This is a genomic window from Streptomyces hokutonensis, from assembly GCF_042751305.1.
Classification (GTDB): domain Bacteria; phylum Actinomycetota; class Actinomycetes; order Streptomycetales; family Streptomycetaceae; genus Streptomyces; species Streptomyces hokutonensis_A.
This window is the reverse complement of sequence record NZ_JBHYWD010000016.1, coordinates 122,788-178,775: the sequence shown is the minus strand read 5'-3', so window position 1 is coordinate 178,775 and position 55,988 is coordinate 122,788. Positions and strand designations below refer to the sequence as shown.

At 70.4% G+C, this 55,988-nt stretch carries 55 protein-coding genes and 2 pseudogenes (1 of these 57 running past the window's edge); 41 read left to right on the top strand and 16 right to left on the bottom strand.

The genetic code is table 11. From position 1 onward, the window contains the following. The 3 genes from ACFXC1_RS34935 to ACFXC1_RS34925 form a co-directional block, all read left to right on the top strand. Positions 1-93, top strand: partial view of a sugar phosphate isomerase/epimerase family protein gene (locus ACFXC1_RS34935; protein ID WP_381250597.1) — the 3' portion only. It extends 705 nt beyond the left edge of the window; the window shows 93 of its 798 coding nt (coding positions 706-798); its start codon lies off the left edge, out of view; the stop codon is at positions 91-93. 86 nt (positions 94-179) lie between these two features. Further along, positions 180-452, top strand: coding sequence for a glycoside hydrolase family 78 protein (locus ACFXC1_RS34930; protein ID WP_381250595.1), 273 nt, complete (start codon positions 180-182; stop codon positions 450-452). Further along, a complete protein-coding gene (locus ACFXC1_RS34925; RefSeq protein WP_381250668.1) occupies positions 439-846 on the top strand; it encodes an alpha-L-rhamnosidase N-terminal domain-containing protein in 408 nt (135 codons plus the stop codon). The genes ACFXC1_RS34930 and ACFXC1_RS34925 overlap by 14 nt, the downstream gene beginning before the upstream one ends. Before the next feature lie 49 nt (positions 847-895). On the opposite strand, the gene ACFXC1_RS34920 is transcribed toward ACFXC1_RS34925, so the two are convergent. From ACFXC1_RS34920 to ACFXC1_RS34900, 5 genes are all read right to left on the bottom strand, one after another. After that, complete coding sequence (locus ACFXC1_RS34920; RefSeq protein WP_381250593.1) at positions 896-3,559, bottom strand: family 78 glycoside hydrolase catalytic domain; 2,664 nt, start codon at positions 3,557-3,559, stop codon at positions 896-898. Positions 3,560-3,621: 62 nt separating this feature from the next. Next, entirely contained in the window at positions 3,622-4,974 is a 1,353-nt protein-coding gene (locus tag ACFXC1_RS34915) for an MFS transporter (RefSeq protein WP_381250591.1), read from the bottom strand. Positions 4,975-5,359: 385 nt separating this feature from the next. Then, the gene (uidA, locus tag ACFXC1_RS34910) at positions 5,360-7,171 is read right to left on the bottom strand and encodes a beta-glucuronidase (RefSeq protein ID WP_381250589.1); all 1,812 of its coding nucleotides are present in this window, start codon (positions 7,169-7,171) and stop codon (positions 5,360-5,362) included. A gap of 44 nt (positions 7,172-7,215) precedes the next feature. Then, positions 7,216-8,031, bottom strand: a complete 816-nt coding sequence (locus tag ACFXC1_RS34905; protein ID WP_381250587.1) for an SDR family NAD(P)-dependent oxidoreductase — start codon at positions 8,029-8,031, stop codon at positions 7,216-7,218. Positions 8,032-8,058: 27 nt separating this feature from the next. Further along, complete coding sequence (locus tag ACFXC1_RS34900; RefSeq protein ID WP_381250585.1) at positions 8,059-9,261, bottom strand: glycoside hydrolase family 1 protein; 1,203 nt, start codon at positions 9,259-9,261, stop codon at positions 8,059-8,061. 606 nt (positions 9,262-9,867) lie between these two features. Here ACFXC1_RS34900 and ACFXC1_RS34895 point away from each other — a divergent pair. After that, on the top strand, positions 9,868-10,317 hold the full coding sequence (locus ACFXC1_RS34895; RefSeq protein ID WP_381250583.1) for a VOC family protein: 450 nt from the start codon (positions 9,868-9,870) through the stop codon (positions 10,315-10,317). Between the two features lie 717 nt (positions 10,318-11,034). On the opposite strand, the gene ACFXC1_RS34890 is transcribed toward ACFXC1_RS34895, so the two are convergent. Both ACFXC1_RS34890 and ACFXC1_RS34885 read right to left on the bottom strand, forming a co-directional pair. Then, positions 11,035-11,649, bottom strand: a complete 615-nt coding sequence (locus tag ACFXC1_RS34890) for a TetR/AcrR family transcriptional regulator (protein ID WP_381250581.1) — start codon at positions 11,647-11,649, stop codon at positions 11,035-11,037. A gap of 73 nt (positions 11,650-11,722) precedes the next feature. Beyond that, entirely contained in the window at positions 11,723-12,316 is a 594-nt protein-coding gene (locus tag ACFXC1_RS34885) for a TetR/AcrR family transcriptional regulator (protein ID WP_381250579.1), read from the bottom strand. 97 nt (positions 12,317-12,413) lie between these two features. On the opposite strand from ACFXC1_RS34885, the gene ACFXC1_RS34880 reads away from it, so the two are divergent. The 11 genes from ACFXC1_RS34880 to ACFXC1_RS34830 all read left to right on the top strand — a co-directional run bounded on the left by ACFXC1_RS34880 (position 12,414) and on the right by ACFXC1_RS34830 (position 24,931). Continuing rightward, a complete protein-coding gene (locus tag ACFXC1_RS34880) occupies positions 12,414-12,968 on the top strand; it encodes a hypothetical protein (RefSeq protein ID WP_381250577.1) in 555 nt (184 codons plus the stop codon). A 55-nt stretch (positions 12,969-13,023) separates the two neighbouring features. Next, the gene (locus ACFXC1_RS34875; RefSeq protein WP_381250575.1) at positions 13,024-13,860 is read left to right on the top strand and encodes a mycofactocin-coupled SDR family oxidoreductase; all 837 of its coding nucleotides are present in this window, start codon (positions 13,024-13,026) and stop codon (positions 13,858-13,860) included. Between the two features lie 25 nt (positions 13,861-13,885). After that, entirely contained in the window at positions 13,886-15,079 is a 1,194-nt protein-coding gene (locus ACFXC1_RS34870; RefSeq protein ID WP_381250573.1) for a cytochrome P450, read from the top strand. Then, complete coding sequence (locus ACFXC1_RS34865; protein ID WP_381250571.1) at positions 15,076-15,315, top strand: ferredoxin; 240 nt, start codon at positions 15,076-15,078, stop codon at positions 15,313-15,315. Before ACFXC1_RS34870 ends, ACFXC1_RS34865 begins: the two co-directional genes overlap by 4 nt. Positions 15,316-15,439: 124 nt before the next feature. Beyond that, positions 15,440-16,129, top strand: a complete 690-nt coding sequence (locus ACFXC1_RS34860) for a TetR/AcrR family transcriptional regulator (RefSeq protein WP_381250569.1) — start codon at positions 15,440-15,442, stop codon at positions 16,127-16,129. 41 nt (positions 16,130-16,170) lie between these two features. After that, on the top strand, positions 16,171-16,956 hold the full coding sequence (locus tag ACFXC1_RS34855) for an SDR family oxidoreductase (protein ID WP_381250567.1): 786 nt from the start codon (positions 16,171-16,173) through the stop codon (positions 16,954-16,956). Next, positions 16,953-17,729: an SDR family oxidoreductase gene (locus tag ACFXC1_RS34850; protein WP_381250565.1), complete on the top strand. Its 777-nt coding sequence runs from the start codon at positions 16,953-16,955 to the stop codon at positions 17,727-17,729. Before ACFXC1_RS34855 ends, ACFXC1_RS34850 begins: the two co-directional genes overlap by 4 nt. Beyond that, a complete protein-coding gene (locus tag ACFXC1_RS34845; protein ID WP_381250563.1) occupies positions 17,675-18,574 on the top strand; it encodes an NAD(P)-dependent oxidoreductase in 900 nt (299 codons plus the stop codon). The genes ACFXC1_RS34850 and ACFXC1_RS34845 overlap by 55 nt, the downstream gene beginning before the upstream one ends. A 38-nt stretch (positions 18,575-18,612) precedes the next feature. Then, entirely contained in the window at positions 18,613-20,088 is a 1,476-nt protein-coding gene (locus tag ACFXC1_RS34840) for an aldehyde dehydrogenase family protein (RefSeq protein WP_381250561.1), read from the top strand. 200 nt (positions 20,089-20,288) lie between these two features. Next, a complete protein-coding gene (locus ACFXC1_RS34835) occupies positions 20,289-21,080 on the top strand; it encodes a carboxymuconolactone decarboxylase family protein (protein ID WP_381250559.1) in 792 nt (263 codons plus the stop codon). A gap of 158 nt (positions 21,081-21,238) precedes the next feature. Continuing rightward, positions 21,239-24,931, top strand: a complete 3,693-nt coding sequence (locus ACFXC1_RS34830) for a family 78 glycoside hydrolase catalytic domain (RefSeq protein ID WP_381250557.1) — start codon at positions 21,239-21,241, stop codon at positions 24,929-24,931. Between the two features lie 503 nt (positions 24,932-25,434). Here ACFXC1_RS34830 and ACFXC1_RS34825 read toward each other — a convergent pair. Further along, positions 25,435-26,058, bottom strand: coding sequence for a hypothetical protein (locus ACFXC1_RS34825; RefSeq protein WP_381250555.1), 624 nt, complete (start codon positions 26,056-26,058; stop codon positions 25,435-25,437). 162 nt (positions 26,059-26,220) lie between these two features. Between ACFXC1_RS34825 and ACFXC1_RS34820 the strand changes: the two genes are divergently transcribed. Both ACFXC1_RS34820 and ACFXC1_RS34815 read left to right on the top strand, forming a co-directional pair. Further along, positions 26,221-26,805, top strand: a complete 585-nt coding sequence (locus tag ACFXC1_RS34820; RefSeq protein ID WP_381250553.1) for a TetR/AcrR family transcriptional regulator — start codon at positions 26,221-26,223, stop codon at positions 26,803-26,805. A gap of 216 nt (positions 26,806-27,021) precedes the next feature. Beyond that, positions 27,022-28,398, top strand: coding sequence for an alpha/beta hydrolase (locus ACFXC1_RS34815; protein ID WP_381250551.1), 1,377 nt, complete (start codon positions 27,022-27,024; stop codon positions 28,396-28,398). 64 nt (positions 28,399-28,462) lie between these two features. Here ACFXC1_RS34815 and ACFXC1_RS34810 read toward each other — a convergent pair whose 3' ends face one another. Continuing rightward, positions 28,463-29,107: a helix-turn-helix domain-containing protein gene (locus ACFXC1_RS34810; RefSeq protein ID WP_381250549.1), complete on the bottom strand. Its 645-nt coding sequence runs from the start codon at positions 29,105-29,107 to the stop codon at positions 28,463-28,465. 196 nt (positions 29,108-29,303) lie between these two features. Between ACFXC1_RS34810 and ACFXC1_RS34805 the strand changes: the two genes are divergently transcribed. The 16 genes from ACFXC1_RS34805 to ACFXC1_RS34730 all read left to right on the top strand — a co-directional run bounded on the left by ACFXC1_RS34805 (position 29,304) and on the right by ACFXC1_RS34730 (position 42,783). Beyond that, a complete protein-coding gene (locus ACFXC1_RS34805) occupies positions 29,304-29,825 on the top strand; it encodes a flavin reductase family protein (protein ID WP_381250547.1) in 522 nt (173 codons plus the stop codon). Continuing rightward, positions 29,822-30,706: an MBL fold metallo-hydrolase gene (locus ACFXC1_RS34800; protein WP_381250545.1), complete on the top strand. Its 885-nt coding sequence runs from the start codon at positions 29,822-29,824 to the stop codon at positions 30,704-30,706. Before ACFXC1_RS34805 ends, ACFXC1_RS34800 begins: the two co-directional genes overlap by 4 nt. Position 30,707: 1 nt before the next feature. Next, entirely contained in the window at positions 30,708-31,928 is a 1,221-nt protein-coding gene (locus ACFXC1_RS34795) for an amidohydrolase family protein (protein ID WP_381250543.1), read from the top strand. A gap of 109 nt (positions 31,929-32,037) precedes the next feature. Beyond that, complete coding sequence (locus ACFXC1_RS34790) at positions 32,038-32,796, top strand: ABC transporter ATP-binding protein (protein WP_381250541.1); 759 nt, start codon at positions 32,038-32,040, stop codon at positions 32,794-32,796. Next, positions 32,793-33,662, top strand: a complete 870-nt coding sequence (locus ACFXC1_RS34785; protein ID WP_381250539.1) for an ABC transporter permease — start codon at positions 32,793-32,795, stop codon at positions 33,660-33,662. The genes ACFXC1_RS34790 and ACFXC1_RS34785 overlap by 4 nt, the downstream gene beginning before the upstream one ends. Before the next feature lie 50 nt (positions 33,663-33,712). Then, on the top strand, positions 33,713-34,885 hold the full coding sequence (locus ACFXC1_RS34780; RefSeq protein WP_381250537.1) for a substrate-binding domain-containing protein: 1,173 nt from the start codon (positions 33,713-33,715) through the stop codon (positions 34,883-34,885). Beyond that, a complete protein-coding gene (locus ACFXC1_RS34775; protein WP_381250535.1) occupies positions 34,885-36,261 on the top strand; it encodes an FAD-binding oxidoreductase in 1,377 nt (458 codons plus the stop codon). The genes ACFXC1_RS34780 and ACFXC1_RS34775 overlap by 1 nt, the downstream gene beginning before the upstream one ends. Continuing rightward, positions 36,258-37,031 (top strand): creatininase family protein, encoded by a 774-nt coding sequence (locus ACFXC1_RS34770; RefSeq protein WP_381250533.1) that lies wholly within the window; start codon positions 36,258-36,260, stop codon positions 37,029-37,031. The genes ACFXC1_RS34775 and ACFXC1_RS34770 overlap by 4 nt, the downstream gene beginning before the upstream one ends. A 13-nt stretch (positions 37,032-37,044) precedes the next feature. Beyond that, positions 37,045-37,476: a cupin domain-containing protein gene (locus ACFXC1_RS34765; RefSeq protein ID WP_381250531.1), complete on the top strand. Its 432-nt coding sequence runs from the start codon at positions 37,045-37,047 to the stop codon at positions 37,474-37,476. After that, the gene (locus tag ACFXC1_RS34760) at positions 37,473-39,020 is read left to right on the top strand and encodes an amidase (protein ID WP_381250529.1); all 1,548 of its coding nucleotides are present in this window, start codon (positions 37,473-37,475) and stop codon (positions 39,018-39,020) included. Before ACFXC1_RS34765 ends, ACFXC1_RS34760 begins: the two co-directional genes overlap by 4 nt. After that, positions 39,013-39,147: a hypothetical protein gene (locus tag ACFXC1_RS34755; RefSeq protein WP_381250527.1), complete on the top strand. Its 135-nt coding sequence runs from the start codon at positions 39,013-39,015 to the stop codon at positions 39,145-39,147. Before ACFXC1_RS34760 ends, ACFXC1_RS34755 begins: the two co-directional genes overlap by 8 nt. Next, positions 39,140-39,904: a cysteine hydrolase family protein gene (locus tag ACFXC1_RS34750; protein ID WP_381250525.1), complete on the top strand. Its 765-nt coding sequence runs from the start codon at positions 39,140-39,142 to the stop codon at positions 39,902-39,904. Before ACFXC1_RS34755 ends, ACFXC1_RS34750 begins: the two co-directional genes overlap by 8 nt. Next, positions 39,901-40,968: an acetamidase/formamidase family protein gene (locus ACFXC1_RS34745; RefSeq protein WP_381250523.1), complete on the top strand. Its 1,068-nt coding sequence runs from the start codon at positions 39,901-39,903 to the stop codon at positions 40,966-40,968. Before ACFXC1_RS34750 ends, ACFXC1_RS34745 begins: the two co-directional genes overlap by 4 nt. Positions 40,969-41,190: 222 nt before the next feature. After that, positions 41,191-41,394 (top strand): hypothetical protein, encoded by a 204-nt coding sequence (locus tag ACFXC1_RS34740; protein ID WP_381250521.1) that lies wholly within the window; start codon positions 41,191-41,193, stop codon positions 41,392-41,394. After that, positions 41,391-42,113: a molybdopterin-dependent oxidoreductase gene (locus ACFXC1_RS34735; RefSeq protein ID WP_318021395.1), complete on the top strand. Its 723-nt coding sequence runs from the start codon at positions 41,391-41,393 to the stop codon at positions 42,111-42,113. The genes ACFXC1_RS34740 and ACFXC1_RS34735 overlap by 4 nt, the downstream gene beginning before the upstream one ends. Beyond that, positions 42,097-42,783: a cytochrome b/b6 domain-containing protein gene (locus ACFXC1_RS34730; RefSeq protein WP_381250519.1), complete on the top strand. Its 687-nt coding sequence runs from the start codon at positions 42,097-42,099 to the stop codon at positions 42,781-42,783. The genes ACFXC1_RS34735 and ACFXC1_RS34730 overlap by 17 nt, the downstream gene beginning before the upstream one ends. An 84-nt stretch (positions 42,784-42,867) precedes the next feature. On the opposite strand, the pseudogene ACFXC1_RS34725 reads toward ACFXC1_RS34730, so the two are convergent. Beyond that, positions 42,868-43,056, bottom strand: a pseudogene (locus tag ACFXC1_RS34725) (acetyl-CoA C-acyltransferase); the annotation flags it as partial. On the opposite strand from ACFXC1_RS34725, the gene ACFXC1_RS34720 reads away from it, so the two are divergent. Continuing rightward, entirely contained in the window at positions 43,055-43,363 is a 309-nt protein-coding gene (locus ACFXC1_RS34720) for a VOC family protein (protein WP_381250517.1), read from the top strand. The pseudogene ACFXC1_RS34725 and the gene ACFXC1_RS34720 overlap by 2 nt on opposite strands. Positions 43,364-43,650: 287 nt before the next feature. Continuing rightward, positions 43,651-44,367, top strand: coding sequence for a GntR family transcriptional regulator (locus tag ACFXC1_RS34715; RefSeq protein WP_381250515.1), 717 nt, complete (start codon positions 43,651-43,653; stop codon positions 44,365-44,367). On the opposite strand, the gene ACFXC1_RS34710 is transcribed toward ACFXC1_RS34715, so the two are convergent. From ACFXC1_RS34710 to ACFXC1_RS34685, 6 genes are all read right to left on the bottom strand, one after another. Further along, positions 44,368-45,102: an SDR family NAD(P)-dependent oxidoreductase gene (locus tag ACFXC1_RS34710; RefSeq protein ID WP_381250513.1), complete on the bottom strand. Its 735-nt coding sequence runs from the start codon at positions 45,100-45,102 to the stop codon at positions 44,368-44,370. A gap of 45 nt (positions 45,103-45,147) precedes the next feature. Then, complete coding sequence (locus ACFXC1_RS34705) at positions 45,148-46,290, bottom strand: thiolase family protein (RefSeq protein WP_381250511.1); 1,143 nt, start codon at positions 46,288-46,290, stop codon at positions 45,148-45,150. Positions 46,291-46,314: 24 nt separating this feature from the next. Beyond that, entirely contained in the window at positions 46,315-47,958 is a 1,644-nt protein-coding gene (locus ACFXC1_RS34700; protein ID WP_381250509.1) for a class I adenylate-forming enzyme family protein, read from the bottom strand. Beyond that, the gene (locus tag ACFXC1_RS34695; RefSeq protein ID WP_381250507.1) at positions 47,955-48,824 is read right to left on the bottom strand and encodes a fumarylacetoacetate hydrolase family protein; all 870 of its coding nucleotides are present in this window, start codon (positions 48,822-48,824) and stop codon (positions 47,955-47,957) included. Before ACFXC1_RS34695 ends, ACFXC1_RS34700 begins: the two co-directional genes overlap by 4 nt. Next, complete coding sequence (locus ACFXC1_RS34690) at positions 48,821-48,961, bottom strand: hypothetical protein (RefSeq protein ID WP_381250505.1); 141 nt, start codon at positions 48,959-48,961, stop codon at positions 48,821-48,823. Before ACFXC1_RS34690 ends, ACFXC1_RS34695 begins: the two co-directional genes overlap by 4 nt. 86 nt (positions 48,962-49,047) lie before the next feature. Beyond that, the gene (locus tag ACFXC1_RS34685; RefSeq protein WP_318021420.1) at positions 49,048-49,590 is read right to left on the bottom strand and encodes a flavin reductase family protein; all 543 of its coding nucleotides are present in this window, start codon (positions 49,588-49,590) and stop codon (positions 49,048-49,050) included. A 267-nt stretch (positions 49,591-49,857) separates the two neighbouring features. Here ACFXC1_RS34685 and ACFXC1_RS34680 point away from each other — a divergent pair, with 267 nt between their 5' ends. The 6 genes and pseudogenes from ACFXC1_RS34680 (at position 49,858) to ACFXC1_RS34655 (ending at position 55,881) form a co-directional block, all read left to right on the top strand. After that, positions 49,858-50,460 (top strand): cysteine hydrolase family protein, encoded by a 603-nt coding sequence (locus ACFXC1_RS34680; RefSeq protein WP_381250503.1) that lies wholly within the window; start codon positions 49,858-49,860, stop codon positions 50,458-50,460. A 45-nt stretch (positions 50,461-50,505) separates the two neighbouring features. Then, positions 50,506-51,366, top strand: a complete 861-nt coding sequence (locus ACFXC1_RS34675; protein WP_381250502.1) for a cupin domain-containing protein — start codon at positions 50,506-50,508, stop codon at positions 51,364-51,366. Then, on the top strand, positions 51,363-52,586 hold the full coding sequence (locus ACFXC1_RS34670) for a DUF3500 domain-containing protein (RefSeq protein ID WP_381250500.1): 1,224 nt from the start codon (positions 51,363-51,365) through the stop codon (positions 52,584-52,586). Before ACFXC1_RS34675 ends, ACFXC1_RS34670 begins: the two co-directional genes overlap by 4 nt. A gap of 48 nt (positions 52,587-52,634) precedes the next feature. Continuing rightward, on the top strand, positions 52,635-53,678 hold the full coding sequence (locus ACFXC1_RS34665) for an LLM class flavin-dependent oxidoreductase (protein WP_381250498.1): 1,044 nt from the start codon (positions 52,635-52,637) through the stop codon (positions 53,676-53,678). 23 nt (positions 53,679-53,701) lie between these two features. After that, positions 53,702-54,590, top strand: a pseudogene (locus tag ACFXC1_RS34660) (NADP-dependent oxidoreductase). Positions 54,591-54,687: 97 nt separating this feature from the next. Continuing rightward, positions 54,688-55,881, top strand: coding sequence for an acyl-CoA dehydrogenase family protein (locus ACFXC1_RS34655; protein ID WP_381250497.1), 1,194 nt, complete (start codon positions 54,688-54,690; stop codon positions 55,879-55,881). Positions 55,882-55,988: the final 107 nt, after the last annotated feature.

Below are 55,988 nucleotides of genomic sequence, written 5' to 3'. Positions count from 1 at the left end.
ATCACCGAGATCGACCAGACCGAAGCCGACCGCTTCGAACTGCTCGCGGCCAACCGGCAAGCCCTGCTGGCGGGCGGCCTGACCGTCTCCTGACACACCCTCAACTGTGGTGGCCCCGGGCGAGGGACGTGAGCCGGAGACGACGTGACCGCACAGTGCAGGAACGGAGAAACGATCACATGGCATCGCCCACTCCACGCGACCTCACCGTCGAGCGGCTCAGCGAGCCGGATGCCCTCTGGACGCCGAGTCCGGCATTCGGCTGGCGTGTCGAGAGCACCACCGACCGCCAGACGGCCTACGAGCTGGAGGTCCGCGACGCCGCCACCGACGCGTTGGTCGCCGCCACCGGAAAACTGTCGTCCAGCGTCTCGCACGCGGTCGTGATCCCCGGCGTTACCCTTCACCTCCCGAGGCCGCTACACATGGCGCGTCCGGATCTGGACCGGTGAGGAAGAGCCCGGCGAATGGGCCGGGTCCCGGTTCGCCACGAGGATTCTCGAGCCGGCCGACTGGGTCGCGGACTGGATCGGGCCCGAGCAGAAGCCGGTCACCCGCGAAGCGCCCGTCGACCTCAGTGACACGGCGGCGCTGTCGCCGACCCCGCGGACGCCCGTCGAGGACCGTCTGCATCCGAGCCCCCTGGTACGCCAGGTCTTCACCCTCGGCCGTCGCCCGGAGCACGCTCGCCTGTACATCACGGCCCACGGCGTGTACGAGGTCACGGTCAACGGACAGCAGATCACCCATCACGCGTTCGAGCTGGTCGCGCCCGAGCATCCCGTTGTCAGGGAATTGCGGCAGGCCAGGGTGGCGGCGATGCGAGAGGTTCTGCGGGACGGCTGATGGCAAGCCCTCCGGGGCCGTCGTCCTCGGGAAATGCCCGCCGGTCGGCTCAACCTGCCTTCCCCGCGCGGCGGGTGGCGCTGAACGTGCCGTGCGGGAGGTGTTCCACGGTGGTGCCGTCGGGGAAGACGACGCGTGCGGTGCTGGCCGGCGGGACGTCGACCGTGACGGTGAGTTCGTCGCCGTCCGTCCGCCATTCGACGGCGATCGTGCCCTGCGGGGACTCGTGCGTGCCCCGGGCCCACGGCACGGACGGGTGCGGGACGGGCGCGACCTCGAAGGACTCCCAGGCGACCGACCCTGGCGTCTGCCGCAGGCCCAGGACGTGGGTGTGCAGGAAGCGGACCACCGCGCCCTTGCTGTAGTGGTTCAGGGATTCGTGTGCTGTGCCGGTGTCGTCGACGCCCTCCCAGTCCTCCCAGATGGTGGTCGCGCCGCGGTCGAGCATGTACAGCCAGGACGGCGCGGTGCGCTGGAGGAGCAGCTCGTAGGCGACGTCGGGGTGACCCGTGTCGGCGAGGACGGGGAGCAGGTCGCCGGTCGCGAGGAAGCCGGTGCCGAGATGGGTGCCGGCCGTGCGGATCAGCTCGACCAGGCGTGTGGCGGCGGCCTCGCGCAGTGGACCGGGGACGAGGCCGAGCGACAGCGCGCGCACATAGCCCGCCTGGGTGTCGCCGACGGTGCGTCCGTCGGGGGAGAGGAACTCGGTGCGCCAGGCGTCACGTACCCGCTCGGCGATCTCGGCGTAGCGGTCCGCGTCCTCGGTGCGGTCCAGCACCCGTGCCACGCGGGCCAGGGTCGCCGTCGAGCGGTACAGGAAGGCCGTGCCGATCTCGCCCTTGTCGGCCAGGAACCAGGCGACGGGATCGTCCCTGACCGGGTCGACGCGGGTGCCGTCGGCCGCCCGTACCCGGGGCTCGGTCCACTCACCCCAGTGGAAGGAGCCGTCCCACAAGTACCGCTCGTGCGGCAGCGGTTCGGCCGAGCGCTCGGTCCGGGACGGGTGGCGGAGTGTACGGGCGGTCGTGAGCGCCCACTCCACCCAGCCCACCATCGCCTCCCAGTTCTCCGCCAGCACCTCCCGGTCGCCGTACGACTCGTACAGCTCCCACGGGACGGCGACGACCGCGTCTCCCCAGCCGGCCGAGCCGGTCATCAGGGCGAACTGGTCGTCGAGGTGGTGTTTGATACGGCGTCCGTCGGGCGAGAAGTTGGCGATCCGGCCGTCGGGCAACTGGTCGTCGCGGACGGAGCGCAGCCATTTGCGGCTGAACCCCAGGACGTCGTAGAGGCGTGTCGCGGTGGGGGCGAAGACCTGGTAGTCGCCGGTCCAGGCGAGCCGTTCACGGGTCGGACAGTCGGTGGGTACGTCGACGGCGTTGCCGCGGAAGCTCCAATCGGCGATCTCGTGAAGGCGGTTGAGATCCTCGTGGCCGCACGTGAAGGTGCCGGTGCGGCGCAGGTCCGTGTGGACGACCCGCATGACGAGGCTCGCCGGGTCGAGCGGGGCGCCGTCGCGGCGGACACGGGCGTAGCGGAAGCCGTGCACGGTGTGGCGCGGCTCGAACGTCTCATCGCCGCCCGCGGACACCACCTCGTCGCGCTGGACGAAGGGGATCGATGCCTGGCCCGGCCGGGTCGCGTCCAGGTGACGGGTCGTCAGGTCGCCGTCGGGGCCGAGGTGTTCGCCGTAGTCGATGACGGTACGGGTCCCGGCCGGTCCGAGGTCGCTCAGAGTGATCCGGCCGGAGGCGTTCTGCCCGAAGTCCGCGATCCAGAGCCCGTCCCCGATCCGCCGGACCGACTGTGCGGGGCGCGACTCCACGACCCGCACCGGCGGTGCCGGCGACCAGGTGATCGCGGGTGCCTCGACCCGGTCCACGAGGACGGGCCGTTCGGTGCCGGGCCCGATGCGGAAGTCGTTGGTCTGCCCGTCCATGAGGTCGGCCCGGGTGATGGCCGACTCCGCGCTCGTCCACGTCCCGTCGGTGCGGACGACCTGCCGTGTGCCGTCCTCGTGCACGAGGTGGAGCTCGGCCCGCGCGCCGGGCACCGTGCCCCAGCCTGCCGGTTGGCGGAAGGCGCCCACCTGGCCCCGGTACCAGCCGTCCGACAGCAGGATCTCGATCCGGTTGTCGCCCGTGACGACGGCGTCCGTGACGTCGTAGGCCTGGGCGTGGAGCGTACGGTCGTAGGAGGTGGCCCCGGGGGTGAGTTCGGCGGTGCCGGCCCGCTCGCCGTTGACGTACGCCTCGTACAGCCCGAGTGCCGTCGCGTACAGCCGTACCGAGCGCACCCCGGCCCGCACCGGGAACCGGACCGACAGCGCGTACGCGGGCCGCCTGCCGTATCCGCGGTCGCCGGACTCGGCGGGACTGATCCAGCGCGCCCGCCAGTCGGCGGCCAGCAGACCGCTCTCGAACGTGTGCCACCGCGACCACGGCGAGTCGCCGTCGCCGCCGAGCGCCCGAACCCGCCAGGCCACCCGACGGCCGCTGTCCAGCGCCGCCCACGGCCAGGAGAAGAAGCGGTGCCCGCCCACCGCAGTGGTCACAGCGGGCTGCGCCTCGCCGTCGACGGTGCACTCCACCTCGTACGCCACCGGGCGTGCCGCGTCAGACGGCGGCTTCCACGACAGCCGCGGCGCGGGCCCCGACACGGGGAAGCTGTCACCGCCGCTGTCGATGCCCAGGTCGTACGGTGCGTTGTGCATGCTGTGCCTTCTCCGAACTCGGTGGAACAGGATGGTTCTCGGGACGCCGGCCGGGGGCGGCGCTACCGGACAGACTTGATCTTGAACTTGACGATGAGGCCACCGACCAGGGCCAGGACAGCGCCGATCAGGTAGAGCTGGGTGTAGTTCTTCTCGCCGCCGTCGCCGACGCCGAGGGTGATGACGAGCGGGGCGATCAGCGGGGCGACCGCGCTGGGGACCTTCTGCGCGAAGGCGACGACGGCGAGATAGCGGCCGGCCTCGGCCCGGTCCGGCAGGACGGCGAACACGATCGCCTGGTCGACGGCGCTGAACAACGCGATGGCGAACTGCATCAGCACCGCGCCGACGACCAGTTGGGGCAGCGAGTGGGCGAACGCCTCGGTGACCGCCCCGGCGACGAACGCCGCGGAGCCGATCAGGGCGAACAGCTTGCGCCGGCCGAGCTTGTCGGAGAGGAAGCCGCCCCCGATGGCACCGCCGGCGGCGGCCATCACGCCCACGGTCCCGATGACCGCCACGATCCCGGCGACCTCCTTGACCGGCAGGCCGAGCCGCTGCGCGTAGAAGAAGGTGCCGAAGGTGGTGTTGAAGTACAGGCCCATGAAGAAGACGAAGCGGCCGAGCCAGTTCCAGCCGAAGTCCGGGTACCTACGCGGGTTGAAGCCGTAGCTGGCGACCACGTTCCGCAGCGTCACGCCGCCGGTGCGCACGAGCGCGCGGGAGTCGCCCTCGGGCTTGAACACCGGGAACAGGATCACCAGGGCCGCGCCCAGCACGCCCGGGACCAGGAACACCAGAAACGTGCTGGAGGCCACCCCGTACGCGAGGCCGATGCCGATCACGGGGGCGATCTGGGTCATGACACTGGTCAGCGCCGAGACCCGGCCGCGCTGCTCCTCGGGCACCCGGTCCGCCTGGACGTTCTGGACGGCCTGCCCGGTCGTGGACCAGCCGATCATGCCGACCACCCACGCCAGGCCCAGCAGGAGGACCGACGGTGCGAGGGCCACTCCGACGAGCGCGACGGTGCCGAGCAGGGCGCCGCCGATCATGAAGGGGGTCCGGCGGCCGAGCCGGGAACGGGTCCGGTCGCTCCAGAGGCCGATCAGGGGGCTGAGGAGCAGATAGACGAACTGCGCGGACCCGGTGACGTAGCCGAGCTGTTCCTCGTGCCCGGGCGCCAGGTCGGAGATCCGCACCGCGAGCGAGTACGAGAGGGGCACCATCAGGGCCAGGGAAGCGCCGAAACTGGCGATCATCAGCCAGAGGAGGTAGTCCCTGCCGACCTTCTGGAGCGGCGGTGCCTCGATCTCGGGTTCGGCGGGCGGCTCGGTGGGAGCCCCGGCGGCGTCCTGCGGCGACACCGCCAAAGGGGGCACCGCCACGCTGACGTCTCGGTCGGCGTGAGGCATGAGGACTCCTTTGTCACATGGTCACGAGGGGTGGCGGCAGCCGGCGGGCGCCAGGGACGGCCGTCTGCGGGACGGCGGGCGGGGTTGCCGGCGGCACGGTGGGTGCCGTACCGCCGACGGGTCCCGGGGTGGTGCGGCACCGGAGAATCCCGAGTTTGTGGCCGCCGGGACCGTCAGGTCTGGGATCCCGACCCAGGCGACGCCGGTGAGGGGACGCCCGGGGCTGCGGCGAACGCACAGCGGCGGCAGTGGCCTTGCGCCGACCGGTCCCGGGGCCGAGGCATGGGCCGCCTTCGCGGTCGCGTGGCGCAGCGGCAGCCCGGTACTGCGCAACGCAAGCCCTGTGCTGCGTAACGGAAGCGCGATGCCGCGCGCCCCGCAGGTGTCAGCCGGCCGTGGCCTCGCCGGGCTTGCGGCCGGCCAGGCCGTGCCAGCGCCGGCGCAGGGCGAACGCGGCGGACTTGGGCTTGCGGTCGCGGGTGAACACACCCTTTTTGTTGCCGTCGACGCGGTGGATGCCCGGCGAGGTCTGGAAGTCGGCGAAGTTCCAGACGTGTTCGCCGACGAACTCGGGGATGCGGTCGAAGACGCGGTGGTACATGGCGAGGAAGTCGCTCTGGTACTCCTCGCTCCACGGAGCGTCCCAGACCGAGTGCAGGCCGGGCTGGGTGTCGGCGCCGTACTCGGACATCATGACGGGCTTGCCGAAGCGCTGGACCCACCCGCGCAGGTCCTGCTCCAGATACCCCTCGGCGGTCGCGAGGTCCCCCGTGAAGATGTACCAGCCGTAGTAGCGGTTGATGCTCAGGACGTCGAACAGGTCGCCGATCTGGTCGTTCTGCGGGGTCGCGAACATGACGGCGGCGTAGGTGAGGGGCCGGGTCGGGTCGAGCTTGCGGGCCAGTTCGACCAGGGGCTCGAAGTAGTCGCGGGCGCCGTCCTCGTTGGACGCGGGCTCGTTGGCGAGGCACCACATCACCACGCTCGGGTGGTTCCTGTCCCGCTCGATCAGCTCCCGCAGGTGCTGGGCGTGTACGTCCCTCGTGGTCCCGCCGAAGTTCTCCGGCGCGAAGGTGGGGGTCGGGGGAATGCCGGTGAGGCCGCCCTGGACTCCCAGGTTGAGGCCGACGGCGGCGGTCTCGTCGATGACGACGATGCCGTGCCGGTCGGCGAAGTCGAGGACCTCTTCGGCGTAGGGGTAGTGGGAGGTGCGGAAGGAGTTGGCGCCCGTCCACTGCATCAGCTGGAAGTCGTGGACGAGGTAGGCGTCGTCGTGGCCCTTGCCGCGGACCGGGGTGTCCTCGTGCTTGCCGAAGCCGGTGAAGTAGAACGGCTCGCCGTTGATGAGGAAGTCGGTGCCCCGCACCTCGACGGTACGGACGCCGAAGGGCTGGGTGTAGCTGTCCACGGTCTCGCCGTCGACGGCCAGTTCCACGACGAGGTCGTAGAGATAGCCGGCGCCCGGCTGCCAGAGCGTGACGTCCTCGATGCGCAGGACGCCCTCGGGGCCGTGGCCCTCCGCGACGGTCCGGCCGGCCTCGTCCACCGCACGCACCCGCACGGTGACGGTGTCGGCGTGCTCGCCGACGGTCTCCACGCGGTACTCGACGGTGCCGGCCGCGCCGTCCCGTCCGGTGACGACGGTGACGTCCTCGACGAAGGTCGTCGGTGTGCTGTACAGGCGGACCGGGCGCGCGATGCCCGCGTAGTTGTAGAAGTCGTGCAGATACGACTGCCGTTCGCGGCCGTCGGGGCCGGTCGTGACGGTACCGGGCGGGATCGTCACGTTGGTCAGCCGGTTGTCGACGCCGACCGTCAGCCGGAACTCGGCGCCGGGTTCGACGACGCCGGTGAGATCCGCCTCGAACGGTGTGTAGCCGCCGGTGTGTTCGGCCACGAGCCGTTGGTCGACGTAGACCTGCGCGGCGTGGGTCACGGAACCGAAGCGCAGGACCACGCGTTCGCCGGTCCAGCCGCGCGGCACGCGCACGTCCCGCTGGTACCAGACGACTCCGACATGGTCACGGATCTCCGGGTCCACGAACAGGTCGTTGTAGCTGGCGGGCACGGGGACTTCGAGCGGTGGGGCGAGACGCGACGCCCACGGGGTCGCGCCGGCCCGGGTGCCGAGAGCGAACCGCCACAGGCCGTCGAGGCCGACGAGGTCGCGGGTGGGGGTGGTGCGGGGCGAGAGCATGGGGTTCCTACCGGGTCGTCGGAGCAGTGGGGGGCGGTGCGCGGTTACGCGGTCTCGCCGGCGTCGGCGAGAAGCGTGCTGCCCGTCATGAAGGCCGAGAGGTCGCTCGCGCAGAACAACACCACCCGGGCGATGTCGTCGGGCACGCCGAGCCGGCCGAGCGGGCCCGGCTGCATCACGGACATGAAGGAGTCGGCGTCCACTCCGGCCGCGGCGGCCGCGGCCATGTTCCCCTCGGTCGGTACGAACGTCGGTGCGACGCCCAGCACGCGGATGCCCAACGGGGCGAACTCCAGAGCCAGTTGGCGGGTGAGGCCGCGTGCCGCGTGCTTGGAGCCGACGTACGCGGCGAGCCCGGGGGCCGTCCCGCGGAACCCGGCCGTGGAGACGACGTTGACGATGACGCCCCCGCGGCCGGCCTCGCTCATCCGGCGTGCGGCCTCCCGGGAGCCGAGGAAGACGCCGCGGGTGTTGACCGCGAACACCTCGTCGAAGGCCTTGGCGGACATCTCCAGCGCGGGCACGCTGGGGAAGATCCCGGCGTTGTTCACCCAGATGTCGATGCCGCCCAGCTCCCGGACCGCGAGGTCGGCGGCGGCCACCACGCTGTCGGGGTCGGTGACGTCCAGATGGGCGGCCAGGGCGCGGCCGGGACCACGGGCGCCGAGCTCCTCGGCGGCGGCGGTGGCGAGCTCGTCATGGATGTCCGCGACGAGCACATCGGCTCCCGCCTCGGCCAGCCGCTCGGCGACGGCCCGGCCTAGCCCCTGGCCCGCGCCGGTCACGACGGCGCGCCGCCCGGCCAGGGAGACGAGTTCGGTCAGGGACTTGGACGAGACCTCGGGTACGGATATCTGCACGGTGTGTCCCTCCGGTGGAAGTGCGGGTCAGATCCGGCCGCGGCGGGCGGTCTCGCCCAGCCAGTAGAGCGAGGGCTTGGGGCGGCGCTCGAACGTCTCGCGGTCGACCTCGACCAGACCGAAGGTCGGCGCCCAGTGGCCCCACTCGTAGTTGTCGAGCAGGCTCCAGTGCAGATAGCCGCGTACGTCCGCCCCGTCGGCGATCGCCTTGCCGAGGTGTTCCAGGGCCTCGCCCGTGTAGGCGATGCGTCGGGTGTCGTCGCCGGTGGCGATGCCGTTCTCGGTGATCAGGATCGGCAGGCCGCCGGTGACCTCGGCGGTGTGCCGTACCGCGATGCCCAGGGCGTCGGGCCGGTAGGCGGTGCCCACAAGCGTGTTGTCGGGGTGCTGCGGGTGGGGCTCGATGCCGTCCAGGTCGACCCACTGGCTGGAGTAGGACTGCACGCCCACGAAGTCGTCGCCGCGCGAGCCGGCCAGGTAGAGGTCCTCCCACACGTATTCGAGATCCCGCTTGTTGTTCTCCGCTCCGGGACGGGCCACGAAGGCGCGGTTGGCGACCGTCCAGCCGACCTTGGCGTCGGTCCGCTCGTGCAGCACCGTTCGCGCGGCCTGGTGTGCCTCGACGAGCCGCTGGCCGATCACCACGTCGGGGGCGGGCAGTTGCGGGCGCGGGCCCTCGTTGTCGAGGGTGGGACTCTGCCACTCCCCGGCGGCCTGCGGGTTCTGGAAGGCCCGGGCCATGCCGATCATGATGGCCAGCATGTTCGGCTCGTTCATGGTGACGACCCACTCGACGCCTTCGAGGATCGGCGCGACCGTCTCGACGTAGGTCCGGAACCGGTCCACCGCACGGTCGCCCAGCCAGCCGCCTTCCTCCGCGAACCAGAGTGGGCTGGTGAAGTGGTGCAGGGTGACGACCGGCGTCAGGCCGAGTTCGAGGGCTGTTTCGATCATGCGCCGGTAGTGGGCGAGTTCGGCGCGCGAGACCAGGCCGGGGATCGGCTCGATACGGGCCCATTCGATGCCGAAGCGGTAGGCGTTGAGCCCGGCGTCCGCGAGCAACTGCATGTCCTCGCGGTACCGGTGGTAGCTGTCGCAGGCGTCGCCGCTGCGCTCCATGCCCGGGACGCGTCCCTCGTTCGCCCAGAAGTCGCTGTTGAGGTTGTTGCCCTCGATCTGGTGCGGTGCGGTGGATGCGCCCCAGAGGAAACCGGGAGCGAGTTCGGTCATCGTCGACTGCCTTCCTGAGTGCCGATGGTGACGGGCCCGGCGATGCGCGGCCCGCCGGGGCGGTCCGACCTGCCTGAGCGGCCGGGAGCGCGAGTGCTGGACGTGGATCCGGACGGTGGCTGCGTCCGGACGCCAACTGTTACCATGTGGTTGGTTTTCGCTGGAACGTAAACCGGGATCGAGCGGCGGGGAAGATGGCCGGGTGATTTCGTAACCTGAGCGTTACATTCGGACGGGCTCTCTCGGCCCCCGAGTGCGTCGGCGGACCGTGATGAGAACCAGACTCCTGGATATTGAAAGCTGCCTCGCATCATGCGAGAGTTTCGCTCTCCTGGGAGAGATTGAAACTCTCGGGATGACGCGGTGGTGGCGGCGTCGGTGCGCCGTACGGCGGCAACCAGCGCACCTTTCCGGCTGCACACGAAGGCCCGTCGCGTTCACGCGCACCGACCGACCGCTCGCCGTCGAACACAGATCACGCCACACTCGCCCGAGAGATGGAGAGGCTCCTTGATGCGTCGACGAGCGATTCTGCTTGCTGTGCCGCTGATGCTTGCGGTCGGGTGCGGTGCGCCCGCCGGGACCAGAGCGGCGACGGACTCACACGTGACCACCGGAAAGGCGGTCGCCGCGCGGCTCGCCGGCTCGCCGGCCACCGCTGTGTCGACGAACCGCCTGGCTTCGGACAGTTCGGCTGCGCCGACCGGAACCATCATCATGGTCAAGCTCTACGTGGGCACCCTCGATGCCGGCGAAGCGTTCTACGGCCGGGTGTTCGGCGCGAAATTCGCCGTCGCCCAGGGAGAGACCGCGCATGTCGTGGTGTTTCCGAACGGAGGGCCCGGGCTCGTTCTCCTGAAGAGGGGCCCTCACGACTGGAAGAAGAAGGGGAGCTTCATCATCCAGGTCCCGGACCTGGACATCGCGAAGGCACGGGCGGTCGCGAACGGCGCCACGGTCCAGGGCGAGTTCGAAGGTGGCCCGGACGGCCAGTCCCGATCCGTCGATGTCCTCGATCCATGGGGCAACCAGGTCGAGATTCTGCAGACGGGCTGACTCCTGTGCCGGGGCGTGCGGCGGCACCGGCCCAGCCGTCGATGACGGCGAGCCGGCTCTCGCCGCTTCGCTCTGTGGGAAGTCGCCCGGAGCCGGGCGATCCGCGCCGAGTGCGGCGAGGTGGCGCTCCGCCGGACAGTGCTGTCCGGGACGATCATCGGCGCGATTCGCGGGGCCGCCAATCCTGAGTTGACGCGCTTGTACCGTCCCGCAGCGCCATGCCGATCCCGCGCCCGGCCGGATTCACGACCGTGGCCCCCGGCTCGGGTCCCGTGCCGGGGCGGGACCACGGAGGCAGGGAGAGGTCCGCTCCCGCGCCTGTCTCGGGGGCGGGCCTCTCCTCAACTGCCGGATCGGGGTGCCCCAGTGGCGCCGAAACGCCGCCGCCGAGCGCGGATTCGGCGGCGGTCGGCGCTGCCGTCGGAGAGGGGCCGGGCGTGTGCCCTGGGGCGGCCACGTGTGAGGTGCGTGGACCGGTTGGGTTGAGGCGGCGGCTCGGTCTTCGCGCTCTCCGGCGGGCCGAGTGGGCTCATCTCGGCCCGGGGTCGGACCACCTGTGCGCGGTGGACCTCGCCGCCGGCGCCCTGCCCCGGGAGGATGACCTGGGCCCGTTGCGGGACCAGTGCCCTGCCCGTGGAACGGCATGGCGTCCCTGGCTGCCCCGGGTCGGCAGCGCGACCGCCGCGGACACCGGGTGCGGCCGTGCGCCCTCACTGTTCAGCGGGCGTCCTCGGCGTCGTCCCGCTCGAACAGCAGCCGTACGAAGTCGGTGACCGGCCCCACGATGTCGAGGTCCTGATCGAGGATCCACTGCAACTGGAGCCCGTTGAGTACCGCTTGGAAGAGGACCGCGGCGTTCTCGGGGCCGACTCCTTCGCGGAGCCGTGCGCGGGCCTTCTCGTCGGGGAATCCGTCGGCGAACTGCGCGCGGCTGCGTTCGTAGCGCTCGACGAAGTAGGTGTGCGCGGGATGATCCGGTCGGGAGGCCGCCGCCGCGAGCTCGATCCACAGGCGCATCAGCTCAGGGGCCCTCTGGTGGTGACGGATCAGCCGGGTGAGGTAGGGCTCGAGCTGGTCGGGGCTGTCGACATCGTCCAGGCCCTGCTGCCACTCCTCCGAGTCGCGGTCGGCGAGCACCTCGGCGAGGAGTTCGTCCTTGTTGCGGAAGTGGTGCAGGAGCCCGGCGTGGGTGATGCCGGCCCGCTCGGCGATGTCGCGCAGGGAGGCCTTGGCGTAGCCGCGCTCGGCGAAGCTCTCGCGCGCCGCCCGTACGATCTCCTCCCGGCGGGCCGGTGTCTTGGCGTACGGTCCCCGCACCTTTGCCTGCCCCACAGTGGCGCTCCCTCTCCTCGGCGACCTGAAAACTTACCATACGGTCGGGATTTGATTGGCCGGTCGCCCGCCTTCAGGCGTCCGCGTCAGCCCCTTCGTGGTGCTGGAGGAACTGTTCCACGAACGCGAGGGCTTCAGCGTGCCGGGCGTTCATCCCCATGGTGTTCTCCATCATGATGATCCGGCCCAGCGCGTTCGTCAGCATGAGCAGCACGGCCGGGGACACCTCGGGCGGCAACTCCGTGCCCGTCTCCGTGAGTCGGCGCGTGAGGGCCTCCAGTTGTGCCTCGCGGTAGCGTTCGGCGAAGGCGGCGAGTTCGGCGCGAATCGCCTTGCGGTGATTGGCCAGCGCGGCGAACTCCGTGGTCAGCGCGTTGCCCGGGTGGCTGGCGATCTGCCAGAGAGTGCGCAGCGGCTGCGGGCCCTCCAGTAGTTGGGCCACCCGTTCCACTTCGTGGTCGCCCCTTCGTCGGAGCACGGCGAGGAAGAGGTCGTCGAGGGTGCGGAAGTAGTACAGGACCAGGGCCGGCGCCACCTCGGCCTCACGCGCCACCCGGCGGATGCCCACGGAGGCGTAGCCCTCCTCGAGCATCAGTCGCTCGGCGACGTCGAGCAGGAGCCGGCGTGTCTTGGAGTTCTCGGTGCCCATGCGGCGAGGCGCAGTCATGCCGCTCATTGTCCTTGACGGCCCGGGTCCGCGCTGTTAAACAGTTGTTCAGCGCTCGTGTTGAACACTTGTTTAGCGTGAACGGAGGGCCAGACGCATGGCTCGCTGTACGGGCACCCGCTCTCCGTGCGTGGAGGGCTCGCGGCTGCTGACCGGCACCGGCACACACATCGACGACGTCGTACGACCCGGCAGGCCGCACGCCTGCTTGGTGCGCCGTGCGGTCGCGTGGGCCCGGGCCGCTGGGACCGACGGGTCGGAGGCGCTCCAACTGGACGGCGTACAGGTGGTGTTGGTCGTCCTCGTCTTCGAACCGGGTGTACGTGAGCAGTGGTACGCGCTCAACGGACGCTACGCGCCGGACACACGTCGCCGACCCCTCGCCGGCGGTGCGGCGCGGTCGGTCGGCGACCAGGTGGCGACGGTCGTCCTCGACGGCTGCGGACGCCGGACGTCCGACGGACGACTTGGCGCCCCTCTTCGGCGGTGCCCCGCGCGAGGTGAGTGCGACCGCCCACCGGCAGGCTCACGGCCCCGTGCCGATGCGGGCGCGCGGGATCGGTGCCGAATGGCCCGCGCCCTCCTCGCTCCGGCCGTCACCGCACTTGTCGTGCCGTCCCTCTTCGCACTCCTCCTGTGCGCCGACCGGTGACTCGGCTCGGTGCTCCGTCACCACATCCTGATCCGCCCCCAGAAAAGAGGTAGTCATGCCCGGACGAGTCGAAGGCAAGGTCGCTTTCATCACCGGTGCCGCCCGCGGTCAGGGCCGCAGCCACGCCGTACGGCTGGCCGAGGAGGGCGCCGACATCATCGCGATCGACGTGTGCAAGCAGCTCGACGGCGTCACGTTCCCCATGTCCACGCCCGAGGACCTGGAGGAGACCGTCAACCAGGTGCAGAAACTCGGCCGGCGCATCCACGCCGTACAGGCGGACGTGCGCGACCACGACGCGCTCAAGGCGGCTGTGGACGACGGGGTCGCCGAGTTCGGCCGGCTGGACATCGTGGTGGCCAACGCGGGCCTCGGCAGCGACGGCGCCACGCTGGACGCCATGGAGGAGAGGACCTGGCGCGACATGATCGACGTCAACCTGACCGGCGTCTGGCTGTCCACCAAGGTCTCCACCCCGCACATCGTCGCGGGCGGCCGGGGCGGCTCGGTCGTCCTGACCAGCTCGGTGGGTGGCCTGAAGGCCTATCCGAACATCGGCCACTACATCGCCGCCAAACACGGCGTGGTGGGGCTGATGCGCACGCTGGCGGCGGAGTTGGGGCAGCACCGGATCCGTGTCAACAGTCTGCACCCCACCCAGGTGAACACCCCGATGGTGATGCACGAGGGCACCTACCGGATGTTCCGCCCCGACCTGGAGAACCCCACCGCCGACGACTTCGCGGCGGTCTCCCAGGGCATGCACATGCTCCCGACGCCCTGGGTGGAGGCGGTGGACATCAGCAACGCCGTCCTCTTCCTGGCCTCCGACGAGGCCCGTTTCGTCACCGGCGTCACCCTGCCGATCGACGCGGGCGCCCTGCTCAAGTGAGCCGCACAGCAAAGGAGTTGTGCCCATGACCACCACCGAGACGATCTACTGGGACCCCTATGACCCGGCCCTCGCCCGCGACCCCTACCCCCTCTACGCACGCATGCGCGAGGAGACGCCGCTCTACTACAACGACCAGCACAAGTTCTACGCCGTCAGCCGCCACGCCGACGTCCAGCGCGGCCTCGCGGACTGGCAGACCTACTCCTCGTCCCGCGGCGACATCCTCGAAATCATCCAGGCGGACATCGAACTCCCGCCCGGCACCCTCATCTTCGAGGATCCGCCCGTCCACGACATCCACCGCAAGCTCCTCGCCCGGGTCTTCACACCCCGCCGGATCGCCACCCTGGAGCCGCGTGTACGGGCCTACTGCCGACGCGCACTGGAGCCGGTGACCGGCGCCGAGCGGTTCGACCTCGTCGAGGCCGTCGGCGCCGAGATGCCGATGCGGGTGATCGGGATGCTCCTGGGCATCCCGGAGGCCGACCAGCCCGCCATCCGCGACCTCACCGACGAGACACTGGGCACCGAGGGCGGCGGAAAGATCAACCACGAGGACATCCTCAGTACGGACGCCTTCAAGGACTACATCGAGTGGCGCAAGCGGCACCCCTCCGACGACCTCATGACCGAGCTGATGACCGCCGAGTTCGAGGACGAGAACGGCGTCACGCGCACACTCACCGACGAGGAGGTCCTGACCTACTGCTCCGTGGTCGCCGGCGCCGGCAACGAGACCACGGGCCGCCTCATCGGCTGGTTCGGCGCGCTGATGGCCCGATACCCGCAAGCCCGCCGGGAGTTGGCGGCCGACCCCACCCTCATCCCCAACGCCATCGAGGAGATCCTGCGCTTCGAGCCGACCGGGCCGTTCACCGGCCGGTACGTCACCAAGGACGTGGAGCTGTACGACCGCACGGTGCCGGCCGGCAGCGCCATCCTCTTCATCCAGGCCGCCGCCAACCGCGACCCCCGCCGCTTCGACGACCCCGACCGCTTCGACATCCACCGCGTCACCCAGCACATGAGCTTCGGCGTCGGCGCCCACTACTGCCTGGGCGCGGCCCTGGCCCGGCTGGAGGGCCGGATCGCCGCGGAGGAGATCCTCGAGCGGTTCCCCGGCTGGGACGTCGACTGGGACCACGCCGAGCTGGCGCAGACCTCGACCGTGCGCGGCTGGAAGACCCTGCCGCTCGTCATCGAAGGAGCCCGATGACGACCGAGCGGTGGAACGTCACCGTCGACACACGGATGTGCGTCCGCACCGGGCTGTGCGCCGCCTCCGCGCCCGAGCACTTCGAACTCGACGAGAACGGCCAGGGACACGCGAGGTCCGCCACCCTTCCGGCATCCGAAGAGGTGCTGGAGGTGGCCGAGTCGTGCCCGATCGAGGCCATCGGTATCAGGGGCGCGGACACCGGTGAGCGGGTCTTCCCGCCGCCGGGCGCCTGAACATTTCTCCAACTGACTGACTGCTAAGGCAGTTGACTTCACGCCACGACGAAACTAGATTCCTGTTATGCGGAAATGACGTTCTCGAATCTGCGCAACACTGCTCTTCAAGGGGTCTGGTGTCGTGGTTCAACCGTCCGTGAAGGAACAGATCGTCCTGGCCGCCGAGCGGCTCTTCGCCGAGCACGGCCTCGACGGGGTGTCTCTGCGTCAGATCAGCGCGGCGGCCGGGAACGGCAACAACACGGCGGTGCAGTACCACTTCGGCACGAAGGAACACCTCGTCCAGGAGATCTTCGAGTACCGGCTGCCTGAGCTGAACGAACGACGCAGGCTGCTGGTCGCGCGTCGGCGCCCGGACGATCTCAGGACCTGGGTGGAGTGCCACCTCCTGCCCGTCCTGGAACAGGGCGAACAGGAGGGCAGCCACTACCTCAGCTTCGTCGCGATGCTCCAGCAGCACGGCCGCCGGGACGTCTTCGAACGCCTTTCGCCCGAACTGAGCAAGCCCACCAACGACTTCGTCGAGCGGATCGGCACCCTACTGCCGCACCTCCCCGAGCCGTTGCGCGGCCACCGCATCTCGCAGGCCCTGGCCTTCGGCGTGCATGCCGCCTCCGAACGTGAACGCACCCGGGCCCACGGCGGGCACGTGCTGTCCTTCGCCGTCCATGTCGGGGACCTGCTGGACGGCCTGGTCGGCTTCCTCCAGGCCCCGGTGTCCTCGACGACCTCGTCCGTGCTCGGCGATACCGAGAACGAGACCGGGACCGGGACCGGAGCGAGCGAACCGGTCCTGCCGCTTCATCCCTGAACAGCCGCCCTCCCACCCACGAGCGGAGGAACGACGTCGCGATGAGTATCGATCTGCACAACGCCGTGGCGGTGATCACCGGCGCCGGCAGCGGCATCGGCCGTGCCGCCGCCCACGCCTTCGCCCGGCGCGGCGCGCGTGTCGTGGTCACCGACCTCGTCGGCGAGCGGGCGCACACCGTGGCCGGTGAACTCGGCGACCGGGGCGCCGCCCTGGAGTGCGACGTGACCAGCCTCGACGACCTGCAAGCGGTGCGGAAACTGGCCCTCGACCGCTTCGGCCGCATCGACCTGGTCATGAACAACGTCGGCATCCTGGCCGTCGGCCCCGTCGAGGACATTCCCCTGGACGCGTGGCAACGCGTCGTGGACGTCAACCTGTTGGGCGTCGTCCGCAGCAACCTGGTTTTCCTGCCGCACCTGTTGGAGCAGGGGTCGGGCCATGTCGTCAACACCGCTTCCACGGCAGGCCTGTTGCCCTACGGATTCGACCGCCTGCCGTACACCGCGACCAAGCACGCCGTCGTCGGCCTGTCCGAGGCGCTCGCGCTCTACCTGCGCCCGCGCGGCATCGGCGTCTCCTGCCTGTGCCCGGCCGGCGTCGCCACCAACATCGTCGAGCAGATCAGTTTCTTCGGGAAACCGGCACCGCCCCGAGGCCCCGACTTCCCGGTCCTGGACGCCGATTCGGTCGGCGAACTCGTCGCCGAGGGCGTCACCCAGGACCGCTTCCTCATCCTCACCGCACCGCAGGCCGCCGACGAACTGCGCGAGCACGGTGCCGATGTCGACGCCTATCTGTCCCGTCTGACGAAGGATGCCCCATGAGCAGCACACTCGACCGGCTCCGCCTGGACGGCAAGGTCGCCGTCGTCACCGGGGGCGCCGGCGCCATCGGCCAGGTCTACGGCCGGGCACTCGCCGAGGCCGGCGCCGCCGTCGTCCTCGCGGACCTCAACGGCGAAGGAGCCGAGCAGGCCGCCAAGACACTGGCCGGCGACGGACTGCGCGCGCTCGGCGTGCAGGTCGACATCACCGACCGCGACTCCGCGGCCGACCTGGCAGCGAAGACCACCGACGCCTTCGGCGGCATCGACATCCTGGTGAACAACGCGGCCCTCATGGCCGAGATCCCCCAGGTCGACATCCTGGACCTGCCCACGGACTGGTTCGACCGCGTCATGCGCGTCAACGTCCTCGGCGCCGTCATCTGCGCGGGCGCGGTGAAGGCCTCCATGGTCGAGCGAGGCGGCGGACGCATCATCAACCAGGTCTCCGCAGGCGCCTTCATGGGCGGCGGCATCTACGGCGTCAGCAAACTGGCCCTGGTCAACATCACCGTCGGCCTCGCCCGCTCGCTCGGCCCGCTCGGCATCAACGTCAACGCCATCGCCCCCGGCCTGGTCGAGAACGAACCCGGCCTGCGCAGCCTGCCCGCCGACCACCCCGCACGCGCCGCCCTCACGGCCGCCATCCCGGGCAAGAAGTCCGCGCCCGCCGAAGACCTGCTCGGCACGCTGCTGCTGCTCGCCTCCCCGGCCGGCGAGTGGATCAACGGCCAGGCCATCAGCGTCGACGGCGGCTGGGTCACCCGGCTGTGACCGGCACCGTGACATCCACGACCCGGGTCGGCTTCATCGGGCTGGGCAGCCAGGGCGCGCCGATGGCCCGCCGCATCGCCGAGGAGTCGTTCCCCCTGACGCTGTGGGCGCGTCGCCGTACGTCCACGGACGCCTTCGCCGATACGGCCGCGACGGTGGCGGCGACACCGGCCGAGCTGGGGGCGGCGAGCGACATCGTGTGCCTGTGCGTCGTCGCGGACGCCGACGTCGAGGACGTCCTCCTGCGGCCCGACGGTGTCCTGACCGGCATGGCTCCCGGCGGGGTCGTCGTCCTCCACTCCACCATCCATCCCGACACCTGCCGACGCGTCGCCGACGAGGCCGCCAAGCGGGAGATCGCCGTGGTGGACGCTCCGGTCAGCGGCGGAGGCGGAGCGGCCGCGGAACGCAGGCTTCTGGTCATGTCCGGCGGACAGGAGGCGGACGTCGCCCGCTGCCGCCCGGTGTTCGACACGTTCGCCGACCCGGTCATCCACCTCGGACCGCTGGGCAGCGGCCAACTCGCCAAGCTGCTCAACAACTTCGTGTTCACCGCCCAGGTCGGTCTGGCGCTGGACACCTTCTCCCTCGCCGACGGACTCGGCATGGACCGCACCGCGGTCGCACAGGTGCTCGCGCACGGCACCGGCGGCAGCCGCGCCGCGGCTGTCCTCGCCGCTTCCGGCTTCAACACCGACGGGCTGCGCCGGGCCCTGCCGCTGCTGCGCAAGGACGTCGGCCTCCTGCTCGACGTCGCCGACACGGCCCGCGCTCCCCGGCCCCGGACGCTCGCGGACCTCACCACGCACACCCTGTCGACGCTGGACCGGAGTCCGGCGCCCTGACCACCGCCCCACCCGGACGACCCCAAGGCGGCACCGACATGACCACATCCCTGTCCCACGACCTCGGCACCACGGGCCCCCTCGTCGACGGCACCTGGCTCGACACCACCTCCGCCGGCCGCCAGGACCACATCAACCCCGCGACCGCCCGCGCCAACGGCACCGTCCTGCTCGCCGGACCGCAGGAGGTCGACGCGGCCGTCGCTTCCGCGAAGAACGCCTTCCCCGAGTGGCGGGCGATGTCCCCGGACCGGCGCCGCCGCATCCTCCAGCGCGTCGAGGATCTGATGCTGGAGCGCGTGCCGGAACTCGCCCGGCTCAACACCCTCGAACTCGGCGTCCCCGTCCGTATGTCGGCGGGGCTGGCCCACCTGTCCGCAGGCTGGTTCGGCTACTACGCCGGCTGGGCCGACAAGTTGGAGGGCGCCACCATCCCGGCCAGCCCGCGCATGGTGCAGGGTCTCGACTACACCGTCCCCGAGCCGTACGGCGTCATCGGGATCATCCTGACCTGGAACGGCCCGATCATGTCGGTAGGCATGAAGATCGCCCCCGCGCTCGCCGCCGGGAACTGCGTCGTCGTCAAGTCCCCCGACCTGGCCCCCTTCACCGTGGCCCGGTTCGCCGAGATCGCCCTGGAGGCCGGGCTGCCCCCGGGGGTGCTGCACGTCCTGCCCGGCGGCCCGGAGGCCGGCGAGCGGCTGGTCCGCCACCCCGACGTCGCGAAGATCTCCTTCACCGGCGGCATCCCGACCGCGAAGAAGATCCTCGACGCGGCCCGCCACACCCTCAAGCCCGTGCTGCTCGAACTCGGCGGCAAGACGGCCGACATCGTCTTCCCCGACGCCGACCTCGACGAGGCCGTCGCCGAGACCGTCCGCTCCTGCTACACCCTCTCCGGCCAGGGCTGCAACCTCACCACCCGCATGCTGGTCCACCGCGAGGTGTACGACCAGGTGGTCGCCGCCACCGCTGAGGCGGCCGGCGCCCTGCGCGTCGGAGACCCCTTCGACCAGTCGACCGCCCTCGGCCCGGTCGTCGGCAGGGCGGCCCACGAGCGCGTCCTCGGCATGATCGAACGCGCCGCCAAGGACAGCCGTGTGATCGCAGGCGGCCACGCCACCGACCCGTCCACGCTGCCCCCGGACAACCGCGACGGCTACTTCATCGACCCGACGGTCCTCGCCGACGTCGACCCGCACAGCGAGGTCGGACAGCACGAGGTCTTCGGCCCCGTGCTGTCCCTGATCCCCTTCGAGACCGAGGACGAGGCGGTCGAACTGGCCAACTCCACGCCCTATGGCCTCGGCACCGCCGTACACACCCGCGACGTGTCCCGCGTCCAGCGCATCGTGCCGCACCTCGAGTCGGGCACCGTCCTCGTCAACGGCGCATCGGGACAGCCGCCGGGCGCCCCCTTCGGCGGCTACAAGCAGAGCGGCTACGGGCGTGAAGGCGGCAAGGAGGGCCTCTACGAGTTTCTCCAGACCAAGAACGTCTTCATCCGCGCGTAAGGCGGCGGGCCATCCGGCCGCAGGAGGCCAGGATCGCCGACTCGTCGTTCCGGCAACGGCCTCTCAGCGACTCACTCGCCCCTCCTCGTTCCGCACAGCGTGCCGTGTCCCCGGGGAACAGCCCCGGACGGTCACCGAAGGCAGGACCCTGTCAGCCACATCCGGCCCGCCAGGGCCACCCCACAACCTACGGAGGCCTCATGGACGACACCCAGGCGGACCGCACCCTGGCAGAGGTCCTGCCCGCCCACGAACCACCCTCGGCTGCCACCCCGTTCGGCCGCGCCGCACGGGACTTCCTTTACGGCGAGGTCTGGTCACGCCCCGGTCTGAGCCGCCGGGACCGCCGCTGGGTCACCCTCACGTGCGTGGCCGCCGCCGACTCGCCCCAGCCCATCGAGGACCACGTCCACGCGGCACTCGCGAGCGGCGACATCGGCCTCGAGGCCATGCTGGAGTTCGTCCTGCACTTCGCGGTGTACTGCGGCTGGCCCAAGGCGTCCCACGTGGAGGGGGCCATCGCCCGGCAGTGGGACCGCATCCACCGCGAACGCGGCGAACAGACCCCTCCCTGGCCGCAGTTGAGCGACGACACCCTCGGTCCCGCAGCCTGGGACGAACGGCTCGCACGCGGCGTGGAGGAGTTCATCGACGTCAACCTCACGCCCGCACCGCCCCCGAACTCGCCGTACCGGCACGCCGGCATTCTCAACTTCGTGTTCGGGCACGTCTGGCAGCGCCCCGGGCTGACCAGGCGCGAGCGCCGGATCGTCACGGTCGCGAGTGTCGCCCTCGACGACTCGCCCGTCCCCCTCCAGACGCATGTCAGGGCCGCGCTCCACTCCGGGGACCTCGGCAAGGAGGAGATGGACGAGATCGTGCTGCAGTTCGCCGCGTACTACGGCTTCGCCAAGGGGGAGGCCCTCGCGGACGCGGTGGAGACGGCGTGGGCGGCCAAGGCCGAGGCCGACATGGCCCGGCAGACGCTCTGACCGGCTTCCGCGCCGTGAGCCGTCGCTCCAGACCATTGTGTTTTGTCCGAACCTGTTCGTAAGCTTTCCACATGGAAGGTATTGAAACGTTTCAATACCTTCGGGGGGAGGGACACCCCTGCTTCCAGCGCTGTGTGCTTACGAAGGGAATCTGAGCCGTGACCGAGGAGAACAGACGTGCGCTGAGCCGCCGACACATGCTCGGCATCATGACGGCCGCGGCGGCCGGGGCCTCGCTCCCGCTCGCCGCCGCGCCCAACGCCGAGGCGGCGAGCACGGCGGCAGCGCGCGGGCACCGTTCCGCACCGGCGGAGTTGCAGGTCAACTCGCGGGTCGCCCCCGTGGGAACGGAGACCCCACCGGCGTTCAGCTGGCTGCCTCCGGTGGCCGGGCAGACGGCGTACGAGATCCAGGTCGGTACCGGGCCGGGCAGGGCCGACGTCTGGCGCAGCGGCAAGGTGGCGAGTTCGAACAGCATCGAGGTGGCCTACCAGGGCGGGCCGCTGGACTCGGGGCGAGCCTACTTCTGGCGGGTGCGGGCCTGGGACGAGAAGGGCGCACCCGGCCCCTGGAGTGAGCCGGCGACCTGGGAGACCGGCCTGCTGAAGGGCGAGAAGGACTGGTCGGGTGCGCGATGGATCGGCGGACGCGAGACGCGGGACCACGACTGGAAGGACCTGACCGGAACCGTCGTCTTCCGCGGCGGCCCCGACCCCGCCGGCGGGCTGGCCCTGCTCCTGCGCGCCGAACCCATCGGCAAGACCTGGGGCGAGGGCCTCAACTGGACCGTCCGGCAGAGCGGCGACGACATGCAGCTGGTCATGAGGACCAGCCACTACGCCGGCAACACCTGGGTGGACGACGGCACTTCGGAGCCGGACTGGGGCGTCAACCACTACGACCCGCAGAGCGAGACCAACCCCACCACTGCGGGCACCCGCAGCGTCCCGGTCGGCACGGTCACCCTCCCCGCCTCCACCGGACTGACCAAGGACACCTGGGCCACGCGTGACCACACGGTGGTGGTCGCCGTGACCGGCCTCACCGTGACCACCACCGTCAACGGCGTCGAGGTCGACAGCCGCACCCTCACCGGCGACCAGATCCGCCGTCACGGCAGCTTCGGCTTCGCCGGCGGCACCAGCGCCACCGTCCGCAGCGTCGAGGTGACCGGTACCGGAGCCGCTGACTTCTCCGTCGACCTCACCACGGGCGCGAACCCGTTCGAGAACGGCATCGGCACTCTCGCCGGCCTCACCTTCCCCCCGAAGAACCCGTTCATCCCGTCCAAGAACAGCGTGCTGCCCATCGCCAACCCGGCACCTGTCCTGCGCCGAGCGTTCGCCCTTCCCAAGGGCCGCCGCATAGCCAAGGCCCGGCTGCACCTGAGTGCGGCGGGCAACGTCACGTTCACCGTCAACGGCGACCCGATCACCGTCGACGGCGAGCGGCCGACCACGGGCCGGACCAACGTGCCCAGACTGCTCACCGACCAGAGCACCTACGACCGCACGGTCCTCTACGACACCTTCGACGTGACCGAACTGCTCCACGCCGGACGGGAGAACGTCGTCGCCGCGGAACTCGGCCGCGGCTGGTACGGCGTGACCACGCCCCAGGAGTGGTACTGGCAGCTCGCCCCCTACGCCGGCCAGCCGCGCCTGCGCGCGAAGCTCGTCGTGACCTACACCGACGGTTCCGCCACCACACTGATCACGGACAAGGACTGGCTCGGCACGGACGGGCCCACGACATACGACTCCGTCTACTCGGGCGAGAAGTACGACGCCCGGCGTGCGGAGGAACTGGGGGAGTGGCGCTCGGCCGGCCACCGCACCGGCCGCGAGTGGCGCCCGGCCACCGTGCTGATCCCGCCAGGCAGTTGCTCGGGCCCTTCACCGAAGTACCACGGCGCGCTGCCCGCCACGACGATCCCCGACGGTTTCAGACCCGCCGTCATGAGGGCCCACGAGGCGGAGCCGGTGCTGGTCAGTCAGACGCTGCGCCCGCTCTCCCTCACCGAAACGGCCCCCGGATCGGGGACCTGGGTCCTGGACTACGGCCAGATCCTCACCGGCCTCGTCCGCGTCCAACTCACCGGCATACGCCCGGACAAGGAGGGCCTCACCCTGCGCATCCGCGGCGGCAACCGGATCAGCGCGGGCGACGGCACGGCCGCCTCCCCGCTGTCCGTCGAGGAGGAGAACTTCCAGCACGACGCCAACCTCCAGACGCACTACTACACCCTCGGCAAGCGGCCGACGCAGACCTGGGAGCAGCAGTTCAGCCACTTCGGCTTCCGCTACCTGGAAGTGATGAACCTGGAGGCGGTCCTCGGACGGGCCCCCGACCCGAAGCGGGACGCGGACCTGCTGACCGTAGGTGTTGCCCGCACCGGTTTCGCCCGCACCGGCACCTTCACCACGGACAACGCGCTGATCAACCGCCTCCAGCACAACCTGGAGTGGGCCGAGCAGAACAACCTCGTCCAGAAGCCCACCGACACCCCGTCCCGTGAGAAGAACGGCTGGACCGGCGACGCCATGGCCAGCTCCGAGTCCGAGTCGTTGACCTGGGACGTCAACGCCGTCCTCACCAACTACCTGCGCCACTTCCCCGACACCCAGATCTCCACCGGCCAGCTGCCCATGTTCGTCCCCATCGCCAAGGGCGGCTACGGCTACGACCGCACCCCCGGCTGGAACGCCACGTGGAAGGCGGTACCGGCCTGGGACTCGGCGTACTTCGTCATCCCGAGGGAGCTGTACACGTACTACGGCAACAGCAGCCTCTTCGCCGACCTCTACGACCACCAGGACACGCTCCTGACGTACTACGAGACGCTGTTCACCGCCGAGAACGACTACAAGTTCGAGGCCTCGCTGGGCGCTTACTCCGGCGCCGAGCCGTCCGGCAGCAACGCCGTCATCAGCCTCGCCTTCTACATCCACTTCTGCGACTACATGGACGAGGCGGGCCGCAGGTTGGGCCGCACCGAACGAGCCGCCCATTACGCGAAGTTGGCGCGCACGCTGCGCAAGGCGTTCATCGCGAACTACTGGGACGCCTCACTGGGTTACTTCACTCAGGGCAGCGTCTCCAGTGAGAACACACTCGCCATCGCCTTCGACCTGGTCCCCGGTTCGGACTTGAAGTCCGACGACCCCCGCTACCTGGCAGGGACGAAGACGCTCGCGGAGAACAAGAAGGCCCTCGCGAAGCTGTTGGCCGACCGGATCGTGGCAGCGGACCAGCACATCCAGAACGACATGTACGGCTCGCGCTACGAGTTCAACATCCTGAGCGAATACGGCTATACGGACGTGGCGTTGAAGGCGGTCACCCAGACCGGCCTGCCCGGCTACGTCTACCAGATCGCCAAGGGCGCCACCTCGCTGTGGGAACAGTGGACCGACCGGCTCTCGGTCGACCACCACTACCGCTCCAACGTGGCCACCTGGTTCTACCAGAGCCTGGCCGGCATCAGGCCGACCGCGAACGCCTACGAGTCGCTGCGCATCCGCCCGTACATCCCCACGGCCGCCGTCAACAGCCGGGTCCCGGAGAACACCGACGACACCGACCTGTCTCCCGCGACCCTCGACCACGTCAGTGCCTCGATCGACACCGTGCGCGGCACGGTGTCCTCGGAGTGGGGACGCCGCCCGGACGGCCGGATCGACCTCGCGGTGACCGTGCCGTACAACACCGAGGCCGAGATCTGGGTGCCCACACAGGGCAAGCCCGTCAGCGCGCCCCGGGGTGCCGCCTTCGTTCGTGACGACACCTCGGGCGGTGCGCCCTACAAGGTCTACCGGGCGCGTGCGGGCTCGTACCGCTTCAACGCGTGACCTGGCCGGTTCCCTTCTGCGTGAGTCGCGCGGAAGGGAACCGGCAGCCAGGGTGTTCACCGCGCTGTGCCGACCGCGGCCGACCAGGTATGCGGCGAGGGCGAGGAGTGCGGCCAGGGCGATGAGGCCGCAGACGGCACCCCAGCCGAACTGGGCGTAGGCACGGGTACCGAGCCATGATCCGGCACTCCCGCCGAGGAACGTGCAGGTCATGTAGCCGGTGTTCAGACGGTTGCGGGCCTCTGGCCGCAGGGCGAAGATGCGGGCCTGGTTGGCGACTTGGCCGCGCTGCACGGCCACGTCCAGCAGGAGCAGTCCGGCGGCCAGGATGTGTCACAGGTCCTGCGGGAGATCGGCAAGGCCGAGAGCGCGGGTGTTCGCGCACGGTGTCAGGTTGAAGTGGTCGGGGCGGGCCGGGGGTGTCGGCTCGCCCCGACCGGCGGGGCAGGGGGAGTTGAACCGCGGTGCGGTCCGTGCCCCGCGTCCGTGGCGCTCGCACCGCCTCACACGGCGAGCGTCTCCTTCGGTGCAGCGTCGTCCTCCTTGCGTCCGCCGGGGCGCCGGCCGAGCTTCTGGGCGATCTCGGCGCGCTTGTGCTCGCGCCTGGCCTTCGCCTCGTCCTTGCGGATCCGCTCGGCGGCCTCCTCCATGGCCTTCAGTTCGGCTCGTACGGAGTCGGTCGGGCGGCGCTCGAGGACGGCGTCGTAGCGCATGGCCAGCAGGTCCAGGGCCTGGGTGTCACTCTCCCTGACCTCCGCCAGGAGGGCTGTGCCGCCGGGCGGGACCTGCTGGACGAAGGTGCCGACGGCGGCGGTGGTCTCTTCTGCCCGCTGGTAGTCGTAGCCTCCGCCGATCAGCGCGCCGACGCCCACGCCCATCAGGACGCCGAGGGGTCCGCCGAGGATGCCGACCAGCGAGCCGACCAGTCCGCCGACCGCCGTGTTGCGCCCCTGCTCGGTGTCCATTCCCTCCGGGACGCGCACCGCGCCGTCCTCGAGGCGCTCGATCAGCACGGCGGCACGGACCTCCGTGGTGGCGGGGCTGAGGTGCTTCAGGTCGCTGAGCGCCTGGTAGGCGGCGGCGCGATCGGGGAAACGCAGGGTGACGGCGTTCTCGTTCACGGACATGAGCTCTCCTTCGGTCGGTGGACCCGCAAGGGGTCAGGTACGAGGGGGACGGCCACGGTGTCGACCTCGACGGGACTTCCACGACCATCTGTGAGACAGTATGTATCGAAGAGAGGTTGTGAGTCAATGCGTCTCACAAGTTGCCGAGAAAGAGGTGTTCCGATGCTCCGGAGCAACGACGACCCCCGCGCTCTGCGCAGCCGCGCCGCCGCCCTGGCCGCCGCCACCGAACTCCTCGTCGAAGGCGGCCCCGAGAACGTCACCCACTCCGCTGTCGCCAAACGAGCCGGAATCGGCCGCGCCACCGTGTACCGGCACTGGCCCGATCAGCAGGCCCTCCTCCTCGACGCGCTCGCAGGTGACGTCCGTCCCCTGCTCTCCTTCGACGACAGCCCCGTCCGTGACCAGTTGGTGAGTCAGGCGGAACAGCTGGCCCATCGCCTCAACCGGCCGAGCGCCGTGTCGATCCTCGTCACGGTCATCCAGCGGGCCGAGCGGGACGAGGGAGCGCGGCGCCTGCGCGAGGAGATGTTCGGCCAGGCCGACGAAGACTTCACCCGCGCGCTGGCCGCCGCCGTGGAACGCGGCGAACTCCGCCCCGGCGCCCAGGAACACGCCAGGGATCTCGTCGCCCGCATCATCGGACCGCTGCTCTTCGAACGCTTCCTGCACGGCGTACACCTTGAAAAGGACCTGGTGGTCAGCCTGGTCGACGCCGCGCTCGCGCCCTGGCTGCCGAAGAGGTGACGGTCCGTCAGGAGACCAACACCTGGCTCGCTGTCCGCGCCGCACCTTCGTACGGCTCGGCCGACGCGCTGCGTCACCGCGTTACCCCGGCGACAGGCCCGCACAGGACTCGGGAGAAGCTGGGGATCAACGGTGTCTCACACCCCCCAACGCCGAAGGAGAGACCCGAAGATGACGAACCGTCCGACGCGAGGGAATCCGTCCCGCAGGACCCTGATGAGCGCGACTGCGCTGAGCGGTCTCGCCCTGGCCGCGGGCACCACCGGTGCCGCGCGAGCGGCGTCCGCCGCACCGCCCGCCCGTACCGGACGAGTGGCAACCCCCGAGTCGTACACCGCGATACCCGTCGCCCCCGGTGGCGGCCCCGCCCCCACCGACCGTGTGCACGTGCTCAGGATCGGCCCCCGGGACGCGGCCACCGTGCTGGTCCTGGTGCCGGGCATGTTCGGGGCCGCCAATGACTTCCGGCTGATGGCGAGGGATCTGGTCGCGTCCGTGCCCGGGGTGCAGGTGTGGGTGTTCGACCGTCGGGAGGAGAACCTGGCGGACCGGGCCGGGTTCGGCGGCTCCGATCCCGCCGCCTACTACCTCGACGGTCACTACCGGTCCCAGGATCCGGCGGCCTCCGCCTTCGCCGCCGGGTGGGGGCTCTCGCGCACCCTGCGCGACCTGCGCACGGTCGTGCTGGCCGCCCGGGCCGGCGGTACCCGGCGGGTGGTGCTCGGTGGGCACTCCTGGGGTGCGACCACCGCACTGGCGTACGCCGCCTGGGACTTCGCGGGGAGCCCCGGGTTCCGGGACCTGGCCGGGCTCGCCGTGATCGACGGCGGGGTGCTCGGGGCGTTCGACGGGACCGGCTCGCCCGTGCAGGACTCGCCGGAGGAGGTCCGGCAGCGGCTCGCGGCGATCGAGGGCGGGGCCGTGTTCGACATGACCCTGAGCGCGGTCGGAGTGGGCACCCGGGCAGAGAGCACCCAGATCTGGTACCAGCTCGCCGGGTGGTACGCCCACCGGGACCCGGGCGGCCGTTCCGTGCTCCAGCCCCGGCTGCCGGACGCGCTGCGGCCCTCGTTCCCGGTGAGCAACGCGGCCCTGCTCGGCCTGCTCGTCGACGCCGGGTTCGGCTGGCCCAACGACATCACCGTCCACTCCGGGCACTTCGCCGAGAGCGCGGACAGCGATGGCGTACGGGGGTGGGTCGACGACGGGATCACGCCCCTCGCGCGCGTCGCCGAGGCGTACGCCGGTCCGGTGCCCGGTGTCTGGGAGTGGTACTGGCCCGCCCGGCTCTCCGTGGACCTCGACGTCACCGACGTCTACGCCGACACCGACCTCACCCGCTCGCTGGACCTGCGGCTGTACCACGGCGCCGGCATCGACGTACCGCTCTACGCCTTCGCCACCAGCTACTCCAAGGGCACGGTTCTGGAGGGCGCCCGCAAGGTCGCGGCCGGCTCCCGGGTGCCGTACGGCGTCTACGAGTCGGACGACGGCATGAACCACCTGGACCCGCTGTTCGCCGCGACGGACCACAACACGGCTACCCGCAGCCTCGCGGAGTTCCTGCGCACGGAATCCTCCGCGCCCCACTGAGGCGAAGTCGAACCGGGACGACGCGGGCGCCCGCCTCCCTCAGCCGTGTCCCGCCATGTCCGCATCAGGGATGGTGGTCGGCCTCGCCCGTAGCGTTCTGGACGGTGAGGAGCCGTACCTGTGAACCGTCACCGACCGCGCGCCAGCGGTGGGGGGTCCCTCCGCGGTAGTAGATGCTGTCTCCGGGGCCGAGCACGTGGAGACGGGGCCCGTCCGCCGTCTGCAGGTCGATCTCGATCTCGCCGGCCACGACGTAGACGAACTCGTCGCTGGGGTGGTCGAAGTACTCGTCGAACTGTTCCCCCACCCCCGTGTACTCCACGGGGTGGACGGGGTAGGCGGGGGCCCCGAGCATGCGCGCCGTTCCGCCGCCGCGGTTGGCCACGGGCAGGCCCTCGTGCGAACGCATCAGGTGGACGGAGTCGGCCGAGGTGCCGGGATGCGGCACCGCCGCCACGGTCATGAGTGCCTGCTGGGTGGTGCCGAGGGCGCGGGCGATGCGGTGCAGGGACGACATGCTCGGGCGGGTCAGCCCTCGCTCCAGCTGGCTGAGGAACGGGTGGGAGAGCGCGGCGCGCTCGGCCAGTTGGACGAGGGTCAGGCCCCGTTCCTTGCGCAGCTTGCGGATCGCGCTGCCGAGTTCGGCGCGCAGCGGCGCGTCCGTGTCCCCGGTGGCGGGCGACGTGCTGTGGGCGGGTTGGGCCGGCATAGCAGGAATCCTAAGGGGCGAGGTCAGCGGGCCGTTGAGGCCGCGGAGGCGGACAGCAGGAGGTTTTACGCCGGTGAAACACCGAGGCCCTACGCTCAATGTTGATGGCACGAACATTCTAGGTGTCGTCGAGTCCATCGAGTCGCACGGGTCGTACGTGCCTCCTCGTCCCGCCCAGCCCCAAGGGAGCCCCCTCATGGCCGCGGCCACCTCCGACCGTTCCGTCGCCTGCCCGCCGGACTCCGCCTTCCTCGACGCCATGGCCGGCCTGGCCGGGGGCGTCTGTGTCGTCACCGCCCTGACCCCGGAGGGGCGCCCGGTCGGCTTCACCAGCACCGCCGTGATGAGTCTGAGCCGCGAACCGCGACTGCTGGCCATCGGGGTGGGCCGCGGCGGCCGTTCGCTGCCCGCGCTGCTCGGAGGCCGCAGGTTCGCGCTGAACATCCTGCACTCCGGCGGCGAGCATGTCTCCCGGCGCTTCGCCGACCGCACCGCCGACCGGTTCGCGGACCTGGAGTGGACGGCCGACGAGCGCGGCGGGCTGCCGCTGCTGCTCGCGCACAGCTCGTACACGGTGCTGTGCCGCGTCGTACGCGACCTCCCGGCCGGGGACCACCACCTGATCGTCGCGGCCGTCGAGGACGTGGTGACCGGAACCGGCGGACCGACCGCGCTCGTGCACCACGACCGCCGCTACCACGCGCTCGGTGCCGCGTGAGCGGCCCCGACTGGTTCCAGGTCACCGAGATCGGCCCGGGCGCCTTCCTGATCGGCGAGCCCGGCCACGTCAACAGCTACCTCCTGCTCGGCGACGAGACGGCCCTGCTCTACGACACGGGCATGGGCATCGCCGACATCGGCGAGCGGGTGCGGCGGCTGACCGGGCTGCCGCTGCTCGTCGTCAACTCGCACCATCACTTCGACCACCGCGGCGGCAACGCCTCCCTGGCCACGTACGCCGAGGACATCGCCGTACACGCCGACGGAGCCGCCCTGCACACGGCTCCCGCTCCGTACGAGTGGCTGGAGGCGTACACGCACCTCGCGCAGGACCTGCGCAAGCGGTACGAGGAGTTCCACGCCCTGGACGCCGGCGGCTTCTTCCTGACGGACTCCCGCGTCGAGGTACGGCCGATCCCCGACCTGGCCGACTGGCGCATCGAGGCCGTACGCCCCACCCGCCTGCTGCGCGAAGGAGACGTCGTCGATCTGGGCGGGCGTCGCCTGGAGGTGCTGCACACCCCGGGGCACTCCCCGGACGGCATCTGCCTGTGGGAGCCGGAGACCGGGCTGCTGCTGGCCGGGGACACACTGATCAGCGGTACCTTCTTCGCCCACGTGCCGGGCGCCGACGTCGCCGCCTTCGCCGACTCGACGCGCCGCCTCGCGGAGTTGCCCGTCACCACCGCGCTGCTCGGCCACAATCTGCGGCACCGGGAGTCGGCGGACTTCGTGGGCCGGGTCGCCGAGGCGTTCGCGGCCGTACGGGACGGCCGCACCCACCCGTACGCCTCGACCGACATGTTCGGCGTCCCCGTACGCCGTCATGACTTCGACGGTTTCGCGGTGCTCACCGCGCCGCACGGAACGGACCGCTGACATGCCACCTCTGCTGCTGCGCGGCGCCCGGCTGCCCGACGGAGACGTCCGCGACCTCCTGCTCGACCCGGACAGCGGTCTCGTCGTCCGGGTCGCCCCACCCGGCGTGCTTCCCCCGGGCCCTCAGGAACTCGACCTGACCGGGTACCTGCTCCTGCCCGCCCCCGCGGAACCGCACGCCCACCTGGACAAGGCCCTGACCTGGGACCTGGCGGGCGCCCTGCCCGGAGACCTGCTCTCGGCCGTCACCGCCTGGCGCGCGTACGCCGCGCGGGTCACCGAGGAGGACGTGTTCCAGCGCGCCGGGCGGGCCGTCGACGAGCTGTGCGCGAACGGTGTGACGGCCGTCAGGACCCACGTGGATCTCCTGACGGACGACGGCAGCTACGGCACCGGTGATCCGCTGCGCGGCCTGCGCGCCCTGCTCCGGCTGCGCGGACAGCTCCGGGGGCGGGTACGGCTCCAGATCGCCGTCCTGCACATCGATTCCCCGGACGAACTGCTGCACCAGGCGCTCGAACTCGGTGCGGACCTGCTGGGAGGCTGCCCCCACCTGTCCGCCGACCCCGCCGCCTCCGTGGAACGCACCCTGCGCATCGCCGCCGAGCACCATGTGGGGGTCGACCTGCACGCGGACGAGACCCTCGACCCGGGCGCGGGGGACCTGCGCCTGCTCGCCCGTGCCGTGCGGGAGCGTGGCTTCGTCCCGGGTGTCACCGCGAGTCACTGTGTCAGCCTGGGCGCGATGGAGCCGGACGAGGCGGCGCGTACGGCGAAGGAGGTCGCGGCTGCCGGGATCGGCGTGGTCGCCCTCCCGCTCACGAACCTCTACCTCCAGGGCCGGGGCCACCCGTCGTCCACTCCGCGCGGGCTCACCGCCGTACGCGCGCTGCTGGACGCGGGCGTGAGGGTCGCGGCCGGCGGTGACAACATCCGGGATCCGTTCAACCCGGTGGGCCGGGCTGATCCGCTGGAGACCGCGTCCCTGCTGGTCACGGCCGGTCATCTCGCCCCGGACGAGGCGCTGCACGCGGTCACCGCGGGAGCCCGCGCCGTCCTCGGCCTGCCCGCGGCGGGACCGCACGAGGGGGCTGTCGCCGATCTTCTGGCGGTGCGTGGGCAGACCGTGTCGGAGGCGCTCGGCGCGTCCTGTCCCGAGCGGCTCGTCTTCGCCGGGGGGCGGCTGGTCAGCCGTACGTCGGTGGTCCGCGAACTCTACTGAGGCCGGCCATCGCCGGGTCCTGGCGAATGGATACGGCCGTGACACTGGCTGGAAACAATCAATGTTCATGCTATCAACATTCCGTACTGTGGCACTGAAGGGAGCTGATGTGCCGACCATCGCCGAAGAGACGCTCGACGCGACGCTGCGATTCGAGAGCGTCGACAAACACTTCGCCAACGGGACCACCGCCCTCGCCGGCCTCGAACTCTCCATCGCCCCAGGTGAGTTCGTCGCCGTCGTCGGCCCCTCGGGCTGCGGCAAGTCCACCCTGCTCCGCCTCGCCTCCGGCCTGGACACCGCTTCCGGCGGCACGGTCCACGCCCCCATCGACTCGGTCGGCTACGTGTTCCAGGACCCGACCCTGCTGCCCTGGCGCACCGTTCTCGCCAACGTCGAACTCCCCGCCGAACTCGCCGGGACCCCGAAGGCCGAACGTCGCGAGCGGGCGCTGGACGCCCTTCGGCTGGTCGGCCTGGAGGGCTTCGAGAAGCAGTTGCCGGGGCAGTTGTCCGGAGGCATGCGGATGCGCGTGTCCCTGGCTCGCGCCCTCATGACCCGGCCCTCGCTGTTCCTCCTCGACGAACCGTTCGGTGCTCTCGACGAGATGACCCGCCTGCGCATGCAGGAGGAACTCCAGCGCATCTACGCCGAGACCGGCTTCGCCGCGCTGTTCATCACCCACTCGGTGACCGAGGCCGTCTTCCTGGCCGGCCGGGTCGTCGTGATGTCGGCACGCCCCGGGCGGATCACCGCCTCCTTCGACGTCCCCTTCCCGCATCCCCGCCCGGCCGAGCTGCGCTACGACCCCGAGTTCGGCCGCATCGCCGGCGAGGTCTCGGCGGCTCTGCGAGGAGGTCTCCAGTGAGCGCCGACATCACCGCACCGGCCGAAGTGGCCGTAACGGCACCGCAGTTGACGAAGACCGCGCGGCAGGCCCGCCGGCGCCGGATCCGGCCCTCCGCCGTACTCACCCCGCTCGGCTCGCTCGGCGTGGCCCTCGGCCTCTGGTACGCCGCGAGCTATCTGCTGCTCAGCCCCGACCGGCGCTTCCTCGTCCCGCCCCCGCAGCAGGTGCTGACCGTGTCCTTCCTCGACTGGACCCATCTGCAGCCCATGCTCCAGGCGCTGTGGCTCACGGCGCAGGTCGCGCTCGTCGGGCTGCTCATCGCATCCCTGCTCGGGGTGACGGCGGCGGTGCTGATGAGCAGGGCCCGCTGGCTGGAGCGCTCCCTGTACCCCTACGCGGTCATTCTGCAGACCGTGCCGATCCTCGCGATCGTGCCGCTGATCGGCCTCTGGTTCGGCTTCGGCTTCACCAGCCGGGTGGTCGTCTGTGTCCTGATCGCCCTCTTCCCGATGATCGCCAACACCCTGTTCGGCATCCAGTCGGTCGACCGCACCCACCACGATCTGTTCACCCTCCAGCGGGCGAGCCGCTGGGCCAGGCTGCGCAAACTCGAACTGCCCGCCGCCCTTCCCTCGGTCTTCACCGGTCTGCGCACCTCCTCCGGCCTGTCCGTGATCGGCGCGATCGTCGGTGACATGTTCTTCAAGCAGGGCGAACCCGGCATCGGGACCCTGCTCGACGTCTACCGCTCCCGGCTGCAGTCCGAGGACCTGTTCGCCGCGATCATCCTCGCCTCGCTCTTCGGCGTCGCGGTCTTCGCCGTCTTCACCCTCGTGGCCCGCCTCGCCGTGGGCTCCTGGCACGCCTCGGCCGACCGGCCGTAGCCCGCTCCCGCCTCTTCCTCCTCCTCACCCGTCCCTCAGGGAGTTCAGTCATGCCCTCTTCACACAGACGCGTCGCCATCGCGGGCGTTTCCTCCGCAATCGCCCTGGTATCGATCACCGCCTGCGGCGGTGGCTCCACGGCCTCCACCGGCTCCGCCGACAAGCTCCAGGCAGCTCCCGCCGCGCAGAACCTGGCCAGCGTCTGCCCCAAGACGGTCGTCGTCCAGGTCGACTGGGAGCCCGAGGCCGAACACGGCCCCCTCTACAACCTCGTCGGCCCCGGCTACAAAGTCGACTCCGACAAGAAGCGCATCACCGGACCGCTGGTCATCGGCGGCAAGGACACCGGCGTCGACATCCAGATCCGGGCCGGCGGCTCCGCCATCGGCTACCAGACCGTCCCCTCGCAGATGTACGTCGACAAGAGCATCACCCTCGGCACGGTCACCACCGACGTGGCGATCACGGCGTCCGCCAAGCAGCCGGTCACGGCCGTCGCCGCACTGATGAAGAAGAGCCCGCAGGTCCTGATGTGGGACCCCGCCACCCACCCCGACTGGAAGACGATCGCGGACATCGGAAAGTCGAACGCGAAGGTTGTCTACGTCAACGGCAGCACCTACGCCTCGCTGCTGGTCTCCAAAGGCCTGATCAAGAAGAGCCAGCTGGACGGCAGTTACGACGGCGCGCCCGCCCGCTTCGTCTCCAACCCGGGCATCGCCCAGCAGGGCTTCGCCACCGCCGAGCCGTACATCTACCAGCACGAGGTGTCGGCCTGGAAGAAGCCGATCAAGTACCAGCTGCTCGCGGACGTCGGCTACAACGTCTACCCGGAAGCCCTCTCGGTGCGCAGCGGCGAGCTGAAGTCCCTCAGCCCCTGCCTGAAGAAGCTCGTCCCCGTACTGCAGCAGTCGACCGCCGACTACGCGGCCAAGCCGTCGGCGACCGTCAAGCTCATCGCCGACCTGGTCCAGCAGTACAACACCGGCTGGGTCTACTCCGAGGGCACCGGCACCTTCGCCGCGAAGCAGATGGTCAAGCTCGGCATTCTCGGCAACGAGGCCGACGGGAGCGTCGGGAGCTTCGACACGAAGCGTGTCGCCTCCGCCCTGAAGACGTTCACCCCCCTCGTCGAGCAGAGCGGCGCCAAGGTCAAGGCGGGACTGACCGCGCAGGACCTGGCGACCGACGAGTTCATCGACCCCTCGATCGGACTGAAGTGATGACGACCGGAAACCTGACCGCACTCACCGAACTCGTCGACGACGGACGGGCTTTGGGCCTGGCCGAACGCCGACCGACTCCCGGGATCGAGGAGTTCTGCGCCGAGGCCGCCGAACTCCTCGGCACCGACGGGGTGATCCGCGACCCGGCGGCACGGGAGAAGGCCTCCTGCGACTGGGCTCACATGTCGCCCATCCTGTCCGCGCGCCTTCCCGCCGGCCACGCCGAGGCCGTCCTGCGCCCCACCGCGCACGAGCAGATCCCGGGCATCCTGGCCCTGGCCCACCGTCACCGCATCCCCCTCACCCCGCGCGGCAAGGGCACCGGCAACTACGGCCAGGCGATCCCCCTGTACGACGGCGCGGTCCTCGACCTCACCGGCTGCGGCCGGATCCTCGACGCCGGCGACGGCTGGATCCGCGCCGAGGCCGGGGCGAGGATGTCCGACCTCGAAGGCCACGCCCGCACCCTGGGCCAGGAGCTGTGGATGTTCCCGTCGACCTTCGGCACCACGGTCGGCGGCTTCCTCTCCGGCGGAAGCGGCGGCACCGGGTCCCTGGTGCACAAGACCAACAGCGACGGTTTCGTACGGGAGTTGACGGTCGTACCGTGCACGGCGGACGCCGAACCTTTCACCGTGAGCGAGACGGACGCACTGCCGTACATCCACGCCTACGGCACCACCGGGATCATTGCCACCGCGACCGTACGGCTCCAGCGGGCCCGCACCTGGACGGGCCTCTTCGCGGCCTTCGCCGACTGGGCGTCCGCCACTGCCGCGCTGTCGGCGCTCGTACGCCTCGAACCGGCACCGCGCCTGGCCTCGCTGGACGAGGCCGGCCTCGTGGGGGTCTACCCGGCGGACCCCGCGCTGGACGCCACGGCCCTGAGTGTGCGCGCGATCATCGAGGAGGAGGCCGTCGACCAGGCACGGGCGATCGTCCGGTCGCACGGCGGCAGCGTCCTCGACATCCGGCCCGCACCGGACGGCCCCGCGCTGATCAGCTCGATGTCCTTCAACCACCCCACCTACCACCTGATGAAGGCCGAGGACGGCTGGTTCCACCTGGAGATCGGTGGCGACGTCCTGCTCGGCGACACCACCGAGATCCGGAAGGTCTTCCCGGACACCCTGCTCCACCTGGAGGGCATGCGCTCCGGCACGGTCGGCATGCTCATGGCCCGCTACCAGGACGAGCAGACCGTGTACGCCGGCACAGCCGCCCTGGAAGCCCTGGGCGTCCGCGTGCACAGCCCGCACAACTGGTACGTCGACCGCCGTCTGGACCTGGTCCGGGAGACGGCCCGCACCGCCGACCCGCTCGGTCTGCTCAACCCCGGCAAGATTCCCGCCAGTTCGCAGGAGACGCCGTGACCTTCACCCGGTTCATCGACCTCAGCGGCCCGGAGATCGAGCGGTTCGGCGAGGACACCGTCGCCGTGCTGCCGGTCGGCGCGATCGAGCAGCACGGGCCCCATCTGCCCGTCGCCACCGACTACTACATGGCCGAAGCCGTCGCCGAGGGCGCCGCCCAGCTCGCGGGGGAGAGCTGCGACGTCACGCTGCTGCCCGGCCTCGCCTACACCAAGTCCGACGAACACGCCTGGTCCGCGGGCACGTTGTGGCTCAGCGCCCGCACCCTGCTGTCCGTCCTCGACGATCTCGGCCGCTCCCTGGCCGCAGGGCCCATCCGGCGGCTGGCCTTCCTCAACGCGCACGGCGGCAACAGTGCCCTGCTCGGCGTGGCCCTGCGCGAACTGCGCACCCGCCACGGCCTGCGCACCTTCCTGCTGCACGCCTCCCTCCCCGCCGACCAGGGCGGCACGTCCACGGCCACGGAGCACGGCATGGGCGTGCACGGCGGACTCAAGGAGACCGCCGCCATGCTCCACCTCCGCCCGGACCTGGTGGACATGAGCCAGGCCCGCCGCAGCGTCCCCGAACACCTCACCGCGTACGAGCACATCGGCTTCGGCAAGCCGGTGTCCTTCGGCTGGACCAGCGACGACTTCGCCACCGGCAACGGCCTCATCGGTGATCCCACGGGAGCCACGCCCGAACTGGGCCGCAAGCTCGTCGACGCGTCGATCGCCGCAGGCGCAGCCGCCCTGCGCGAATGCGCCCGCTTCCTGCCCAACCGCTGACCGGGAGCCCTCCATGGCCAACCCCCCGCTCCACACCCCGCTGCGTGACATCACCGCCCACCACATCACCGCCGGCGACACCGTCAAGCTCGCCGTGCTCACCGGCCCCCGGGACGGCTCGCCCACCACCGTCGTCTTCGAGGTCTGGGAACCGGGCGGCGCCCAGCCCCTCAACTGGCACCCCGAGTCCGTCGAGACGTTCGTCGTGCTCGCCGGCCACGGCCGCGCCGCCAGCGACGAGCACGAGCGCGACCTCGCCCCCGGCGACGTCCTGGTCCTGCCCGTCGGCTCCAAGCACCGCATCGTGAACACGTCCGCCACCGAACGCCTCTACACCCTCACCGTGATGGCCCCCGACGAGGGCTTCGCGGATCTCATCGAACGTGGACCGGTCGCCGCCCTGGACGAGCAGGATCTGGCCGTCCTGCGAGCGGGAACGCCATGAGCATGGATCTCCTCGCCGCCTTCTGGGCCTACGAACAGGCGCTCGCCGCCAACGACTTGACCGGGCTGGACCACTGGTTCCTCGACGCGCCCGACACCCTGCGCGCCGAGGGCGACAACGTCCTGGTGGGCCACACCGCCATCGCAGACTTCCGGCGGGGGAGGGGAGGGGCTCCCGCCCGAGTGGTCGAGCGGGTGCACGTGGTCCGGCCGGCGGCGGGGGCCGCGGTCGTGACCGCCGAGACCCGGCGGCAGGACGGCACGCGCGGGCTCCAGACGCAGGTGTGGCAGCACACCGACGCCGGGTGGCGGATCGCCGCCGCGCACGTGAGCGCCGTATCCGCGCCGACGCCGGACGGCCGCCCGGACCCGGCGGTGTGGCGGGTGTCCAACGGGCCGCTCGTGGCGTCCACCGGACAGGGCCCGCTGGCCCATGTACGCCTCGCGGTGAAGGACCTGTTCGCGGCGGCGGGACAGCGCGTCGGCGCGGGCAACCCCGCCTGGCTCGCCGAGGCCCGCACAGAACTCGAACACGCGGACGCCGTACGGCAGTTGCTCGACGCGGGCGCCGAACTCACCGGCATCGCCCAGACCGACGAACTCGCCTTCAGCCTCGCCGGCACCAACACGCACTACGGCACCCCCGCCAACCCCGGCGCACCCGGCCGGATCACCGGCGGCTCCAGCAGCGGCCCGGCCGCCGCCGTGGCCCGCGGCTGGGCGGACCTGGGCCTGGCCACCGACACCGCCGGCTCGATCCGCGTGCCCGCCTCCTACTGCGGCCTGTACGGCTGGCGGCCCACCCACGGCGCCACCCCCGACGGGGGCCTGCTGGCGCTGGCCCCCTCGTTCGACACCGCCGGGCTCTTGGCCCGCGACCCCGTCCTGCTGCGGACAGCGGCCGAGGCGCTGCTGACACCGGGCGACACCACCCCGCCGATCACCCAGTGCATGGTGGACGAGGAACTGGTCTCGCTCGCGGAACCCGAGGTCCGCGCCTCCTTCGAGGCCGCCTGCCGGGCACTGACCCTGCGTACCGCGCTGCCCCTGACGCGTACCCGCACCGGAGCCGCCGAGCACCTGGAGGAGTGGTTCGCCGCCTTCCGCACCGTCCAGGCCGCCGAAGCCTGGGAGCAGCACGGCGCGTGGATCACCCGTCACCCGGGCGCGCTCGCCCCGGACGTCGCGGCGCGCTTCGAGAACGGCCGCAGAGTGAGCGCGGCCGAACGGGCGCAGGCGGAACAGGTCCTGTCCGACGGGCGGAAGGCGCTGGACGCCGTACTTCCGCCCGGGACCGCCCTGCTGCTGCCCGCCACGAGTGGTCCCGCCCCTCTCGCCGACGCGCCGCCCGAGGAGGTGGAGGCCGTCCGTGCCGCCACCCTCCGGCTGACCTGCCTCGCCTCCCTGGCCGGACTCCCGTCGGTCGTCGCCCCGCTGCTGCGGGTGCGCTCGCTGCCCGTCGGCCTGTGCGCGCTGGGCGCCCGGGGCACCGACCGAGCCCTGCTGGACCTCGCCGCCGACCTGGGGAGCCCCACGCATGTCTGAGCACCACAGCAAGACCGGGCCCGACTCCGGCAGCGGCGGACGGATCGTCACCCCGGCCTGCCCGGACCGTGACCGAGGTCCGTTCCTGGATCTTGCTGGCCGTACGAGGAGTTCCGCGCATGTCTGAGCGCCACGGCCTGATCGGGCCCAACTCCCGCAACGCCTGGCAGCCGGACGGCAAGACCGTGGTACTGGCCCGCCCCCACCGCGACCCGCACCCGGTCACCGTCGAGGCACTCCCACAGACCGTGACCGCCGACCTCGCCGCGACCGCGCTGATCGTCGTCGACATGCAGAACGACTTCTGCTCGCCCGACGGCTGGCTCGCCTCCATCGGCGTGGACGTAACCCCCGCGCGCGCCCCCATCCCCGTCATCGCCGGCCTGCTGCCCCCGCTGCGAGCCGCCGGCGTCCCCGTCATCTGGCTCAACTGGGGCAACCGCCCCGACCGAGCCAACCTCCCGCCCGGCGTCCTGCACGTCTACGACCCCGACGGCACCGGCGGCGGCATCGGCGCCCCGCTCCCGCGCGGCCGGGTACTGGAGCAGGGCAGCCCCTCGGCCGCGATCGTCGCCGAACTGGAGACCGCGGACGGCGACCTCCATGTCTCCAAGTACCGGATGAGCGGCTTCCAGGACACCGAGCTGGACAGCGTGCTGCGCAACCTGCGGGTCGACACCCTGCTGTTCGCCGGCGTCAACGCCGACCAGTGTGTCCTGGCCACCCTCATGGACGCCGCGAACCTCGGCTACGACGTGGTCATGGTGGAGGACGCGGTGGCCACCACCTCACCCGCCTACTGCATGGACGCCACCCTTTACAACGTCCGCCAGTGCTTCGGGTTCACCCTCACCGCCGGAGCCCTGCGGGAGGCCCTGAAGTGAACCTCCTCCAACCCGGACTCGGTCCCCTGGACGGTGACCACTACCTCCCCGCCGACCCGTCCCGCGTGCACTGGGGCCTGCTGCCCAACGCCACCGCGAAACCGGCGCTGACCGTCCGCTCCGGCGACACCGTCACCTTCGACACCATCAGCCACGAGGGCATCCTCGAAGACCAGGGCCGCGACCCGGCCGCCTTCTTCGGGGCGGCCGGCATCGCCGCGAACGGCCTGCTGCACGACGCCGTCGAACTGGCCGCCTCCGCACGCGAACACCTGCCGCACACGCACGGCCCGCACGTCGTCACCGGACCCGTGGCACTGCACGGCGCACAGCCCGGCGACGTACTGGAGGTCGAGGTCCTGACCCTGCTCCGCCGCGCTCCCTACGGAGTGATCAGCAACCGGCACGGCAGGGGGGCCCTGCCCGGCGAATACCCGCAGACACCCCAGGGCGAGCCGTCCAGCCTGGTCGCGACCGTGGGCGAGGACGGCCGGGGCCAGCTCCCGATCGGCGACGGCCGCCAACTCGCCTTCCCCCTGCGCCCGTTCCTGGGCATCATGGGCGTCGCCCCGGCCACCGAATCCCGCGTCCACTCCGTCCCGCCCGGCCCGCACGGCGGGAACATCGACGTCCGCCACCTCGGCACCGGCGCCCGCCTCTTCCTCCCCGTCCAGGTCCCCGAGGCCCTCTTCTACGTCGGCGACCCGCACTTCTCCCAGGGCGACGGCGAAGTCGCCCTCACCGCCTTCGAAGCACCCCTGCGCGCCACCCTCCGCCTCACCGTGCACACGGACCCGGCGACCCGCTCTCTGGCCGCCCGGCTGCGCGCACCGTTCGCGGAGACGCGGTCCGAGCACATCGTGCTGGGCCTCGACCGCGACCTCGACGAGGCCCTGCGCAACGCCGTACGCGACGCACTCACCCTCCTCACCGACCGGTACGCCATCCCCGGCCCCGTCGGCCTGGCCTACCTCAGCGCGGCAGCCGACTTCCACGTTTCCCAGGTGGTCGACATCGTCAAGGGCGTCCACGGCCGCATCTCCAAGGCGGACCTGATGTGTTGAACGGTTGTCGGCCGGGGGCTGAGCTGACGATTGCGGCCGGTGAATTTCACACATGAAGTTGAGAGTTGTACTTATTGAGCTCCGTCTTCAGGTATAGCGTGGCGACGAGCGGATGATCAACGTCCGCACGACCGGGCGCCGGACACACCGGCCCGCTGCCGACGGAGTCCGGCCCGGCCCACTGACCCGCGTGAGTCTTCGACAGCTTCCTGGGAGCACGGTATGAAGGTCTGGATACGGATGGTCGTCGGGGTTCTGCTGCTCTTCTTCGGCGTGGTGTGGAGCTTGCAGGGTTCGGACGTGATCGGGGGCAGCGGCATGTCGGGGCAGGCTCAGTGGCTGGTGATCGGGGTGTTCGTGGGCGTCGTCGGCGCGATCCTGCTCGTCGGCGGAGTCAGGAAACTGCGGGCGGGAGCGGGGGCTTGACCGAGAACGCGGACGGTGAGGGCAGGCCGGTCGGGCGGCGGGTCGTTCTCGGCATCCTTGGACTCGGCGCCGTCGCGGTGCCGGTCGGCGGGCGCCTGCAGGACGTGACGGACAGCCTGCTGGCCACCGTGAGCAGCAAGGACCCCACCGGTCTGACCGGGCTGCTGCCGGGCGGCGGGGGTTTCCGCTTCTACTCCGTGGCCGACAGCATCCCGCACCGCTCCTCCGCCGACTACCGGCTCACGGTCAACGGCCTCGTCGACCGCCCGGCGACGTACACACTGGAGGAGTTGAAAGCCATGCCGCGCACCCGCCTGGTCCGGGACGTCCAGTGCGTCACCGGCTGGCGGGTGCCGCAGACGCCGTTCGCCGGCGTGCGGCTGTCCCATCTGCTGGAGGCGGCCGGGGTGAAACCGGAGGCCAAAGCCCTGCACTTCACGTGCTTCGACGGGGTGTACACCGAAAGCCTCACCCTGGAGCAGGCGCGGCGCCCCGACATGCTCGTCGCCTACGAGATGCAGGACAAGCCGGTCACCGCCGCGCACGGCGGACCCGTACGGCTGTATGCCGCGCCGATGTACTTCTACAAGTCGGCGAAGTGGCTCGCCGGGATCACGGTCACCGACCGGGTCGTACCCGGCTACTGGGAGCCGCGCGGCTACGACATCGACGCATGGGTCGGCAAGTCGAACGGACGCGACGATGACTCGACCGGCTGAACCGTCCGAGCTGATCCGGCGCTTCACCGCCGCGGAGCGCTGGATCCACCGCGCCACGGCCGCGCTGATGGGTACGGCCCTGGTCACCGCCGCGTTCCTCTACCTGCCCGCGCTGGCGGAGCTCGTCGGCCGGCGAAGCCTGCTGGTGACCGTGCACGAGTGGGCGGGGATCATCCTGCCCGTCCCGCTCCTGGCCGGGCTTGTCTCCCGGGCCTTCCGCGCCGACCTCGTCCGCCTGAACCGGTTCGGTGCCCACGACCGCGGCTGGCTGCGGGCGACGCTGCGCCGGCGTCCTCACCGGTCGGGGAAGTTCAACGCGGGTCAGAAGATGTACGCGGCGGTGATCTCCGGAGCCGTGTTGGTGATGATCGGCACCGGCCTCATCATGTGGTTCCCGCGTCTCACCCCGTTGTTCCTGCGCACGGGGGCGACGTTCGTCCACGACTGGCTGGCCCTGCTCATCGGTGCCCTGGTCTGCGGTCATATCTGGATGGCGTACAACGACCCCGAGGCGCGCACCGGCCTGCGCACCGGCCTCGTGTCCCGCTCCTGGGCCAGGCGCCATCACCCCCTGTGGGAAGCCGAACAGCCCGGCAGCGATGACCAGCTCACCCCGGCCGCGCAATCCGTCGGCACAGCTGCTGAGAACGACGTCGGGCCCGTCGACTGAGAGAGGCCCGGTTGCCGGAGCGACCGGCCTGCTGCGGCGGACCGGTCGGTCGGCTACGACGGCCAGGACCCGGCCGACTTCCACTCAGCTGAGGCGTTCCAGCACCATGGCCATGCCCTGCCCGCCGCCGACGCACATGGTCTCCACGCCCCACTGTGCGTCGCGCGTGCGCAGCCCGTTGATCAGGCTGGTCATGATGCGCGCGCCGGTCGCGCCGAACGGATGGCCCAGCGCGATGGCCCCACCGTGCACGTTGAGCCTGTCCAACGGGATGCGGCACATCGAGCGCGGGCCCGGCCGGCACGGTGTCTCCAACGCCTTCTACGTCTACCTGCGCGATCCCGACGGCCACCGGGTGGAGATCTACACCTCCGACTACTACACCGGCGACCCCGACCACGAGACGTACCGGTGGAACGTCCACGACGACCGCCGCCGTGACTTCTGGGGCAACGCGGTGATCGAGTCCTGGTACAAGGAGGCGACCCCGGTCCTCGACCTCGACGGGCGGCAACAACCGGTGGGCAGCGCCCTGTTGGACGAGTCCGCCGTCCAGGTGGGGGCCGACGGACTCGGCTGACCGAGTTCTTGAAGGGCGGCCACCTGGTCAGTGGCCGCCGGCCCTGCTGAGGCTGCCCGCTGTTTCTGGCGCGCGATACGGAGATCCGGCCAGGTCCTGCCGCAAGGCGGCTGGTGCATATCGTCGCCACATCTGCCGGAAGATACCGGTAGTGCCACGTGGAAAAGCGGAGCGAGATCGCACTGTGGTCGGCGGGAAAAAGCCGAATAGTTCGAACGAATTACAGTGCCGAAAAAGTCGGCTACGGAGCCGTCCGGTACGCGCTGATCTTCGTTTATAGTACAGCTATGACGATGATGGGGGACGCCAGGCAGAGCAAGGCTCGGCTGATGAGCGACAAGGCCTACGAGACGCTCCGCGAGGCCATCGTGAGCTGCGAACTGGCGCCGGGGACATGGATCAAGGCGTCCGAGCTTTCGGAGTCGCTCGGTCTGGGGCGGACGCCGACGATGCAGGCTCTGCAGCGCCTAGAGGCGGCCGGGTTCGCCCGCCCGGTGAAGCGCAAGGGCTGGCAGGTCACGCCGATGACGCTGCAGAGTGTCCAGGACATCCTCGAAGCCTTCGAGCTGACCGCCCCGTCGCTGGTGGCGCTGATCATCCGCAACGCCACTGATGAGCAGATCGCCACGTTCGCCGAATTGGTGACGACGACGGCGCCGGACGACCGCCCCGCGCCCGAACTCAGTCCTGACCTGATGAAGTCGGCGCCGATCCGTTATCTCGTCCAGATTTGCGGCAATCCGGTGATGACGGAAATGGCGCTTCCCTTGGCGACGCATGTGGAACGAGTTCTCAGATTCGGACTGCTGCATGACAATTTCCTGGACCGCGCTCACGTCCGCTGGCGCAACGTCTTCTTTGAAGCTTTGGCTGCCCGCGATGAGAAACGCGCAAGGGAGGCGGTCCTCAAAGTGATTCACGTCGGCGCCTCGGAGCTCTACCGGATTCTTCAGGCCGCGGAGTCCATCCGGTCGGTTCCCCTGCACGTCGAACGTGCCTCCTGATCAGATCGAGATCCCGCCGTCGACAGGCAGGACGACGCCGGTGACGTATCCCGCTTCGTGGGAGGCGAGGAAGCCCACCGCGGCGCACATCTCGGAAGCGTCGCCGAACCTGCCCAGCGGGATGCCCGCCGCCAGTTCGGCCTTCTTGTCCTCCGGGATGGAGGCGACCATCCGGGTCTCCGCGTTGGGGGAGATCGCGTTGACGGTGACCCCGAACCGGGCCAGTTCCTTGGCTGCGGTCTTGGTGAATCCGATGATCCCCGCCTTGGCGGTGGCGTAGTTCGCCTGACCGGTGTTGCCGTGCAGGCCGGTGTAGGAAGTGACGTTGACGACCCGGCCGTAGCCCCGGGCGCGGAAGTGCGGAACACACGCGCGGGTCAGGCGGAAGGTACCGCCGGCGTGGATGTCCAGGACGCTCTCCCAGTCGTCGTCCGTGAGCTTCCACAGGACCTTGTCGCGCAGGATTCCGGCGTTGTTGACGACGACGTCGATCCGGCCGGTCTCGGCGATGACCTGCTCGACGGCCCGGTCGATGTCCTCGGTGCTGCTGACGTCACCGGCGACGGCTCGCGCTCCCACCTCGGCCGCGGCCTTGGTGACCTCCTCGCCGTCGTAGTCGATGAGGAAGACGTCGGCACCGGCGTCCGCGAAGAACCGGCCGAGTTCGAGACCGATACCTCGCGCGCCGCCGGTCACGATCACGGACTGGCCGGTGAAGTCGAAGGACAGGTTCATCGCGAGTTCTCTCCTGAGGGAAGGGGGCTTCAGCGGTGGGGGCGGTCAGAGGAGTTCGAGAAGGGTCGCGTTGGCCTGGCCCCCGCCCTCGCACATCGTCTGGAGGCCGTAGCGGATGTTCTCGGCGCGCATGTGGTGGAGCATGGTGGTCATCAGCCGGGCCCCTGATCCGCCCAGGGGATGGCCGAGTGCGATGGCGCCGCCGCGAGGGTTCACACGGGCCATGTCCACGTCGAACTCCGCCGCCCATGCGAGCACCACCGAGGCGAAGGCCTCGTTGACCTCGAAGACGCCGATCTCGTCGAGGGCGACTCCCGACTTGGCCAGCACCTTGCGTGTCGCCGGGATCGGGCCGGTCAGCATCGGCATCGGCGCGGAACCGGTGACGACCGCCGTGTGGACGCGGGCGAGCGGCGTCAGGCCCAGAGCGGCCGCCGCCTCGCTCGTCGTCATCAGCAACGCGGCCGCTCCGTCCGAGATCTGCGAGGAGTTGGCGGCGGTGACGCGGCCGTCTTCGCGGAAGGCCGGGCGGAGCGTGCTCAGCTTGTCGAGGGTCCCGCCGCGTCGTATGCCCTCGTCCTTCGTGACCAACTTGTCGGCCGCCACGACGGGTTCGATCTCCGTGGTGAACAGTCCGGCATCCGTGGCGGTGGCCGCGCGCTCGTGCGAGGCCAGCGCGAACTCGTCGAGCCGGGTCCGGGACAGCCCCCACGCTTCGGCGATCATCTCGGCGCCGATGCCCTGGTTGGGGAACTCCGGGCCGTACCGTTTGGCATAGCGCTCGCCCAGCGGATTGCCGGTCGCCGCCGCGGCCCCCATGGGAACCCGGGACATGTTCTCCACACCACCGACGACGACCACGTTGTAGTAGCCGGCTATGAGTCCCGCGGCTCCGAAGTGCACGGCCTGCTGCGAGGAGCCGCACTGACGGTCGACCGTGGTCCCCGGTACGGACTCGGGCCAACCCGCTGACAGAACCGCGGTGCGGGCGATGTCGAAGGTCTGCTCCCCGACCTGGCTGACACATCCCCACACGACGTCGTCGACGAGCGCCGGGTGGATTCCCGTGCGTTCGACGAGGGCTTCGAGGACGTGGGCGGACAGGTCGGCCGGGTGGATGGACGACAGCGCACCGCCGCGCTTCCCCACCGGGGTGCGCACGGCGGCGACGATGACGGCGTCGTTCATGATCTGCTCATTCCTTCTCGGTCCTCACCGCAGCTCGCGCCGCAGGATCTTGCCGGCCGGGCTCCTGGGCAGTTCGTCGACGATCTCGACGACACGGGGGTACTTGTAGGCCGCCATACGGTCCTTGCAGAACACGATGAGGGCGTCCGGACTGGTCGTCCGCCCGAAGTGCAGGGACACGAACGCCTTGACCGTCTGGCCGCGGTACTCGTCCGGGACGCCGATCACCGCGGCCTCACGGACGGCGCGGTGACCGAGGAGGACGTCCTCCACCTCCCGGGGCCACACCTTGTAGCCGGAGGCGATGATCATGTCGCTCTGCCGGCCGACCAGGTAGAACCAGCCGTCTTCGTCCATCAGGCCCATGTCACCGGTGTGGAGCTCGCCGTCGACGAGCTTCTCGGCCGTCTCCGCCGGCTTGTTCCAGTAGCCGGGGGTGACCTGCGGACCGGAGACGACGAGTTCGCCGGTCTCTCCCGGCGGCACCTCCGTGCCGTTGTCGTCGATGACGCGCACGGACGTGTTGAAGACGGGCACGCCGATCGACAGGGCCCCCGTGTCGGGATCGACGGGCGCCGACACACCCAGCGGCACGGCGTGGGTCGGCGAGGTGGTCTCGGTCATGCCGTAGCAGTTGTGGATGTCCATCCCGGTGCGGGCCAGGATCTTGTCGCGCAACTGGGGTGCGATCGGTGCACCGCCGGAGTAGACCGCCCGCAGCGAGGCGAAGTCGTCCTTCGTCGCCCCGGGCAGTCCGGAGAGATGGTTGAAGGCGGTGATGGCGCCGACGGTGAACGTCGGCCGGTGCTCGCGGATCGCGTCCAGGACGACCCCGCCGTCGAAGCGGTGAGCGAGCACGAGTTCCGAGCCGACCACCAACGAGACGCAGACGTGCCCGACGAGCCCGGTGATGTGGAACAGCGGAGCGATACCGAGGACGACGTCGTCCTGGCTCAGCTTCATCCACTCGCGGTAGGTGTGGGTGTTGAAGGCCAGGTTGCGGTGGGTGTTGATGGCCGCCTTCGGTACTCCGGTCGTGCCGGAGGTGTAGGTCAGGACCGCCGGTTTCTCGGTGTCCACGCCGAGCGGTGCCGGCTTGTGGTCACCGTGTCGGGCGAACACGTCCGTCAGCCGGAGGGTCCCGGGGATCGCGGGTGTTGGCGCTACCGGGATGACTCGTTCGTCGTCGCGCTTCTGGTCGTCGCGCGCGGATGCCACGAAGACCTGCCGCACCTCGGTCTGCCCGCCGTCGAGCACCTCACGCGCGACCGATACGTACAGATCGTCGAGGCTCAGCAGGGCCGTCGCGCCCGAGTCTCTGAGCAGGTGGGACAGTTCGCGCGCCTTGTTCATGGGGTTGACGAGAACCGCCACGCCCCCGGCTTTCCAGGCCGCGAGGAGGCCCACCACGAACGCCGGGTTGTTCTGGGTGTAGAGCGCGAACCGGTCGCCGGCGGCGAAGCCGCCCTCCGTCAGGGCGATCGCCAGGGCGTCCGAGCGCTGGTCGAGGTCTCGGAAGGACACGGCGCCGTCGAAGTAGGCGATCGCGGTTCTGTCGGGAAACCTGGAGACGGTGGTCGCGAACAGTTCGAGCATCGACTCGGACTCGGGGGCGATCTCCCTCGGCAGATCACCGGGGTACGTGGCCAGCCAGGGACGCCGGTTCACCGCGGGTCCTCGGGCGCCGCCACGACTTCGTTCCGGAGGACCCCGACGCCCGACACCTCGATCTCGGTCACGTCACCGGGGGAGAGGAAACGCGGCGGATTCGCGGCCAGTCCGATACCGCCCGGCGTTCCGGTGGCGATCACGTCGCCGGGAGCCAGGGAGGTGAACCCGGTGACGTACCCCAGAATCGCCGTGAAATCGAAGACGAGCTGGTCCAGCGTGGCATCCTGCCGCACCTCGCCGTTGACCCGGGTGGTGAGCCGTACCGATCCGAGGTCGTCGAACTCGTCCAGCGTGACCAGGTAGGGACCGAAGGAGCCGACGCCGCGGAAGTTCTTGCCGGGCAGCCACTGGCTGTTGTGCAACTGCCAGTCCCGCGCGCTCAGATCGTTGTAGGCCGACAGTCCCGCGATCGCCGCCCGGGCGTCGGCGTCCGTCTCGATCACCGACACATGCCGGCCGATGACGATCGCGACCTCTCCCTCGTAGTCCAACTGCCTTGTGTTCGGCGGATGGACGACGGGCTGATCGTGTCCGACCTGCGTATCGGCGAACCGGCTGAAGACGGTGGGGTGTTCGGGCTTGTCGACGTGCCCCGTCTCCTCGCGGTGGTCGACGTAATTGACGCCCACACAAAGGATCTTCGCCGGGTCCGGGACCGGCGGAAGGTACTCGATCTCGGCCAGCGAGTGGGTGGCCTCGCGGCCCGCGCTGAGCTGCTCCAGTCGGCCCGTGGGACCGCGTTCCAGGAGCTCTCGGATCGAGGCGGCCTCTCCGCCGAGTGTCTCGGCGCCGTCGATGACGCCGTCGGCCGAGAGGACCCCGAACGACACCTTGTCGCCGATGCGGTACGTGAGCAGCTTCATCGGTGCTTCTCCTCATGGATGCCGGCGCGCGTCCGCGCCGTGTCGAGGCCGGCGACTTCGACGGGGGACCGCCCGAAGTCGCCGGGGTCCTCCGTCGGGACCGGCTGGCCGGGGCCATCGGTGATACGGACGAACATCTGCGGTCTTCCTTGCGGTGTGTGGGCCGCCACGCGCTGTCGGCCGCGACCTGTGTCCCGCGAACATCCGGCGAGGTCTACGGCGTTCAGGCCGCGGTGGGCCCGACGGCGCCCGTGTAGCGGCGACGGTGGAACACCAGCGGTGTCTCCTCCGGCGCGGCGTCGAGGTCGGCGACCTCACCGATGACGATGAAGTGGTCCCCGGCCTCGTGCTGGGTCGTGATCCGGCAGTCGATCCACGCGGCCACGCCCTCCAGCACGGGCGATCCGGTCACCGGCGCCGGACGCCAGGACAGGCCGGCGAACTTGTCGGCGCCACTCGTGGCGAACGCCTGGGAGACGTGCTGCTGGTTCACGGTCAGCACGTTCGCGCAGAAGGCGCCGGCCTGTCGTATGCGGGGGAAGCTGCTCGATGTCGCCGCCGGCAGAAACCCGACCAGTGGTGGGTTCATCGACACCGAGAGGAAGGTGCCGACGGCCAGCCCGACCGGCTCGCCGCCGTCCAGGGCGGTCACCACGACAACGCTGGTGGGCACCGCGGAGAGGACGTCGCGGAAGCGTGCGGCTTCCAGGGTCGCCCCACTCTCGGCAGAGCCGCTCGGTGAGGCCGGTAGAGATGTCCATGCCATTGCTGCAGTCCTTTTCCGGTCAGACGGGGACCACGTCGTCGCGCGACAACTTCCTGGGATCGGCTCTCGCCGCCGGACCAGCGGTGCCGCGGCCATGCGCGAACCGTCCGGCGACGCCCTTGGGAAGCCAATGTGAACGTAACACAGACATGTCTGTATTGAAAACAAACATTTCTATTGACAGTTGTGAGCTGTCGTGTTGCGATCAGAAACATGGTTGCTCAGCGGTCAACCGGACGCCCGCGGGCCTGCCAGTCGGAGGACACCATGACCGATTTCGATCCAGCCCGTACCGCCGTCATCAACATCCACTGGCAGTACGACATCGTGACACCCGAGGGTGCTTTCGGACCGTTCTTCGCCGAGGGAGTGCAGCGGCACGGCGTCATCGCCAAGAACCAGCGGCTCACCCGGGCGGCCCGAGCCGCGGGAGCCTCCGTGATCCACATCCGGACGGCCTTCCGGCCCGGCTACACCGATCTGATCGTCAACTCCCCTCTGCTGGCCCTGGTGGAAGAGTGCAAGGCCCTCGTCGACGGAACGCATGGCGCTGATCTCATCGAGGAACTCAGCCCCGAGCACGGCGAGTTGACCATCACCCACACCCGCCTCACCGGCTTCCACGGCACCGACCTCAACGGGATCCTGCGCGGCAAGGGCATCGACACCGTCGTCCTCTCCGGGGTCGCCACCGACCACGCCGTCCAGGGCACCGCTCGCGAGGCGGTCAACCACGGCTACCGCACCCTCATCGTCTCCGACGCGTGCTCGGCGGCCAACGACGAGACGCACCAGGCCGCCCTGGACACCTTCACGCTGCTGGGCGAGATCGTCACCACCCAGGACGTCGAAGCCGCCTTCTCCCGCTGAGCCGCCCACATCACGAGACCCACACCAGGACGCAGGAGTTGGCCGATGCCGCCCATCACACCGCCCACCCGCATGCAGTACATCCGCCCCTTCGACCCGGACCGGGCCATCGACACGGGGTTCCCCGGCTACCGCGCGCAGTTCCTCTCCCATCTGGAGAGCGCGATCCTGATCAACAGCCACATCGAGGAAGGCGGTTGCGGCCCCGGCCTGCACTACCACCACGTCGACCAGCTGTACTACCTGGTCGAGGGCACCATGAACGTCCAGCTGGGGCACGAGGTCCAGCACATCGGTGCCGGCACCCTCGTCTTCATCCCGGCGGGGCTGGCACACCGCAACTGGAACGACGGACCGGGCGCCGAGACCCACTTCGAGATGCTGATCCCCGCTCCCGGGCCGATGGCCCAGCTGGCGTTCATGGTGGACTCTCCCGACGACGTACCGGCCTCCCACCGCACCGACCACCCCGGTTACACCCGGCGCGTCGATCCCGACGCCCTGGACGAAGCGATGCCGGGTCTCAGGATGCTGGCGCTGGCCAGTCCGGCGACCGGCGCTCGGCACACGGTCGTCAACTACATGGAAGTCGCTCCCGGCGGGGCCGGCCCGGGCACCCACATCCATGCCTTCGACCAGTACTACCTGGTGCTGGAGGGGGAACTGACCGTCGAGATCGCCCTGGAGCAGCATGTCGTCGGCCCCCGCACGCTGGTGGTGCTGCCGGCCGGTGTGCCGCACCGGCAGTACAACGCGGGCACGGTGACGGAGAAGCATCTGGCGGTTCTCTCGCCCGCGCCGGAACCGGTGAAGCCTTGGGACAGCGGTGTCGACTTCAGCGCCAACGGCCACGACGCCACCGGCCCGCAGTCCGTCTTCGAGCAGATCGGAGCGGGGCGGTCATGACCTCTCTGGACGGTGGGTACCGGCCGCGCCCGGAGCGCCTGGCGCTGAAGCGGGGCGCGGTGGACTTCTCCGACGACGACGGTGTGGCGGCGATCATGAAGCTCGTCGCGGGCGCGGAGCTGCCGCCGGTGGGGGAGACCGCCGGCGATCCCTTCGTGGGGATCACGACCGACGGGCAGCCCCTGACCGACCTCTTCGCCCTGGCCGACGAGGGCGCACCGACAGAGCGGGCGGTGCACAACGCACGGGGTTATCTGGACCGGCTCACGGCGGAGCAACAGGCGCTCGGCGTGCTGCCGGTCGACGCCACCGAATGGAGGGTGTGGTCCAACGCCTTTCTGACGTTCCCCGAACACGGCCTGCTGCTGCAGGAGTTGCCCGGTCCCGCGCGCGAGGCGGCGCTGTCGGTGATCGAAGCCACCGTCAGCCCCGAAGGCTACGAGCTGCTGCGCGAGGCGATGCGTCTCAACGCCGACCTGGGCAAGCTGGTCGGCAAGTACCCGGACACACTCACCGAGTACTGCTACCGGTTCACCCTGTTCGGCGAGCCGTCGCTCCAGCAGCCGTGGGGCTGGCAGCTGGCGGGGCACCACATCGATCTCCACGCGGTCTTCATCGGCGGCCAGTTGGTGCTCACACCGACCTTCCTCGGCGTGGAGTTCGGCGGTGAGGCCGTGTTCGCCGACCATCGCGAGCGCGCCCGGGAGTTCATGGAGTCCCTGAGCGCGGCGCAGCGCGACCGGGCCCTGATGTACGGCTCGATGCTGTCCGCGGACCTCCCGCCCGAACTGTCCGGCATCGTCGACGGCCGCCACCGCGCGGCAGCGGGACGGGACAACCGTGTGCTCCCCTACGTCGGTCTGGAGGGCGACCGGCTGACGCCGGGCCAGCGGGAACTGCTGCTGTCGCTCACCGACCCCTACCTGGAGAACCTGCCCCCAGAGCCTCGTGCGCACCGCCGCGACCAGATCAAGCGCTTCCTCGACGACACCCACCTGGGGTGGATCGGGACGTGGGAACCCCACGCGCCCTTCTACTACCGGGTGCACAGTCCGGTCGTGCTGATCGAGTACGACAACCACGCCGGCATCTTCCTCGACAACGACGAACCGGAGCCGTACCACGTGCACACCATCGTGCGCACCCCCAACGGCGGTGACTACGGCAAGGACCTGCTGCGGCAGCACTACGCGCACCAGCACCAGCACCCGCACACGTGACGTTGGACAACTCGTATCGGATGGGAGACCGCCATGGACGTCGGTTTCATGCCCGTCATTCGTCGGCACCCCGAGGAGCTGCGCAGCCTGCAGCAGATCTACCAGGACCACATCGACGACGCGGCCTACGCCGAGCAGCTCGGATTCACCCACGTCTGGTTCGGCGAACATCACTTCTCGTGGGATCAGGCGGCCCCCAGCCCGTTCCCGGTGCTGGCCGCGATCGCAGGCCGCACGAGCCGGATCCGCATCGGGACCTACCTGACCGTGCTGCCCTTCCAGCATCCGCTCCTGGTGGCCGAGGAGGCCGCCACGCTCGACATCCTCTCCGGGGGCCGATTCGAACTCACCGTCGGCGCCGGGTCGTTCAACGAGGAGTTCCGCTCCTTCAACGTCGACGCCGCCGAACGCCAGGGCCGTCTCTACGAAGGACTGGACGTCATCCTCAAGTGTTTCACCGAGGACGAGTTCAGCCATCAGGGCAAGTACTTCACCTTCCCCGACGTGCGGATGACCACCAAGCCGCTGCAGGAGAAGCTGCCGGTCTGGGTCGCCGCCAGCGGTCCCGTCGGAGTGAAGCGTGTCGCGCGCCGAGGACTGAACGTCGCCGGTGCGTCCGCGTTCAGTCCGCAGATGGTGGAACTGTTCGACAGCGAGCTGCGCGCCCATGGGCACAACCCCGCCGACCACGGGTCAGGGACCCTGACCATGGTGCACATCGCCGAGGACGAGGACCAGGCCTGGGCCGAGGCCGGCCGCGGGGTCCATCACTGGCTCAGCTGGCTCGCCGGTCACGAATTTGTGGGGATGGGAGTCACCAGTGGAAAACCAGACGTGCCCGAACCCGCGAAGCTGCGTGACTGGGCCGCCAACCCACTGATCCCGTACCACGTCGGCACCCCCGACCAGGTCGCCGAATCGCTGCTCAAGAGTGTCAGGTCGGCTCGACACACGAACCTCGCCCTTTCCTTCCGCCAGGTGTTCATGGACACGGCCGCGGTCCACCACTCCATGGACCTGTTCGCCGAACACGTCATGCCCGAACTCCGGGCCTGGCAGCACCCCACGACCACCGCCGCTTCAGACAAGTGATCAATGAGTTCAGGAGACATGCCATGCGTGCTGCAGTAGTGAACAGCTTCGGCGGACCCGAGGTCGTGGAGGTCGTGGACACCGAGGTGCCCGAGCCGGGGGCGCGGGAGGTGCGGATCAAGGTGGCCGCGGCGGCGTTGAACCCGTGCGACATCGCGGCCCGTTCCGGGGTCTACGGGGGAGAGGGACAGCGGATAGGGCTCGGCTGGGACGTCGCCGGGACGATCGACGCGGTCGGCGAGCAGAGTGACTGGAAGGTCGGAGACAACGTCGTTGCGCTCCTCTTCGGCCTGGTCAAGCCGCTGGGCACCCATGCCGAATACGTCGTCGTACCCGCGGACGCCGTCGCCAACGCGCCCACGACGGTGGACTCGGGCGCACGCCGCGACCCTGCCGCTGAACACACTGACCGCGCTCCAGGCCCTGGATCTCCTGGAGTTGACGGAGGGACAGTCGGTCCTGGTGACCGGCGCCGCGGGCGCGGTCGGCGCCTACGCCGTGCAACTCGCCGCCCGCCGCGGGCTCGTGGTGACGGGACAGGCGCGCGAAGGCGACGAGGAGTTCGTACGGTCGCTGGGGGCGGCGCACGTCACGAGCGGGGAGCCGAAGAGCGTTGACGCGGTCCTCGACGCGGCGATCCTCGGCGAGCAGGCCCTCGCGTGGGTGCGGGACGGCGGCGTCTACGTCGGCCTCCTGCCGCCCTTGGTGCCGCCGACGGAGCGCGGCGTGCGGACCCATGCCGTCGAGGTGAACGCCGACGGGGCGAGCCTGGCCGAGCTGGTCCGGCTCGCGGACGAGGGGGCGCTGACCCCTCGGGTGGCCGGCACCTACGCCCTGGAGGACGTGGCCAAGGCGCACGCCCGGTTCGCGGAGGGCGGGGTGCGGGGGCGGTTGGTGTTGCTGCCCTCGTAACCCCCGCATCACAGAAAGGTTCGGCCGAGCCGAACACAGGAGGACCGCTCCCGCGGCCCTCGCCCTGACAGCACTGTTCTCACGGATCGAGGTTCCCATGACCACCACTACTGACCTGGCCGATGTGACAGGCACCGACTCCGCCGCCGGCCGCGACCGACTGCTCGCCACCCTGGACGCGATGGCCGACGACCTCCAGGCCGAAGGGCCGGCCTGCGACGACGCGGGCAAGCTCACGGAACGCACGGTGGAGTTGCTGCGAGACAGCGGCCTCGGCTGGATGTATGTCGGCAAGGACCTGGGTGGCCTGGCGTTGTCTCCCAGCGACTCGGCTCAGGTCCTGGAACGCTTCGCCTACATCGACGGGTCGATCAGCTGGACGGGAGGAATCTTCGCGGGCGTCGGCTACCTCACGGCGTTCTTCGACAAAGCCGTCGAGAAATCACTTCTGGCCGACGGGGTGCCCAACTTCTCCGCGACCGCCTACCCCGGCGGACGCGCCGTCCGGGTCGAGGGCGGTTACCGGCTCACCGCGTCCTACTCGTACTGCAGCGGGCTTCCGAACGCGGACTATGTGCTGTGCAACTCCTTCGTCTTCGACGGCGACCAGCCCGTTCCCGGCCCGCCGGTCATATTTCTCGTACCGGCCTCGGCGGCCACCCTCCGGGGCAACTGGGACACGATAGGGCTCCGCGGCACCGGCTCCGTCGACTTCACCGTGACCGACTACTTCGTTCCGGATCACCACGCCGTCCCGATGTCTCCTCGCCTGGCCGCCGGCATGCTGGCAATGGTTCACCTCGGGCGCCAGACGTGGGCGTCCGGCACCACCCGTCGACTCCTCGACGAGATCGCCGCCTTCGCGAACCGTGATCCCAAGCCCGGAGCGACCCGGCTCGCGGACAACCCGGTCTTCCGCACCGAGTACGCGGACTTCGAACTGGCCTACCGCTCCGCACGCGCACTCGGGGCCGAAGTCTTCGCCGAGGTCGACGCCTCGGTGGCGAGCGGGGAGCCCCTCAGCCGCCGGCAGACCAGTCTGCTCGCCGGCGCCAGCGTGCACATGCACGACGTCTGCCGGGACGTAGCCCTGTGGGCGTTCAACAAGGGCGGAGGCACCGCACTGCGCGCCGGAACGCTTCAGCGCGTCATCCGCGACGCCATCTCCGGTTGTCAGCACGCGGTGATCAGCCGCAGCCAGCTGGCGGACATCGGTCATGAACTCGTCGGCGCGCCGCCGGAGTTGCAGTGGATGGGAACGGCACTTGTTGCCATGCCTCCCGGTCTGTGACCGCGAGGCACCAGTTGTGCGAAGTGGGGGGGGGGTGGGGGGGAGGCGGGACATGACAGCCCCAACTAGCGCAACGCACGCGCTAGGGCCGCGGCCGGCGAGCGGGG

What these genes read in the sequence shown, in the direction of transcription:
- ACFXC1_RS34930 (WP_381250595.1), top strand. Translation starts at nt 180, where the DNA reads ATGGCATCGCCCACTCCACGCGACCTCACCGTCGAGCGGCTCAGCGAG.
- ACFXC1_RS34920 (WP_381250593.1), bottom strand. Translation starts at nt 3,559, where the DNA reads ATGCACAACGCACCGTACGACCTGGGCATCGACAGCGGCGGTGACAGC.
- ACFXC1_RS34915 (WP_381250591.1), bottom strand. Translation starts at nt 4,974, where the DNA reads ATGCCTCACGCCGACCGAGACGTCAGCGTGGCGGTGCCCCCTTTGGCG.
- uidA (WP_381250589.1), bottom strand. Translation starts at nt 7,171, where the DNA reads ATGCTCTCGCCCCGCACCACCCCCACCCGCGACCTCGTCGGCCTCGAC.
- ACFXC1_RS34900 (WP_381250585.1), bottom strand. Translation starts at nt 9,261, where the DNA reads ATGACCGAACTCGCTCCCGGTTTCCTCTGGGGCGCATCCACCGCACCG.
- ACFXC1_RS34885 (WP_381250579.1), bottom strand. Translation starts at nt 12,316, where the DNA reads ATGACTGCGCCTCGCCGCATGGGCACCGAGAACTCCAAGACACGCCGG.
- ACFXC1_RS34880 (WP_381250577.1), top strand. Translation starts at nt 12,414, where the DNA reads ATGGCTCGCTGTACGGGCACCCGCTCTCCGTGCGTGGAGGGCTCGCGG.
- ACFXC1_RS34875 (WP_381250575.1), top strand. Translation starts at nt 13,024, where the DNA reads ATGCCCGGACGAGTCGAAGGCAAGGTCGCTTTCATCACCGGTGCCGCC.
- ACFXC1_RS34870 (WP_381250573.1), top strand. Translation starts at nt 13,886, where the DNA reads ATGACCACCACCGAGACGATCTACTGGGACCCCTATGACCCGGCCCTC.
- ACFXC1_RS34865 (WP_381250571.1), top strand. Translation starts at nt 15,076, where the DNA reads ATGACGACCGAGCGGTGGAACGTCACCGTCGACACACGGATGTGCGTC.
- ACFXC1_RS34855 (WP_381250567.1), top strand. Translation starts at nt 16,171, where the DNA reads ATGAGTATCGATCTGCACAACGCCGTGGCGGTGATCACCGGCGCCGGC.
- ACFXC1_RS34850 (WP_381250565.1), top strand. Translation starts at nt 16,953, where the DNA reads ATGAGCAGCACACTCGACCGGCTCCGCCTGGACGGCAAGGTCGCCGTC.
- ACFXC1_RS34840 (WP_381250561.1), top strand. Translation starts at nt 18,613, where the DNA reads ATGACCACATCCCTGTCCCACGACCTCGGCACCACGGGCCCCCTCGTC.
- ACFXC1_RS34835 (WP_381250559.1), top strand. Translation starts at nt 20,289, where the DNA reads ATGGACGACACCCAGGCGGACCGCACCCTGGCAGAGGTCCTGCCCGCC.
- ACFXC1_RS34825 (WP_381250555.1), bottom strand. Translation starts at nt 26,058, where the DNA reads ATGTCCGTGAACGAGAACGCCGTCACCCTGCGTTTCCCCGATCGCGCC.
- ACFXC1_RS34820 (WP_381250553.1), top strand. Translation starts at nt 26,221, where the DNA reads ATGCTCCGGAGCAACGACGACCCCCGCGCTCTGCGCAGCCGCGCCGCC.
- ACFXC1_RS34815 (WP_381250551.1), top strand. Translation starts at nt 27,022, where the DNA reads ATGAGCGCGACTGCGCTGAGCGGTCTCGCCCTGGCCGCGGGCACCACC.
- ACFXC1_RS34810 (WP_381250549.1), bottom strand. Translation starts at nt 29,107, where the DNA reads ATGCCGGCCCAACCCGCCCACAGCACGTCGCCCGCCACCGGGGACACG.
- ACFXC1_RS34805 (WP_381250547.1), top strand. Translation starts at nt 29,304, where the DNA reads ATGGCCGCGGCCACCTCCGACCGTTCCGTCGCCTGCCCGCCGGACTCC.
- ACFXC1_RS34795 (WP_381250543.1), top strand. Translation starts at nt 30,708, where the DNA reads ATGCCACCTCTGCTGCTGCGCGGCGCCCGGCTGCCCGACGGAGACGTC.
- ACFXC1_RS34780 (WP_381250537.1), top strand. Translation starts at nt 33,713, where the DNA reads ATGCCCTCTTCACACAGACGCGTCGCCATCGCGGGCGTTTCCTCCGCA.
- ACFXC1_RS34775 (WP_381250535.1), top strand. Translation starts at nt 34,885, where the DNA reads ATGACGACCGGAAACCTGACCGCACTCACCGAACTCGTCGACGACGGA.
- ACFXC1_RS34765 (WP_381250531.1), top strand. Translation starts at nt 37,045, where the DNA reads ATGGCCAACCCCCCGCTCCACACCCCGCTGCGTGACATCACCGCCCAC.
- ACFXC1_RS34760 (WP_381250529.1), top strand. Translation starts at nt 37,473, where the DNA reads ATGAGCATGGATCTCCTCGCCGCCTTCTGGGCCTACGAACAGGCGCTC.
- ACFXC1_RS34755 (WP_381250527.1), top strand. Translation starts at nt 39,013, where the DNA reads ATGTCTGAGCACCACAGCAAGACCGGGCCCGACTCCGGCAGCGGCGGA.
- ACFXC1_RS34750 (WP_381250525.1), top strand. Translation starts at nt 39,140, where the DNA reads ATGTCTGAGCGCCACGGCCTGATCGGGCCCAACTCCCGCAACGCCTGG.
- ACFXC1_RS34740 (WP_381250521.1), top strand. Translation starts at nt 41,191, where the DNA reads ATGAAGGTCTGGATACGGATGGTCGTCGGGGTTCTGCTGCTCTTCTTC.
- ACFXC1_RS34730 (WP_381250519.1), top strand. Translation starts at nt 42,097, where the DNA reads ATGACTCGACCGGCTGAACCGTCCGAGCTGATCCGGCGCTTCACCGCC.
- ACFXC1_RS34720 (WP_381250517.1), top strand. Translation starts at nt 43,055, where the DNA reads ATGCGGCACATCGAGCGCGGGCCCGGCCGGCACGGTGTCTCCAACGCC.
- ACFXC1_RS34715 (WP_381250515.1), top strand. Translation starts at nt 43,651, where the DNA reads ATGACGATGATGGGGGACGCCAGGCAGAGCAAGGCTCGGCTGATGAGC.
- ACFXC1_RS34710 (WP_381250513.1), bottom strand. Translation starts at nt 45,102, where the DNA reads ATGAACCTGTCCTTCGACTTCACCGGCCAGTCCGTGATCGTGACCGGC.
- ACFXC1_RS34705 (WP_381250511.1), bottom strand. Translation starts at nt 46,290, where the DNA reads ATGAACGACGCCGTCATCGTCGCCGCCGTGCGCACCCCGGTGGGGAAG.
- ACFXC1_RS34695 (WP_381250507.1), bottom strand. Translation starts at nt 48,824, where the DNA reads ATGAAGCTGCTCACGTACCGCATCGGCGACAAGGTGTCGTTCGGGGTC.
- ACFXC1_RS34690 (WP_381250505.1), bottom strand. Translation starts at nt 48,961, where the DNA reads ATGTTCGTCCGTATCACCGATGGCCCCGGCCAGCCGGTCCCGACGGAG.
- ACFXC1_RS34685 (WP_318021420.1), bottom strand. Translation starts at nt 49,590, where the DNA reads ATGGCATGGACATCTCTACCGGCCTCACCGAGCGGCTCTGCCGAGAGT.
- ACFXC1_RS34680 (WP_381250503.1), top strand. Translation starts at nt 49,858, where the DNA reads ATGACCGATTTCGATCCAGCCCGTACCGCCGTCATCAACATCCACTGG.
- ACFXC1_RS34675 (WP_381250502.1), top strand. Translation starts at nt 50,506, where the DNA reads ATGCCGCCCATCACACCGCCCACCCGCATGCAGTACATCCGCCCCTTC.
- ACFXC1_RS34670 (WP_381250500.1), top strand. Translation starts at nt 51,363, where the DNA reads ATGACCTCTCTGGACGGTGGGTACCGGCCGCGCCCGGAGCGCCTGGCG.
- ACFXC1_RS34665 (WP_381250498.1), top strand. Translation starts at nt 52,635, where the DNA reads ATGCCCGTCATTCGTCGGCACCCCGAGGAGCTGCGCAGCCTGCAGCAG.
- ACFXC1_RS34655 (WP_381250497.1), top strand. Translation starts at nt 54,688, where the DNA reads ATGACCACCACTACTGACCTGGCCGATGTGACAGGCACCGACTCCGCC.